Origin of the sequence: Mycoplasma nasistruthionis (assembly GCF_006228185.1) — a bacterium.
Taxonomy (GTDB): domain Bacteria; phylum Bacillota_I; class Bacilli_A; order Mycoplasmatales; family Metamycoplasmataceae; genus Mycoplasmopsis; species Mycoplasmopsis nasistruthionis.
This window is the reverse complement of the sequence record NZ_CP040825.1, coordinates 519,041-576,711: the sequence shown is the minus strand read 5'-3', so window position 1 is coordinate 576,711 and position 57,671 is coordinate 519,041. Positions and strand designations below refer to the sequence as shown.

General features: G+C 30.4%; 66 protein-coding genes, 4 tRNA genes and 2 pseudogenes (2 of these 72 running past the window's edge). 67 read left to right on the top strand and 5 right to left on the bottom strand.

What is annotated here, in order from left to right; translation table 4 throughout:
* From secY to hpt, 52 genes and pseudogenes are all read left to right on the top strand, one after another.
* A protein-coding gene (gene secY, locus FG904_RS02425; protein ID WP_246051796.1) for a preprotein translocase subunit SecY crosses the window boundary here: on the top strand, positions 1 to 1,220 show its 3' portion. It extends 178 nt beyond the left edge of the window; only the last 1,220 of its 1,398 coding nucleotides appear in the window; its start codon lies off the left edge, out of view; the stop codon is at positions 1,218 to 1,220.
* A complete protein-coding gene (locus FG904_RS02420; RefSeq protein ID WP_139592330.1) occupies positions 1,214 to 1,879 on the top strand; it encodes an adenylate kinase family protein in 666 nt (221 codons plus the stop codon). Before secY ends, FG904_RS02420 begins: the two co-directional genes overlap by 7 nt.
* Positions 1,880 to 1,912: 33 nt before the next feature.
* A complete protein-coding gene (gene map / locus FG904_RS02415) occupies positions 1,913 to 2,665 on the top strand; it encodes a type I methionyl aminopeptidase (RefSeq protein WP_246051795.1) in 753 nt (250 codons plus the stop codon).
* 15 nt (positions 2,666 to 2,680) lie between these two features.
* On the top strand, positions 2,681 to 2,881 hold the full coding sequence (gene infA / locus FG904_RS02410) for a translation initiation factor IF-1 (protein WP_476738914.1): 201 nt from the start codon (positions 2,681 to 2,683) through the stop codon (positions 2,879 to 2,881).
* A gap of 14 nt (positions 2,882 to 2,895) precedes the next feature.
* Positions 2,896 to 3,009, top strand: a complete 114-nt coding sequence (gene rpmJ / locus FG904_RS02405; protein ID WP_139592327.1) for a 50S ribosomal protein L36 — start codon at positions 2,896 to 2,898, stop codon at positions 3,007 to 3,009.
* Positions 3,010 to 3,043: 34 nt separating this feature from the next.
* Positions 3,044 to 3,412 carry a 30S ribosomal protein S13 gene (gene rpsM / locus FG904_RS02400; RefSeq protein ID WP_139592326.1) on the top strand — a complete coding sequence of 123 codons (369 nt, stop codon included), beginning with the start codon at positions 3,044 to 3,046 and terminating at the stop codon, positions 3,410 to 3,412.
* Positions 3,413 to 3,414: 2 nt separating this feature from the next.
* Positions 3,415 to 3,804 carry a 30S ribosomal protein S11 gene (rpsK, locus tag FG904_RS02395; protein ID WP_139592325.1) on the top strand — a complete coding sequence of 130 codons (390 nt, stop codon included), beginning with the start codon at positions 3,415 to 3,417 and terminating at the stop codon, positions 3,802 to 3,804.
* 36 nt (positions 3,805 to 3,840) lie between these two features.
* On the top strand, positions 3,841 to 4,878 hold the full coding sequence (locus tag FG904_RS02390) for a DNA-directed RNA polymerase subunit alpha (RefSeq protein WP_338044327.1): 1,038 nt from the start codon (positions 3,841 to 3,843) through the stop codon (positions 4,876 to 4,878).
* 1 nt (position 4,879) lies between these two features.
* Positions 4,880 to 5,242, top strand: a complete 363-nt coding sequence (gene rplQ / locus FG904_RS02385; RefSeq protein WP_139592323.1) for a 50S ribosomal protein L17 — start codon at positions 4,880 to 4,882, stop codon at positions 5,240 to 5,242.
* 186 nt (positions 5,243 to 5,428) lie between these two features.
* On the top strand, positions 5,429 to 6,625 hold the full coding sequence (locus tag FG904_RS02380) for an acetate/propionate family kinase (RefSeq protein WP_139592322.1): 1,197 nt from the start codon (positions 5,429 to 5,431) through the stop codon (positions 6,623 to 6,625).
* A 1-nt stretch (position 6,626) separates the two neighbouring features.
* Positions 6,627 to 7,217: a ribosome biogenesis GTP-binding protein YihA/YsxC gene (gene yihA / locus FG904_RS02375; RefSeq protein WP_139592321.1), complete on the top strand. Its 591-nt coding sequence runs from the start codon at positions 6,627 to 6,629 to the stop codon at positions 7,215 to 7,217.
* Complete coding sequence (locus FG904_RS02370) at positions 7,207 to 8,109, top strand: MAG1430 family protein (protein WP_158290330.1); 903 nt, start codon at positions 7,207 to 7,209, stop codon at positions 8,107 to 8,109. Before yihA ends, FG904_RS02370 begins: the two co-directional genes overlap by 11 nt.
* Positions 8,110 to 8,175: 66 nt before the next feature.
* On the top strand, positions 8,176 to 9,609 hold the full coding sequence (gene pyk, locus FG904_RS02365) for a pyruvate kinase (protein ID WP_139592319.1): 1,434 nt from the start codon (positions 8,176 to 8,178) through the stop codon (positions 9,607 to 9,609).
* A gap of 127 nt (positions 9,610 to 9,736) precedes the next feature.
* A complete protein-coding gene (locus tag FG904_RS02360) occupies positions 9,737 to 11,392 on the top strand; it encodes a ribonuclease J (RefSeq protein ID WP_139592318.1) in 1,656 nt (551 codons plus the stop codon).
* A 77-nt stretch (positions 11,393 to 11,469) separates the two neighbouring features.
* Positions 11,470 to 11,811: a thioredoxin family protein gene (locus FG904_RS02355; RefSeq protein ID WP_139592317.1), complete on the top strand. Its 342-nt coding sequence runs from the start codon at positions 11,470 to 11,472 to the stop codon at positions 11,809 to 11,811.
* Positions 11,812 to 12,009: 198 nt separating this feature from the next.
* Entirely contained in the window at positions 12,010 to 12,318 is a 309-nt protein-coding gene (rpsJ, locus tag FG904_RS02350) for a 30S ribosomal protein S10 (protein WP_139592316.1), read from the top strand.
* 35 nt (positions 12,319 to 12,353) lie between these two features.
* Positions 12,354 to 13,013 (top strand): annotated as a pseudogene (gene rplC, locus FG904_RS02345) (50S ribosomal protein L3); the annotation flags it as partial.
* Between the two features lie 137 nt (positions 13,014 to 13,150).
* Positions 13,151 to 13,834 carry a 50S ribosomal protein L4 gene (gene rplD, locus FG904_RS02340; protein ID WP_139592314.1) on the top strand — a complete coding sequence of 228 codons (684 nt, stop codon included), beginning with the start codon at positions 13,151 to 13,153 and terminating at the stop codon, positions 13,832 to 13,834.
* Positions 13,834 to 14,307, top strand: coding sequence for a 50S ribosomal protein L23 (rplW, locus tag FG904_RS02335; RefSeq protein WP_139592313.1), 474 nt, complete (start codon positions 13,834 to 13,836; stop codon positions 14,305 to 14,307). Before rplD ends, rplW begins: the two co-directional genes overlap by 1 nt.
* 114 nt (positions 14,308 to 14,421) lie before the next feature.
* Complete coding sequence (gene rplB / locus FG904_RS02330; RefSeq protein WP_139592312.1) at positions 14,422 to 15,267, top strand: 50S ribosomal protein L2; 846 nt, start codon at positions 14,422 to 14,424, stop codon at positions 15,265 to 15,267.
* A complete protein-coding gene (rpsS, locus tag FG904_RS02325; protein WP_139592311.1) occupies positions 15,267 to 15,545 on the top strand; it encodes a 30S ribosomal protein S19 in 279 nt (92 codons plus the stop codon). The genes rplB and rpsS overlap by 1 nt, the downstream gene beginning before the upstream one ends.
* Positions 15,545 to 15,880 carry a 50S ribosomal protein L22 gene (gene rplV, locus FG904_RS02320; RefSeq protein ID WP_139592310.1) on the top strand — a complete coding sequence of 112 codons (336 nt, stop codon included), beginning with the start codon at positions 15,545 to 15,547 and terminating at the stop codon, positions 15,878 to 15,880. Before rpsS ends, rplV begins: the two co-directional genes overlap by 1 nt.
* Position 15,881: 1 nt before the next feature.
* Positions 15,882 to 16,535 (top strand): 30S ribosomal protein S3, encoded by a 654-nt coding sequence (rpsC, locus tag FG904_RS02315; RefSeq protein WP_139592309.1) that lies wholly within the window; start codon positions 15,882 to 15,884, stop codon positions 16,533 to 16,535.
* Positions 16,535 to 16,960, top strand: coding sequence for a 50S ribosomal protein L16 (rplP, locus tag FG904_RS02310; RefSeq protein WP_139592308.1), 426 nt, complete (start codon positions 16,535 to 16,537; stop codon positions 16,958 to 16,960). The genes rpsC and rplP overlap by 1 nt, the downstream gene beginning before the upstream one ends.
* Entirely contained in the window at positions 16,960 to 17,151 is a 192-nt protein-coding gene (gene rpmC, locus FG904_RS02305) for a 50S ribosomal protein L29 (protein WP_139592307.1), read from the top strand. Before rplP ends, rpmC begins: the two co-directional genes overlap by 1 nt.
* Positions 17,151 to 17,420 (top strand): 30S ribosomal protein S17, encoded by a 270-nt coding sequence (rpsQ, locus tag FG904_RS02300; RefSeq protein WP_139592306.1) that lies wholly within the window; start codon positions 17,151 to 17,153, stop codon positions 17,418 to 17,420. The genes rpmC and rpsQ overlap by 1 nt, the downstream gene beginning before the upstream one ends.
* Complete coding sequence (rplN, locus tag FG904_RS02295) at positions 17,420 to 17,785, top strand: 50S ribosomal protein L14 (RefSeq protein WP_139592305.1); 366 nt, start codon at positions 17,420 to 17,422, stop codon at positions 17,783 to 17,785. Before rpsQ ends, rplN begins: the two co-directional genes overlap by 1 nt.
* A gap of 18 nt (positions 17,786 to 17,803) precedes the next feature.
* On the top strand, positions 17,804 to 18,136 hold the full coding sequence (rplX, locus tag FG904_RS02290; protein WP_139592304.1) for a 50S ribosomal protein L24: 333 nt from the start codon (positions 17,804 to 17,806) through the stop codon (positions 18,134 to 18,136).
* A gap of 1 nt (position 18,137) precedes the next feature.
* On the top strand, positions 18,138 to 18,683 hold the full coding sequence (gene rplE, locus FG904_RS02285; protein WP_139592303.1) for a 50S ribosomal protein L5: 546 nt from the start codon (positions 18,138 to 18,140) through the stop codon (positions 18,681 to 18,683).
* The gene (locus FG904_RS02280; RefSeq protein ID WP_036463585.1) at positions 18,683 to 18,868 is read left to right on the top strand and encodes a type Z 30S ribosomal protein S14; all 186 of its coding nucleotides are present in this window, start codon (positions 18,683 to 18,685) and stop codon (positions 18,866 to 18,868) included. The genes rplE and FG904_RS02280 overlap by 1 nt, the downstream gene beginning before the upstream one ends.
* Positions 18,868 to 19,263 carry a 30S ribosomal protein S8 gene (rpsH, locus tag FG904_RS02275; RefSeq protein WP_139592302.1) on the top strand — a complete coding sequence of 132 codons (396 nt, stop codon included), beginning with the start codon at positions 18,868 to 18,870 and terminating at the stop codon, positions 19,261 to 19,263. The genes FG904_RS02280 and rpsH overlap by 1 nt, the downstream gene beginning before the upstream one ends.
* A gap of 10 nt (positions 19,264 to 19,273) precedes the next feature.
* Positions 19,274 to 19,813 (top strand): 50S ribosomal protein L6, encoded by a 540-nt coding sequence (gene rplF, locus FG904_RS02270; protein ID WP_139592301.1) that lies wholly within the window; start codon positions 19,274 to 19,276, stop codon positions 19,811 to 19,813.
* 24 nt (positions 19,814 to 19,837) lie between these two features.
* Entirely contained in the window at positions 19,838 to 20,188 is a 351-nt protein-coding gene (gene rplR / locus FG904_RS02265; RefSeq protein ID WP_139592300.1) for a 50S ribosomal protein L18, read from the top strand.
* Positions 20,188 to 20,832: a 30S ribosomal protein S5 gene (gene rpsE, locus FG904_RS02260; RefSeq protein WP_139592299.1), complete on the top strand. Its 645-nt coding sequence runs from the start codon at positions 20,188 to 20,190 to the stop codon at positions 20,830 to 20,832. Before rplR ends, rpsE begins: the two co-directional genes overlap by 1 nt.
* Positions 20,833 to 20,836: 4 nt before the next feature.
* A complete protein-coding gene (gene rplO, locus FG904_RS02255; RefSeq protein WP_139592298.1) occupies positions 20,837 to 21,271 on the top strand; it encodes a 50S ribosomal protein L15 in 435 nt (144 codons plus the stop codon).
* A 542-nt stretch (positions 21,272 to 21,813) separates the two neighbouring features.
* Positions 21,814 to 22,560, top strand: coding sequence for an MAG0110 family membrane protein (locus FG904_RS02250; protein ID WP_139592297.1), 747 nt, complete (start codon positions 21,814 to 21,816; stop codon positions 22,558 to 22,560).
* Between the two features lie 110 nt (positions 22,561 to 22,670).
* The gene (gene proS / locus FG904_RS02245; protein ID WP_139592296.1) at positions 22,671 to 24,128 is read left to right on the top strand and encodes a proline--tRNA ligase; all 1,458 of its coding nucleotides are present in this window, start codon (positions 22,671 to 22,673) and stop codon (positions 24,126 to 24,128) included.
* Positions 24,129 to 24,346: 218 nt separating this feature from the next.
* Entirely contained in the window at positions 24,347 to 24,844 is a 498-nt protein-coding gene (locus tag FG904_RS02240; RefSeq protein WP_139592295.1) for an MG284/MPN403 family protein, read from the top strand.
* Entirely contained in the window at positions 24,837 to 26,078 is a 1,242-nt protein-coding gene (locus FG904_RS02235) for an MHO_1580 family protein (protein WP_139592294.1), read from the top strand. Before FG904_RS02240 ends, FG904_RS02235 begins: the two co-directional genes overlap by 8 nt.
* A complete protein-coding gene (locus FG904_RS03280; protein WP_158290329.1) occupies positions 26,065 to 26,511 on the top strand; it encodes an MHO_1590 family protein in 447 nt (148 codons plus the stop codon). Before FG904_RS02235 ends, FG904_RS03280 begins: the two co-directional genes overlap by 14 nt.
* 7 nt (positions 26,512 to 26,518) lie before the next feature.
* Entirely contained in the window at positions 26,519 to 26,737 is a 219-nt protein-coding gene (locus FG904_RS03275) for an acyl carrier protein (RefSeq protein ID WP_158290328.1), read from the top strand.
* A 25-nt stretch (positions 26,738 to 26,762) separates the two neighbouring features.
* A tRNA-Trp gene (locus tag FG904_RS02225) sits at positions 26,763 to 26,837 on the top strand.
* A gap of 43 nt (positions 26,838 to 26,880) precedes the next feature.
* Positions 26,881 to 27,891: an NAD(P)H-dependent glycerol-3-phosphate dehydrogenase gene (locus FG904_RS02220; protein ID WP_139592292.1), complete on the top strand. Its 1,011-nt coding sequence runs from the start codon at positions 26,881 to 26,883 to the stop codon at positions 27,889 to 27,891.
* 123 nt (positions 27,892 to 28,014) lie between these two features.
* The gene (tig, locus tag FG904_RS02215; RefSeq protein WP_139592291.1) at positions 28,015 to 29,337 is read left to right on the top strand and encodes a trigger factor; all 1,323 of its coding nucleotides are present in this window, start codon (positions 28,015 to 28,017) and stop codon (positions 29,335 to 29,337) included.
* Positions 29,338 to 29,435: 98 nt separating this feature from the next.
* Positions 29,436 to 30,752 (top strand): C1 family peptidase, encoded by a 1,317-nt coding sequence (locus FG904_RS02210; protein WP_139592290.1) that lies wholly within the window; start codon positions 29,436 to 29,438, stop codon positions 30,750 to 30,752.
* Between the two features lie 9 nt (positions 30,753 to 30,761).
* On the top strand, positions 30,762 to 31,877 hold the full coding sequence (gene mnmA / locus FG904_RS02205; RefSeq protein WP_139592289.1) for a tRNA 2-thiouridine(34) synthase MnmA: 1,116 nt from the start codon (positions 30,762 to 30,764) through the stop codon (positions 31,875 to 31,877).
* Positions 31,878 to 31,884: 7 nt separating this feature from the next.
* Positions 31,885 to 34,507: pseudogene (gene alaS, locus FG904_RS02200) on the top strand (alanine--tRNA ligase).
* Positions 34,495 to 34,920 (top strand): Holliday junction resolvase RuvX, encoded by a 426-nt coding sequence (gene ruvX / locus FG904_RS02195; RefSeq protein WP_139592288.1) that lies wholly within the window; start codon positions 34,495 to 34,497, stop codon positions 34,918 to 34,920. Before alaS ends, ruvX begins: the two are co-directional and overlap by 13 nt.
* 5 nt (positions 34,921 to 34,925) lie before the next feature.
* Positions 34,926 to 35,585 (top strand): BC85_0335 family putative methyltransferase, encoded by a 660-nt coding sequence (locus tag FG904_RS02190; protein ID WP_139592287.1) that lies wholly within the window; start codon positions 34,926 to 34,928, stop codon positions 35,583 to 35,585.
* Positions 35,586 to 35,728: 143 nt separating this feature from the next.
* A complete protein-coding gene (gene greA / locus FG904_RS02185; RefSeq protein WP_139592286.1) occupies positions 35,729 to 36,244 on the top strand; it encodes a transcription elongation factor GreA in 516 nt (171 codons plus the stop codon).
* A 119-nt stretch (positions 36,245 to 36,363) separates the two neighbouring features.
* On the top strand, positions 36,364 to 37,020 hold the full coding sequence (locus FG904_RS02180; RefSeq protein WP_139592285.1) for a deoxynucleoside kinase: 657 nt from the start codon (positions 36,364 to 36,366) through the stop codon (positions 37,018 to 37,020).
* Positions 37,021 to 37,025: 5 nt separating this feature from the next.
* Positions 37,026 to 37,634 (top strand): hypoxanthine phosphoribosyltransferase, encoded by a 609-nt coding sequence (gene hpt / locus FG904_RS02175; protein ID WP_139592284.1) that lies wholly within the window; start codon positions 37,026 to 37,028, stop codon positions 37,632 to 37,634.
* A gap of 249 nt (positions 37,635 to 37,883) precedes the next feature.
* On the opposite strand, the gene FG904_RS03315 is transcribed toward hpt, so the two are convergent.
* Together FG904_RS03315 and FG904_RS02165 are read right to left on the bottom strand one after the other, a co-directional pair.
* Entirely contained in the window at positions 37,884 to 38,861 is a 978-nt protein-coding gene (locus tag FG904_RS03315; RefSeq protein WP_179950147.1) for a DDE-type integrase/transposase/recombinase, read from the bottom strand.
* Positions 38,846 to 39,418 carry a hypothetical protein gene (locus FG904_RS02165; RefSeq protein ID WP_139592283.1) on the bottom strand — a complete coding sequence of 191 codons (573 nt, stop codon included), beginning with the start codon at positions 39,416 to 39,418 and terminating at the stop codon, positions 38,846 to 38,848. Before FG904_RS02165 ends, FG904_RS03315 begins: the two co-directional genes overlap by 16 nt.
* A gap of 186 nt (positions 39,419 to 39,604) precedes the next feature.
* Here FG904_RS02165 and secA point away from each other — a divergent pair, with 186 nt between their 5' ends.
* The 8 genes from secA to FG904_RS02130 all read left to right on the top strand — a co-directional run bounded on the left by secA (position 39,605) and on the right by FG904_RS02130 (position 46,805).
* A complete protein-coding gene (gene secA / locus FG904_RS02160; protein WP_139592282.1) occupies positions 39,605 to 42,430 on the top strand; it encodes a preprotein translocase subunit SecA in 2,826 nt (941 codons plus the stop codon).
* Between the two features lie 30 nt (positions 42,431 to 42,460).
* Entirely contained in the window at positions 42,461 to 43,219 is a 759-nt protein-coding gene (locus FG904_RS02155; RefSeq protein ID WP_139592281.1) for a hypothetical protein, read from the top strand.
* A gap of 174 nt (positions 43,220 to 43,393) precedes the next feature.
* Positions 43,394 to 44,260 carry an ABC-F family ATP-binding cassette domain-containing protein gene (locus FG904_RS03460; RefSeq protein ID WP_338044325.1) on the top strand — a complete coding sequence of 289 codons (867 nt, stop codon included), beginning with the start codon at positions 43,394 to 43,396 and terminating at the stop codon, positions 44,258 to 44,260.
* Complete coding sequence (locus FG904_RS03455; RefSeq protein WP_338044348.1) at positions 44,176 to 45,012, top strand: ATP-binding cassette domain-containing protein; 837 nt, start codon at positions 44,176 to 44,178, stop codon at positions 45,010 to 45,012. Before FG904_RS03460 ends, FG904_RS03455 begins: the two co-directional genes overlap by 85 nt.
* Complete coding sequence (locus FG904_RS02145; protein ID WP_139592280.1) at positions 45,012 to 45,692, top strand: 16S rRNA (uracil(1498)-N(3))-methyltransferase; 681 nt, start codon at positions 45,012 to 45,014, stop codon at positions 45,690 to 45,692. The genes FG904_RS03455 and FG904_RS02145 overlap by 1 nt, the downstream gene beginning before the upstream one ends.
* Before the next feature lie 149 nt (positions 45,693 to 45,841).
* Complete coding sequence (gene rplM, locus FG904_RS02140) at positions 45,842 to 46,276, top strand: 50S ribosomal protein L13 (RefSeq protein WP_139592279.1); 435 nt, start codon at positions 45,842 to 45,844, stop codon at positions 46,274 to 46,276.
* Complete coding sequence (rpsI, locus tag FG904_RS02135; protein WP_179950146.1) at positions 46,276 to 46,668, top strand: 30S ribosomal protein S9; 393 nt, start codon at positions 46,276 to 46,278, stop codon at positions 46,666 to 46,668. Before rplM ends, rpsI begins: the two co-directional genes overlap by 1 nt.
* Before the next feature lie 60 nt (positions 46,669 to 46,728).
* Positions 46,729 to 46,805, top strand: a tRNA-Ile gene (locus FG904_RS02130).
* Between the two features lie 230 nt (positions 46,806 to 47,035).
* On the opposite strand, the gene FG904_RS02125 is transcribed toward FG904_RS02130, so the two are convergent.
* Both FG904_RS02125 and FG904_RS02120 read right to left on the bottom strand, forming a co-directional pair.
* Positions 47,036 to 47,111, bottom strand: a tRNA-Lys gene (locus tag FG904_RS02125).
* Between the two features lie 6 nt (positions 47,112 to 47,117).
* Positions 47,118 to 47,203 (bottom strand) — tRNA-Leu (locus FG904_RS02120).
* A gap of 143 nt (positions 47,204 to 47,346) precedes the next feature.
* On the opposite strand from FG904_RS02120, the gene FG904_RS02115 reads away from it, so the two are divergent.
* From FG904_RS02115 to FG904_RS02095, 5 genes are all read left to right on the top strand, one after another.
* Positions 47,347 to 47,901, top strand: a complete 555-nt coding sequence (locus FG904_RS02115) for an inorganic diphosphatase (RefSeq protein ID WP_139592277.1) — start codon at positions 47,347 to 47,349, stop codon at positions 47,899 to 47,901.
* Between the two features lie 150 nt (positions 47,902 to 48,051).
* A complete protein-coding gene (locus FG904_RS02110) occupies positions 48,052 to 49,377 on the top strand; it encodes a BMP family ABC transporter substrate-binding protein (protein ID WP_139592276.1) in 1,326 nt (441 codons plus the stop codon).
* A 107-nt stretch (positions 49,378 to 49,484) separates the two neighbouring features.
* On the top strand, positions 49,485 to 51,782 hold the full coding sequence (locus tag FG904_RS02105) for an ATP-binding cassette domain-containing protein (RefSeq protein WP_139592275.1): 2,298 nt from the start codon (positions 49,485 to 49,487) through the stop codon (positions 51,780 to 51,782).
* Positions 51,782 to 53,890 (top strand): ABC transporter permease, encoded by a 2,109-nt coding sequence (locus tag FG904_RS02100; protein ID WP_139592274.1) that lies wholly within the window; start codon positions 51,782 to 51,784, stop codon positions 53,888 to 53,890. Before FG904_RS02105 ends, FG904_RS02100 begins: the two co-directional genes overlap by 1 nt.
* Positions 53,890 to 54,846: an ABC transporter permease gene (locus FG904_RS02095; protein ID WP_246051794.1), complete on the top strand. Its 957-nt coding sequence runs from the start codon at positions 53,890 to 53,892 to the stop codon at positions 54,844 to 54,846. The genes FG904_RS02100 and FG904_RS02095 overlap by 1 nt, the downstream gene beginning before the upstream one ends.
* Positions 54,847 to 54,932: 86 nt before the next feature.
* Here the strand turns inward: FG904_RS02095 and FG904_RS02090 are convergent, their stop codons facing one another.
* On the bottom strand, positions 54,933 to 56,297 hold the full coding sequence (locus tag FG904_RS02090) for an HAD family acid phosphatase (protein WP_139592273.1): 1,365 nt from the start codon (positions 56,295 to 56,297) through the stop codon (positions 54,933 to 54,935).
* A 165-nt stretch (positions 56,298 to 56,462) separates the two neighbouring features.
* On the opposite strand from FG904_RS02090, the gene FG904_RS02085 reads away from it, so the two are divergent.
* Positions 56,463 to 57,590: a hypothetical protein gene (locus FG904_RS02085; RefSeq protein WP_139592272.1), complete on the top strand. Its 1,128-nt coding sequence runs from the start codon at positions 56,463 to 56,465 to the stop codon at positions 57,588 to 57,590.
* Between the two features lies 1 nt (position 57,591).
* A protein-coding gene (gene nrnA, locus FG904_RS02080; protein WP_139592271.1) for a bifunctional oligoribonuclease/PAP phosphatase NrnA crosses the window boundary here: on the top strand, positions 57,592 to 57,671 show its 5' portion. 883 nt of this gene lie beyond the right edge of the window; the window shows 80 of its 963 coding nt (coding positions 1-80); it begins with the start codon at positions 57,592 to 57,594; its stop codon lies beyond the right edge, outside the window.

Genomic DNA, 57,671 nt, shown 5'->3' with positions numbered 1-57,671 from the left:
TAAATACGTTAAACCTAATAGGTGGAGGTGGACTTCGCCAATTTTCACTTTTCGCTTTAGGTATTAGTCCTTTCATTAATGCTTCTTTAATTATGATGATTTTGCAATCAAGGATTTTTCCACCTCTTTATAAAATGTCGCAAAGTGGACCACAAGGCAGAAGAAAACTAAATGTTTTAACTCGTTTATTAACTTTAGTTATTGCTTATCCACAAGCTATATTTTTAGTCAAATCATTAACCACAGGTAACAATGCCTTTATTAGAATAGTTGATTCTGCATATGGTATTTCGCAAACTACATTAGTTTATTTTGTTATTCCTATGGTTTTAACAGCAGCTTCATTATTTGCTTTATTTATTTCAGAGCAAATAACAAATAAAGGAGTAGGTAACGGAACTAGTTTGATTATTTTTACAGGTATTGCAGCTAGATTACCGTTTCAATTTAGACAGGCTTTTGCACACTATGTAGGTAGTGATTTTGACCAAATTTCAGCAAGTTTAGTAGGCATTGTTAACTTCTTTACTTACATTGTTGTTTATTTACTTATATTATTAATTATTGCTATTGTTTATGCTGCTGAAAGACATATACCAATACAACAAATTGGAGCAGGTAGATCAAAAAGCATTAAAGAAATGGGATTTTTACCAATTAAATTAAATCCTGGTGGAATTATGCCTATCATTTTTGCGATGATGGTGCTTTCATTCCCTACAATGATTGTGAACCTATTGCCAGACGAAAATGCGTCAAAACAATGAATTAATCACAATTTACAATTTACACAACCCATTGGGTTTTCATTATTATTAGTTATCATTTTTGCTTTCTCACTTGTTATGGGGATTCAACAATCAAAAGTCGACAAAATAGCTGAAGACTTTGCTAAAAATTCAACTTTTATACCTGGAGTAAGACCAGGAGAAGAAACACAAGATTATCTAATAGCTATTGTTTTTAGATTAAGTGTTTTCTCATCTGTATTTCTTCTAATTTTAGGAAGCATGCAATTTATTGAAATTATGGCAGGAATTTTACCATCAGCTATTTCATTCGGTGGAACAGGGTTGATGATTTTAGTAAGTGTAGCTATTGAAACAGTAAGCCAATTAAAAGCAAGAATTAAATCAAACCGTCTTGCAAAGGCAAAAAGAGAATCAAATAAAAACATCGAAAGCAATGAAGTAACAAGCGTTGAAGGATTATTATGATAAAACAAATTAATAAAAATGTTTTATTAATGGGACAACCTGGTGCTGGAAAAGGTACAGTGGCAGGTGTATTAACACAAAAAAGTAATTTATTACATTTATCAACAGGCAATATTTTCAGACAAGAAATTTCAAACCAAACTGAATTAGGTTTAAAAGTAAAAGATATTGTGACATCAGGCGGATATGTCCCTGATGAAATTACTAATCAAATTGTTAAAAATGCAATTACTAAATTAAAAGATAATGGTGAGTACTTTATTCTTGATGGTTTCCCAAGAACAAGCGATCAAGCTAAATTTTTAAGTAGCTTACCAGGTTTTGATTTTGTTGTTTTTGAATTAGTTGTTTCAAAAGAAATTATTTTAGAAAGACTTAATGGACGTAGATTGTGTCCAACATGTTCTGCAGGATATCATATAAAATATCAACCTCCAAAAGTTGATGGTCTATGTGATAAGGATAGTAGTGTTTTAATTCAAAGAGCAGATGATGCAGAAGATAAAATCATCGAACGTTTAAAAGTTTATGATGAAAAAACATTACCACTTTTAAACTTTTATCAATCAAATGGTGAATTAATTCAAATAGATGCTTCTTTAAAACCTGAAGAAGTAGCAGATAAAATATTAGAAATTCTTGAAAAAAATAGTAAAATTTAAAGGCTTTTTAAAAGAATGTTAAGAGAGGTAATTTTGTCAAGAAAATATGTCAAAACACAACAACAAATTGACAAGATTACTAAATCATGTCAAATCTTGGCAGAAGTCAAGCAAATTGTTTGAGACTTTGTAAGACCAGGTGTTTCTTTAAAAGATATAGATCAATTGGCTTTTGAAGAAATAATGAAGCATGGGGCTAAGCCTGCATTTAAAGGTTTATATGGCTTCCCTGCGACAGCTTGCATATCTGTTAATGAGCAATTGATCCATGGTATACCAAGTAATTACATCGTTCAAGATGGTGATTTAGTAAGTGTCGACTTAGGTTGCATTTATGAAGGTTACTATAGCGACAGTGCGTTCACAAAACCTGTTGGTAATGTTTCACCAACAGACTTAAAACTAATTGAAGTGGCTAAAGGTGCGTTTAATGCCGGACTAAAAGCTATTAAAAAAGGTGCACGCATTGGAGATATTTCATATGCAATTGGTCAATATATCAAGAAAAACAATCTATTCACACCTTCAGAATTTTCTGGTCATGGAATTGGAGCAAGTCTTCATGAAGATCCTTATGTACCAAATAATGGACATAAGAATTCTGGGCCGTTGTTGTTAGATGGAATGGTTATTTGTATTGAACCAATGATTACACAATCAAAAGGAATTAGAATCCTTAAAGATGGTTGAACTGTAGTAAGTACAGATAACAAAAAAACAGCCCATTATGAACACACAGTGTTAATCAAAGACGGAAAAGGGATTGTTTTAACGAAAGGAATTTAATTGGCTAAAGATGCGATTAAGTTAGTAGGAGTCGTAAAAGAAGCTTTTTCAACAGATTCATATTCAGTTGAATTAGAAAACGGTGTCCTAATTAAAGCTCATATTTCTGGAAAAATGCGTGTAAATCATATCCGTATTTTACCAGGCGATAGTGTTGATGTAGAAGTAAGCCCATACGACTTGACTCAAGGGCGTATTACTTACAGACACAAATAATTTAAGGAGTAAACATGAAAGTAAGAGCAAGTGTTAAAAAAATGTGTAAAGACTGCAAAATTATTAAACGTCAAGGAATCATCCGTGTTATTTGTTTACAACCTAAACATAAACAAAGACAAGGTTAATTAAAATTAAATTAAGTAAGAGAGGAATTAAAATATGGCTAGAATTTTAAACGTCGAAATTCCTAACAATAAACGTGTTGTTATTTCATTAACATACATTTATGGTATTGGAAATTCATTAGCTAGAGAAATCTGTGCTACAGCTAAAATAGACGAATCAAAACGTGTACACGACTTAAGCGAAGAAGAATTACAAAGAATTCGTGAAGCTGCTAAAGAATACATGACAGAAGGTGACTTAAGAAGAGACACTGCACAAAACATTAAACGTTTAATGGAAATTAAATGTTACCGTGGAATGAGACACCGTAAAGGATTACCAGTACGTGGACAAAGCACTAAGAAAAATGCTCGTACACGTAAAGGTCCTAGAAAAACTGTTGCAGGAAAGAAAGGTAAATAATAATGGCTCGTAAATCAAAGAAAAAGAATATTACTAGCGGAGTTGCTCACATTCACTCAACAAACCAAAACACTATTGTTACCTTTGCTGATGAACAAGGAAATGTTATTGCTTGATCATCATCAGGTGCAATTGGTTACAAAGGTACAAAGAAAAAAACTCCATATGCTGCAGGTTTAGCAGCAGCAGCTGCTTCTGAAGCTGCTAAAGAACATGGAATGAAAACAGTTAAAGTTGAATTAAAAGGACTTGGAGCAGGTAAAGATGCTGCAAGAAAACAAATTGAAGTTTCAGGAATTACAGTTACTGAAATTAGAGACGTAACACCAATGGCTCACAATGGAACAAGACCTCCAAAACGTATCTTAAAACGTGAACGTGCTAAAAAATAATTTAATTAATAATCGGAAGTAGGCGAAATGGAAAGAATGAAAAAACTGGTATATTACGAAAAACCAGAATGAAAAGATAGTAATGACAACGTAACTACTTTATCACTTAAAGGACTAGAAAGAGGGTTTGGAAACACTGTTGCAGTTGCATTAAGACGTGTATTAATTTCAAGTATTACATCACTAGCTCCATTCTGTGTAAAGATTGAAGGTGCAGACCACGAATATCAATCTTTAAAAGGCGTTACTGAAGATGTTACTAAATTAATTTTAAACCTAAGAAAAGTTAAATTCTCATATGACCCTAGTTATGTAGGTGATGATGATATCGTAAAAGCTGTTTTAGATACTCGTGATCTAATTACAGAATATGAAAAACCAGATTCTGAACGTGATGGTGTTGTTACTTCTAAATTAATTAGAATTGAAAACAATCCTTCAGTAAAAGTTATTAATACAGATGTTGAAATTGCTACAATTACAGAACCTGGTGATTTAAGAATTGAAATATTCTTAAAACCTGGTCGTGGATTTAAAACATTTGAAGAAAATAAAGAATTAGTTGCAAAATCTAAATCATTATTATGATCAGATATCAAAAAAGGTGAATATATCGCTGTTGATTCAGACTTTTCACCAATTAAGAAAGTTGCATATGAAGTTTCTGAAATGCATTCATCTTCATCAAATAACAAATTTGAAGAAGAATTATCATTCAGAATTGAAACAAATGGTACAGTTAGCGCTAAAAATGCCGTTTCACAAGCTTCAGAAATTTTAATTGGAATTTTCAAAGTTGTTGGAAATGTTGATGAAATGAAAGTTGATATTTTTGAAGAAGAAAAAGTTCAAGAAGAACAAAAACCAGATGATGACAAAACATTAGAAGAATTAAATTTATCAGTACGTTCAACTAATGTTCTAAAAAAATTAGGTGCAACAAGATTATCTTTAATTTCTCAACTAAAACTTTCTGATTTAGAACAAACTAAAAACTTAGGTAAAAAATCAATCCAAGAAATCGAAGAAAAATTAAGAGAATACGGTTATCAATTAAAACAAGGAGATGAATAATATGGCTAATCCAACACAAATTTATTCACGTGATACAAAATGAAGAACTGGTGTAATGCGTTCATTAGCAAGTGAACTATTTGCTAACGGAAGAATTCAAACAACTTTAACAAGAGCAAAAGAACTAAGAAGACACGCTGAAAGAATGATTCAAAAAGCTAAAAACCCAACATTAGCTAACAGACGTGCAGTTGCAGGTTTTGTAAGACCTATGACAACTAAAGACGGACAAACAGTTTTAAAACATTTATTCGATTCAATCGCACCAAAATACAAAGATAGAAATGGTGGATACACAAGAATTATTAAGTTACCTCGTCGTCAAGGTGACAGCACACGTATGGTTATTATTGAATTAGTTTAATCCTACAATTTTAATTGAGCTTTACATATTACTTAAAATCATTAAATCATTTAAAACACCCGTATGGGTGTTTTTTTATATCTCTTTTTAGCCAGATTTATATTTAACTAATTAAAAAAAGGTATAATTTAAATAAACTTTATTAACCTAATAAAAAACTTTTTAATTAACATTTAAGGAGCATATATGAACCAAAAAGTTTTAGTTATCAATGCCGGAAGTAGTTCGATTAAGTTAAGTCTATTTAACAAATCAAATCTAGAACTACTAGCTAGTGGTATTGCTGAAAGAATTACCTTACCTTCAGGTAATTTATCAATTAAATTTAATGATGAAAAATTTGAAAAAGAAGTTGCAATGCCAACTCATGAAGTTGCTGTTGAAGAAATTTATAAACTAATGCAAGAAATTAATTTAGTAGCTAATCCAGATGAAATAGAATACATTGGATTTCGTGTAGTACAAGGTGGTAAATACTTTTCATCAACTACAAAAATTCAACAAGCTGAAATTGACAAAATTCAAGAAGTTGCAATTTATGCACCACTTCACAACCCAGGTGCTGTTCAAGCAATGTTAGGATTTAAAAAAGTATTTCCAAATGCATTATTATCAGCCGATTTCGATACAGCATTCCATACAACAATTAACAAAGTCAACAGTACTTATGCAATTCCTAAAGACTTAACAGAGAAATACAACATTAAACGTTATGGTGCGCACGGAATTAGTCATCAATTTATTACAGAACAACTTGCTGAAATTTTAAATCAAGATAAAGTGACTTTTGTTAACTTACACTTAGGTAATGGTGGGAGTTTATGTGCTGTAAAAGATTCTAAGTCATTTGATACATCAATGGGACTTACACCACTAGCAGGTATTATGATGGGTACACGTAGCGGAGATATTGACCCTTCTATTCACCAGTTTATCAAAACTCAAGCTAATTTAGACATTGATGAATTTACAAACATTTTAAACAAACAAAGCGGATTAATGGGCGTTTCAGGTGTGTCAAGTGATATGCGTGATATTTCAGCGGCATCTAAATCAGGTAATGCTGATGCTGAATTTGCACTAGATTTATTTGCACAAAGAGTAGCAGACTATACAGCAATGTATGCAAATAAAATAGGGGCAAAATTAGACGCTATTGTATTCACTGCTGGTATTGGTGAAAACGATGCTGCAATTCGTCAAAGAATTGTTGATAAACTATTTTTCAAAAACATTAAATTAGATTACACAGCAAACTTTGAAACTAAAATTGGACAATATCAATTAATTTCTTCACCAGATTCAGAAGTAAAAGTATACGTAATAAGAACTAATGAAGAATTAGTTATAGCACGTAATGCTTTAAAAATCTACAGCGCTTAAAATGTTTAAATTTATTAAATCAGCTTCATCTAAGGAAAATTGATATCAACACCCTTATTATGAAGTAGCTTTCTGAGGTCGTTCAAACGTCGGAAAAAGTTCATTAATAAATGCCATTGTTTCAAATAATAAATTAGCCAGAGTTTCAAAAACTCCTGGTCGAACACAATTATTAAACTTTTTTCAAAATAATCATGGAGCAGTCTTAGTTGACTTGCCTGGTTATGGATATGCTAAACTTTCACAAACTCAAAAACAACAAATGTTGTTAATGATTGAAGAGTATATTCAACAAAGAACAAACCTTAAAAATATTTACTTATTAATTGATTCTCGAATTGGTATTTCTAATACTGATTTACCGATTTTAAATTTCTTAAATAACAATAATATAGACTTTAAAATAGTTTTTACAAAGGTTGATAAATTAAACCAAAGTCAAAAAAGCAAACTTATAAAACAGATTAAAAAAGATGCAAGTACTTTTGGTTTTTCAAAGTATTTCATTGTTTCATCAGAAACAAAATTTGGAATAAATGAACTAATGCATGATTTAGACTCAACTTTATCAGGAGAAGATGATGAAAACTAAAATTTTATCTTTCTTAAAACAATGAGGCTTTTACTTAACTTGTTCAGTTATAGGTGTTGCTTCAATAATTACAATCGGAATTGCTTCAGCTCAAATTGCTAATGAAAAAAATATGCCAACAGAAAAACAACAAATTGAAACCATGAAATTATTTGCATCCAATAATGCTAATGTTTCTCAACATTATGCAAGTTTTTATGCTTCAGCACCTGTTGATAGTCAAATTACAAACAAATACTTTAATTCAGCAGCTTGAGCAAGTGCTTTAACTTACCTTAAGCAACCTACGCAAAGTGAGTTTAATGAAACTAAATTATTTGTTTTACAAAATCCAAAAACAGCAGTTTTAAGCCAATCTTATACAAATAACTACACAATTTCGTATACATCTTATGCCAATGATTTAGAAGGAGTTTTATATTTAAAAGCAACTTTCACACCTAAAAACTCAAGTGAAACAAACAAACCGTTTGATGTAATTTATACACTAGATGGTTTTAAAAAACTAGATGTTAATACTTCTAACCGCTTAACAAACAGCTTATTAGCAACTCCAGAGGCATTAAATCAAACACAAATGAAAGAAAAGTATTCTTCATTTGAAAACTTCAAACAAAGTTATATGGCAATTCCTGCAAGTGATAAAGCAAAACAAATTGAGTTTATTAAATCAAATTTCCCAATTAATACATTAAATTCTACAGCAGTATTAAATTATGATTCATTTAACGAATTAACATTTACAGAAAACAGAGTAACTTTAACTTTAAAATATGATATTAAAGTTGCAAATGCTTCAAAAGATAACTTAGAAGCAGTAAAAACAGTACCTACAAATCAAGAATTTACTAACACTTATGATTTATCATTTTTAAATACAACAGCTAGTTAAACAAAATAACAAAAAAATTAAAAAATGATAAAATTAAATTATTATTTAAAACCCACAGGAGTATTTATGAAAATTACTGATAAAAGAACTAAATTAGTAGCTACAATTGGTCCTTCAAGTGATAATTATGAAACATTATTATCATTAGCATCAAATGGTATGACAGCCGTAAGAGCAAACTTCAGCCACGGTTCACATGAAGAACAATTAAACAAATTTAAATTAGCTAAAAAAGTTTCTTTAGACCTAAGAGTTCCACTGTCAATTATGTTAGACACAAAAGGTCCTGAAATCCGTATTGGAAAAATGAAAGATGGTGCTCAAGTAGTTGAAGCAGGTTCAGAAGTTTTAATTCACACAACAGCTGATAAATATGCTTCATTAGAAGGTACATCAACAGAAATTTCAGTTGCATATGACATGGCATTAGACTTAAAACCAGGAAATCAAGTTTTAATCGATGATGGAAAATTATCAACAGTTGTAACAGAAGTTGGTTCAGGATACGTTAAAGTTAAAGCGGAAAACACACACAAATTAAAAACAAACAAACGTGTTAACTTACCTGGTGTAGACTTCTCATTACCATTCTTAGCTGAAAAAGACATCAATGACGTTAAATTCGGAATTCAAAGTGGAATTAATTATGTTGCTGCTTCATTCGTTAACTCAGCAAGAAACGTTAAAGAATTAAGAAAATTATTAGATGAAAACGGTGGATCACACGTTCAAATTATTTCAAAAATTGAATCACACTTAGGATGTGTAAACATTGATGAAATTATTGAAGCATCAGACGGAATTATGGTTGCTCGTGGAGATTTAGGACTAGAAATTCCTTACTACGACGTTCCTTACTATGAAAAATTAATGATCAAAAAATGTCGTGAAGCAGGTAAACCAGTTATTGTTGCTACACAAATGCTTGACTCAATGGAAAATTCACCACACCCAACACGTGCAGAAGTAACAGACGTTTACTACGCAGTGGAATTAGGAGCTGATTCAACAATGTTATCAGGTGAAAGTGCAAACGGAAACTTCCCATTAGAATCAGTTAAAACAATGGCTACAATTGCTAAAAGAGCTGAAAAAGAATTTTATTCAGAAAGTTTATACAACGCTGAACTAGCTAAAGTTTGAGCAAACTCAGACCAAACAAGCAAACGTTCACAATTCGCTTACAAAATTGCTGAAACAGCTAAATCAGGCGACTACAAATTCGTAGTAGTTCTATCAAGAACAGGTGCTTTATTAAAAGAAGTTGCTAAATTCAGACCAAACTCAACAATCGTTGGTATTGTTGAAAATCCATTATTAATCAATGCATTCGGTGTATATTCATCAGTATGAGTATCAGTAGATTCAGAAGCTTTATTTGGATTAGTTAAATCAGATCACGCTAACGCTCAAACAGCATTAGAACCATATGGAATCCAAAAAGGCGACAAATACTTAGTTGTTGAAAACGACCAAATTACAGAACACACAGTTCAATAATCATTTAACTTAAAAATCCAGCATGCCTGGATTTTTATTTTGCATTAAAATTGTAAATATCAATGTATAATTAAAATTAATTAAATCCTTATTAAAATTCATATAATAATAAACCATAGGAGAATGCATGAATAATGTAAATATTTTTGCACTTGGTGGTCAAGATGAAAACGGTAAGAATTGTTATGTTTTTGAACATAATGATAATATTTTCGTCATAAACTCAGGTGCTAAAGTTCCGATCGATAACAACAATGGAGTAGACACTTTAATCCCAGATTTTAGTTATTTAGAAAAAAATGCTAAAAAAATTAAGGCAATTTTTATAACAGATATTAAAAACGAAACTTTCAGTGCAATTCCTTGATTAGTTATGAAACTACCTAACGTTAAAATTTATACTACTGCATTTAATAGAGTCATGATTTTAGACCGTTTAGGTAAATACAATATCAATTCAGCTAATATTAAAGTAATTTCAGCCAAGGATAACTTAAAATTTAATGATTTAAACATTAAATTTTTACCATTAACAGGCTCAATCCCTGGCAATTTTGGTATTGATTTCACAATTGATAATCACAGCTACTTTTTTGCTTTTAACTTCGTAGAAGGTGATTTAGGAATTTATGGAAAAACTAACTTCGATCAGCTAGCTTCATACTTTAAAGGCCGTAAATTATCAGCTTTAATTTCAGATGCTGGAAAAAGCCACAGAGAAGGAAGAGCTATTGATAATTTCCACTTTGAAGATACCTTAGAGCAAGCCTTTTTAGAAACTTCACAAGACAACAGAATTATAGTCGGTGCTTATGATGAGGAAATGGTATCAATTCAAAAAGTCCTAGATTTAGCGATAAAACACAATCGTCCTGTAGCTGCTTATGGAAAAACTTATGCTGATTTACTTTTACTGTTAAGTAAAGTATCAAAAAACACTAAATTTCCTGATTTTATAGACTTAAAACAAATTAATAAGACTAAAAATGCAGTTGTATTGGTAACTGCATCGACAGAACGTTTGTATGCACGTTTTACCCGTATTTTAGACAATAAAGATATATATTTAAAAATTCAAAAGACAGATACTTTTATTTTAATGGCACCGCCAGTAAATGGTTTAGAATCTCAATGCTCGTTCGTGTTAGATGAGGTGACAAGAATTACACCAAAGTTATTTGACATTAGTGATTCAAAATATTTCTACGTTAGACCAACTAGAGATGATTTAACACGGTTAATCCAAAAATTAAAACCGGATGTATTTATTCCTACACAAGGTCTATATCGTTATTTAGTAGATGCCTGTGAACACGTAACAAATACACTACAAAAACAACTTAACACCAAGATGTTGGTTTTATTAAATGGTAAAATCGGCCACTTTATTGACAACAAATTATTTAGTCACAACGGTAAGGTTAAAGAAGTCGGAAATACTATTATTGACGGTTTTGGTATTGGGGATATTTCTTCAGAAGTTATTGCCGAAAGAGAAGCTCTAGGTCGTGAAGGTGTAATAATTATCAATGGGGTTTATTCGCCTAAAACTAAAAAAATAATTGGACAATTACACATTACTTATTTAGGTGTTATTGACAAACCAGAACAACCAGAAACCAATAAACTAATCAAAACAGTAATATTAGACGTTTTAAAAACAAAAGGCTTCCCTAATATGCGCGAATTAAATGAACGCGTTAGAAAAACAATTAGAAAGAAAATATTTAAAGTTACTGACAAAGACCCGTTAATAGCCTTAACATTAATTTCTAACATATAATTACAAAAGTTGCATTTTTGGCTTATTTTTATAGCAAAAATGCAACTTTTTATATAATTTAATTATTAAGGAGTAATATGTTTGAACAAAAAAGTTGAGCTGAAGCTCAAGAAATTATCGAAAATAACCCAAACGATCAATTGTTATTTTTAAACTTTACAACAACATGATGTGGTGATTGCAAAATGATGAAACCAATCGTTGATGTGGTTGCTAAAAATTTCGAAAATAATTCCAAAATTAGATTTATTAATGTAGATGCTGAACAAGCACAATTATTCAGAAACCCAGATTCAAAATGAAAAGTGTTAAGAGTGCCAACAATGATCCTGCTTGAAGGTGATGAAATAGTAGAAAGAGGATATGAATATATTCCAACACAAATCCTTCAAACATGAATAGAAAAACGGCTAAATTAGTGGTCTGATACACAAACAGCAGTTGTTAAATAAAAAAATGGAACTAATTGTTTCCATTTTTTTAAATTTGCTTTATAATAAATAAGCAAATACAGATATAGCGATGACCTTTGAAGGTTGTTAATTCGCCATAAGTTGTTGAGGACGAATTAAGTTTTTCATAGCGAGCTATGTTCAATCAAGAACAAAGGAGACAACATGAACAATCTAAACGTTAAAGTTAAAGGTTTTGACCATGCTTTAGTTGATGATGCTGCTAAAAAAGTTTACTTATTAGCAAAAGACACAAATTCAGCTAAAGTAAGCGGACCAGTTCCTTTACCAACAAAAAGAGTTGAAGTTACTATCTTACGTTCAGTTCACGTTAACAAAAAAAGCCGTGAACAGTTCGAAAGTAGAACACACCAAAGACTAGTTAAAGTTGAAGGTGCATCTAAAGAATTTGTTGAAAAACTTTCAAGACTAGAATTACCAGCTGGTGTTTCAGTAGAAGTTAAAAACAAATAATTTAAAATCAATTCAAAATTAATCAAGGAGAAAATATGAAAGGAATCTTAGGACGTAAAGTTGGTATGACTCAAATTTTTACAGAAGCAGGATCAAGCATTCCAGTTACTGTAATAGAAGTACAACCAAATGTTGTATCAAAAGTTTTAACAGATGATAAAAACGGTTATGTTGCAACACAACTTGCAGTTTTTGATAAAAAAGCTAACCGTTCAACAAAACCTGAAACAGGTCACTTTGCTAAAGCTAATACAACACCTAAGCGCTTCGTTAAAGAAGTTCGTGAAATGTCAGGATACGAACTTGGAAGTGAAATTAAAGCTGACATTTTTAAAGTAGGTGAACTTGTAGACGTTACAGGTACATCAAAAGGTAAAGGATTTGCTGGAACAATTAAAAGACACAACCAACACATTGGGCCTAAATCACACGGTGGTGGTGGTGGATCACAACCAGTAAGACAAACAGGATCACTTGGAGATATCTCAGGAAACAGAGTTTTCAAAGGGATGACAATGCCTGGACACTTAGGACACGTTAAAACAACTGTTCAAAACTTAGAAATTGTTAAAGTAGATGTTGAAAACAACTACATCTTAATCAAAGGTTCAATTCCAGGACCTAAAAAATCATTCGTAGTAGTAAAAGAAGCAGTTAAAGGTTTACCAAACCGTGAAGGTGTTAAATTAGTTGATGTTCAAGAAGTTATGCTAATGAATGAATTAGTTGAAAAAGCTAAAAAATTACACATCGAAGTTACTGTTGGAATGCACTCTTCAGAACTTGCAGAATTAATTAAAGCAGCTGAAGAAAATGAAAAAGGAGATAAATAATGGCTGAAACAAAGAAAAAAGTTACAACTGTTAAAAAAGCAGCTCCTAAATCAGTAAAAGTTGCAGTTCAAAGCGATAAAAAAGTAGTTAAAAAAGCTTACAAAGCTGAATTACCTGCTTCATTATTCAACAGTGAAAAAATTTATGAACAAGCTATTTTCGACTCAATTATTTCAGAAAGAGCTTCAAGAAGACAAGGTACACACCAAGTTAAAAACCGTGCTGCTGTAAGTGGAAGTGGTAAAAAACCATGAAGACAAAAAGGAACAGGACGCGCAAGAGCAAGTTCATTACGTTCACCAATCTTCGTAGGTGGTGGTAGAGCATTCGGACCACAATCAAACAAAAACTACTCACTTAAAGTTAACAAAAAAGCTAAACTTGCTGCTTTCGTGTCAGGTTTAACATTATTAGCTAGAGATAATGCTGTTATTGTTGATAACTTAGAATTATCAAAAATTTCTACAAAAGAACTTTTAGCAAAATTAACACAATTAAGCGTTAACACATTAAAACATGTATTAATCGTTACAGAAAACGAAGTTGTATATAAATCAGCTGCTAACTTAAGCAATGTATTCACAACAAGAGCTGCTTCATTAACAGTTGAAAGCATTATTGGTGCAGACGTTATGATCGTTTCAAATGAAAGTCTTAAACTTCTAGAAGGGAAAGTAAAATAATGGAATTAACAAGAGTTATTAAAGCTCCGGTTTTAACAGAAAAATCAGAACTTCAAAGAATGAGAAATGTATTTACATTTAAAGTAGATTTTCACGCAAACAAATTCCAAATTGCTAATGCAGTAGAAACAATTTTTGGTGTTAAAGTTGAAAAAGTTAACACAATTAAAGTAGATAAAAAAGCTAAAAATGTTGGACGTTTCCACGGATTCACAAACCGTTACAAAAAAGCAATGGTTACAGTTAAAGAAGGTTCAAACTTAAACTTCTTACCTGGTGAAGAACAAGAAAAAGCTGTTTTAGCAGAAACACAAGCTAAAGCAGAAGAAGCTAAAAAAGCAAAAGCTGCTAAATCAGCAGAAGTTGAAAAGAAAGCTGCTGCTAAATTAGCTGCTAAAAAAACAAGTGCTACAAAAGCTACAAAAACAACAGTTAAGAAAACTACTACAAAACGTAAAGTTGGTGGAGAATAATCATACTCCGATGAACTTTATGTTCAACTAAATAAACAATTTTAAATATAAATATATGCGGCTTAGTTATGCTTAAAAGAAATCCGCAACTATTTTTAAGCAAAGGAGACACAAATGGCTATTAAACATCATAAGCCAACCACAAATGGTCGTAGAAACATGTCTTCTCTAGATTTTCGTCAAAACTTATCAGGACATGCTCCTGAAAAAGCATTACTTGTGAATTTAAAAAATCACGCTGGTAGAAATAACCAAGGTAAGATTACAGTTAGACATCACGGAGGACGTGTTAAAAGATTCTACAGACTTGTGGACTTTAAACGTAATAAAGATAACATCCCAGCTATCGTTAAAACAATTGAATATGATCCAAACAGATCAGCAAACATTTGTTTATTAGCATATGCTGATGGAGAAAAAAGATACATTTTAGCACCTAAAGGAATTAAATTAGGTCAAAAAGTTGTATCAGGAATGGATGCAGATATTATTGTTGGTAACGCTTTACCATTATCACAAATTCCTGAAGGGGTATTTGTTCACAATATTGAAATGCAACCAGGTGGTGGTGGAATTATTGCACGTAGTGCAGGTACATCAGCACAAATCTTAGGAAAAGATGATGACGGAAAATACGTTGTTTTAAGACTAAAATCAGGTGAAACACGTCGTATTTTAGCACGTTGTCGTGCAACAATTGGTGTTGTAGGAAACGAAGAACACTTACTTGTTAATGTTGGAAAAGCTGGAATTAACAGACACAAAGGTATTAGACCTACAGTGCGTGGTTCAGTTATGAACCCTGTAGACCACCCACATGGTGGAGGGGAAGGAAAACAACCAGTTGGTCGTAAAGCTCCTCTTACTCCATGAGGTAAAAAAGCTCTTGGTGTTAAAACAAGAAAAACTAAGAAATCTTCAAATAAACTTATTTTAAGAAGAAGAAAGGATTCTAAATAATGGCACGTAGTTTGAAAAAAGGTCCATTTGCTGACGACCATTTACTTAAAAAAGTAGATGCTATCGTTTCAGGAAAAGCACCTAAAAAACCAATTAAAACTTGATCAAGACGTTCAACAATTTTCCCAGATTTCGTTGGATTAACATTCGCAGTACACAACGGTAAACAATTTATCGAAGTGTATGTTACAGATGATATGGTAGGGCACAAATTAGGAGAGTTTTCACCAACAAGAACATTCTCTGGACATGGTGCTGATAAAGGGAAGAAAAAATAATGCAAGCAAAAGCACACGTTAAATTACAAAGAGTAAGTGTTTCAAAAGCTAAATTAGTAGCTAACTTATTCAGAGGGAAAGATGTTGCTGTAGCATTAGGTTTACTACACCACACAGCTAAAAAATCATCACGTATTTTTATCAAGTTAATAGAATCAGCAGTTGCAAACGCTACACACAACCATGGAATGGATGCAACTAAATTATTTGTAAAAGAAGTTTATGTAAACGAAGGTCCAACTTTAAAAAGATTTCAACCAAGAAGCCAAGGTAGAGCTTACTCTATTTTAAAACGTACATCAAACTTATCAGTAGTATTAGAGGAGAGAAAATAATATGGGACAAAAGGTTAATCCTAATGGATTCCGTGTAGGGATCTCTAAGGCTCACAACACAACATGATTTGCTGAAAAAGATTTATTCGGTAAATACTTAGTTGAAGATGCTAAAATCTATAAATTTTTCGATAAGTTAGTACGTCAATACCAAATCGGTCAAGTACAAGTAAAACGTAACTCAAAAAACAAAGTTCAAGTTTTATTACACACAGCTAAACCAGCAGCTATTTTAGGTCAAGAAGGTAAAAACATTCAAGACTTAACAGTTAAAGTTCAAAAATTTGTTAAAAACAAGAATTTAGATCTTAAATTACAAGTTGTTGAATTAAAAAACCCTGATTTAAATGCTAGATTATTAGCAGAAATGATTGCAACAAAATTAGAAAATCGTGAAAGCTTCCGTTCAGCTCAAAAAATCGCTATTAGAAGCGCTATGAGAGCAGGAGCTGCTGGAATTAAAACAGCAGTTAGTGGACGTTTAAACGGAGTTGATATGGCTCGTACCGAAGGGTACAGTGAAGGAGAAATGAAACTTCACACACTAAGACAAAATGTTGATTATGCAACAGCAACAGCTAGAACCACATATGGTGCTATCGGAGTTAAAGTTTGAGTATCATTAGGTGAAATTTTGGAAGGAGATAAAAAATAATGCTTCAACCAAAAAGAACCAAATATAGAAAACCTTTTAAAGTTAAACACGATAAAAGAAAAGCTACAAAAGGAAACACAGTAGCATTTGCTGAATACGGACTACAAGCTACATCATCAGCTTGAGTAACAGCTCGTCAAATTGAATCAGCACGTATCGCTGCAACACGTAGAATGGGTCGTGAAGGACAAGTTATTATTCGTATCTTCCCTCACTTTACAAAAACATCTAAACCAATCGGTGTTCGTATGGGATCAGGAAAAGGTGCTCCAGATGTATGATACGCAGCAACTAAAGTTAACACAGTTATGTTTGAAGTAGGTGGTGTATCTGAAGAAGTGGCACGTGACGCTTTACGTCTAGCAGGACACAAATTACCAGTTACATGAAAAATTATTAAAAGACAAGAAGAAGGAGATAAATAATGCTTTATAAAGATTTAAAAAACAAATCTGTTGAAGAATTAGTTGAATTAGTTCAACAATTAAAAGCAGAATTATTTACTTTAAGATATAAAAATGTAACAGGTGACTTAAAAGAAACACACAAAATTTCAAGCATCAGAAAAGATATCGCCAAAGCTCTTACAGCTTTAAGAGAAAAAGGAGCTAAATAATGGAAAGAAATACAAGAAAAACTTTAGTTGGTACAGTAGTTTCTGCTGGTAAATCAGCTAAAACAATTATCGTTGCAGTTGACACATACAAAAAACACCCATTATACTCAAAACGTTTCAAATCTACAAAAAGATTTGCTGTACACGACGAAAACCAAGTAGCACAATTAAATGACCAAGTTTTAATCATGGAAACAAGACCATTATCAAAAACAAAACGTTTCAGACTTGTTGAAATTAAACAAGTTGCTTCAGAAGGAAGTAAATAATGATTCACGAACTATCTAGAGCACAAGTTGCTGACAACTCAGGTGCAAAAGAAATCGGTGTTATCCGTGTATTAGGTGGGTCAAAGAAAAAAGTTGCTAAAATTGGTGATGTTGTTGTATGTTCAGTTAAAAAAGCACTTCCAAACGGAATGGTAAAAGAAGGTCAAGTTGTTAAAGCGGTAGTAGTTCGTTCAAAATACGGAATTAGCCGTGATAACGGATCATACATTCGTTTTGATGATAACGCAGTTGTAATACTAAAAGAAGATGGTACACCACGTGGAACACGTGTGTTCGGACCAGTTGCTCGTGAAATCCGTGAAAAATACCCAAAAATCGTTTCACTAGCTCCTGAAGTACTATAATCGAAAGGAATTTAAATTATGAACAAAGTAAAATTTAAAGTTAATGACGAAGTTTTAGTAATCGCAGGAAGCGAAAAGGGTAGAACAGGAACAATTACAAAAGTATTACACGACAAAAATGCAGTTATCATTAAAGGTCTAAAAATTGTTAAAAAACACGTAAAACCTTCTCAAAAGAACCAAGATGGTTCAATCGTTGAAATGGAAGCTCCAATCCACGCTTCAAACGTTGCATACTTAGTGAAAAAAGCTACAAAAGACAAACCAGCAGTTATTTCAAAAATCGGGTACAAAGTTGATGGTAAAGGTAAAAAAGTAAGAATCGCTAGAAGAACTCAAAAGGAAATTTAATATGTTAAAACAAGTTTACTTAGAAAAAGCAGTTCCTGCTTTAAAAGAAAAATTTAATTACACATCATCAATGCAAGTACCACGTATTGAAAAAGTTGTTCTAAACATGACAGCTGGTAAAGAAATTAACAACTCTAAAGCTATTGAAGAAGTTTTAAACGAACTAACATTAATCTCATCTCAAAAACCTTTCCAAACAAAAGCTAAAAAATCAAATGCTTCATGAAAATTACGTGAAGGAATGCCAATGGGTGGAAAAGTTACATTACGTAGAGAAAGAATGTGAGATTTTCTAGATAAATTAATCAATGTTGCAATGCCTCGTATTCGTGACTTCCGTGGTGCTAACCCTAAAGCATTTGACGGTAGAGGAAACTACAGCTTAGGTATTAAAGAAGAAATTATTTTCCCAGAAATTGAATTCGATAAAATCCGTAGAATCAAAGGATTAGACGTAATTATTGTAACAACAGCTAAATCAAATGAAGAAGCAAGAGCGTTATTAGAAAACATCGGTGTACCATTCGAGAAAAAAGGAGCTAAATAATGGCTAGAAAAGCATTAATTGAAAAAGCAAAACGTCATCCTAAATTCTCAACACGTGCATACACACGTTGTGAATTATGTGGACGTCCACATGCTGTTTTAAGAAAATATAAAGTATGTCGTATCTGTTTTAGAAATCTTGCACACGAAGGTAAGATTCCAGGTATGAAGAAAGCGAGTTGATAATGTTTATTACAGATCCAATTTCAGATTTAATCGTTCGTATTAAAAACGCGAACCAAAGAAAACATAAAACAGTTTCAATTCCTTATTCAGTTAAAAAAGAAGCTATTATTAAGCTAATTTTAGAAGAAGGGTACATTACTTCATACGCTGTTGAAGGTGAAAAAGTTGATAAAAAACTAGTTGTTACATTAAAATACAAAAAAGGTAAATCAGCTATCGTTGATTTCAAAAGAGCATCAAAACCAGGGCTTAGATTATATGCTAAGGCTGACGAAATTACATCAGTGCTTTCAGGATTTGGTACAGTTATTATTTCTACTTCAAAAGGACTTATGACAGGTAAAGAAGCTAAAAAGGAAAATGTAGGTGGTGAAATCATCGCTTACATTTGATAGGAGTATTTAAATGTCTCGTGTTGGTAATAGAATTATCGTTGTTCCAGCAGGAACAACAGTTAATGTTGAAAACAACAAAGTTACAGTATCAGGAAAACACGGTACTTTAACAAGAGAATTTAGTCCTTTAATCACAATCGAAGTAGAAAACAATCAAGTAACAACAAAACGTGCTAACGAAGAAAAACACACAAAACAATTACACGGAACTGCAAATGCTTTAATTTCAAACATGGTTAAAGGAGTTTCACAAGGATTCCAAATTGACCTAGAAATTAAAGGGGTTGGGTATAAAGCAGAATTAAAAGGTGATAAACTAGTTGTTTCTGCTGGATACAGCCACTTAGTTGAAAAACAAATTCCTGCCGAATTAAAAGTTACTTTAGCAAAACCTACAGAAATCTCAGTTTTTGGTATTAACAAAGAAGTGGTTGGACAATTCGCATCAGTTGTTAGAGCAATTAGAAAACCAAGTGTATATTCAGGTAAAGGTATTTCTTACAAAGGTGAAAAAATCAGACGTAAAGAAGGGAAAACAGCTTCTAAATAATCTAGAAGCTTGTGAAATTAAAATATGAAAACAAGATCAAGAAATCAAGCTAGAAAAGCAAAACATGTACGTTTACGTCAAAACCTTGCTGGTACAGCTTCAAAACCACGTTTAAATGTATTTAAATCACACCAAAACCTTTACGCACAATTAATCGATGATTCAAAAGGTGTTACATTAGCTAGCGCTTCTACATTAAAAGACACAACATATGGTGGAAATGTTAAAGCAGCATCAGCTTTAGGACACGTAATGGGACAAAAAATTAAAGCTTTAAAATTTGATACAGTAGTATTTGACCGTGGGGGATACATCTTCCATGGACGTGTTAAGGCATTTGCTGAAGCAGTAAGAGAAGAGGGGATTAAACTATAATGGAACAACAAGTTAAAGAAACACAACAAAAAGTTGTTAAAAAAGAAGCTGGAACAAAAGAAGTAACAGCTAAAAAAGCAGAAAGAGTTGAAAGAAGAAAACCAGAAGCTTCAACTCAAGACCGTCCTCGTCGTCAAATGAATAGAAAAGCTCGTCCACAAAAATTTGAATCAGAATATACAGAAAAAGTTGTTGATATCGCTAGAGTTACAAAAGTTGTTAAAGGTGGAAGAAGATTCAGCTTCTCAGCTTTTGTTGTAGTAGGAAACAAAAAAGGTAGTGTAGGATACGGACACGGAAAAGCAAACGAAGTTCCAGATGCAATTAAAAAAGCTATCAAAGATGCTCAAAACAACCTTGTTAACGTTCCATTAGTAAAAGGAACAATTCCACACACAATCGATGCTAAATTCTTAGCTTCTAAAGTGCTTTTAAAACCTGCTCCTAAAGGAAAAGGACTTATCGCTTCAGGTACAGTTCGTGCAGTTGTTGAACTTGCTGGTTACACAGATATCGTTACAAAAACATACGGATCACGTTCAAAAGCTAATGTTGTTAAAGCAACAGTTAAAGCTTTACAAAACTTAAGAACAGTTGAAGAAATCGCTGAATTAAGAGACAAACAAGTAAAGGATTTTGAATAATTTTATGAAATTACATCAATTAAAATTTACTGAAGGTTCAAGACCAGAAAAACACCGTAAAGGACGTGGACACGCAGCTGGTAAAGGTAAACAAGCAGGAAAAGGACAATCAGGTCAAAATAAACGTAAAGGGCACAGATTAGGATTTGAAGGGGGTCAAACTCCTTGATTCCGTAGAATTGGAAAAAGAGGGTTTAACAACGTTAACCACATCGAATACCAAGTTATTAATTTATCAGATTTAGATCGTAAATTTAACGATGGTGATGTTATTGGAATTACAGATTTAATCGATTCAAGATTAGCAAGAAAAGCAGAACCTATTAAATTATTAGGTAACGGAAAATTAACTAAAAAACTTAACATTACAGTACACAAAGCTAGTCAATCTGCCAGAGAAGCTATTGAAGCATTAGGCGGAGAAGTTAACGAATTATAATTTAGTCAATCAATCATAAAACAAAAGGTTAATCCTTTTGTTTTTTATTACTGATTCATATTCAAATTAAATATAGTAGTAAAAGTGCGGAGACATTTAAACTAAATGTAAAGCAAAATAAGTTTTAGAAACTACAAAATACTAGAAAAACAGTTCTGTAATGTTTACCTATCCATTGCTGTTAAATTTGATTGATGTATTTACATCAACAATTTGCTAATAGTTGACGTTTTTGTAGTAAAAGTTATCACTTTTATTTCTATTTTATTAGCACTTTATAGAGTTGATATTGATAATAAACTGCAATTAATTGCTGATATATCCAAGAATAAAATTCAAATTATGTTTAGAGATATTTGGTAATCTTTTGTTTGGCTGTTTATAAACATGATATTAATTATTATTGCATCATTATTCAGTAAGTAATGCATTACATGACTAAAATTCACAAGCTTTTCCTGATTTAAACAATCTCACAATCTTATTTACAAAAAATCCAGCTTTTGTTATTTTTCAGGCTTAAAATGTTTTATAATAAATTTATGAATAACCAACATTCACAACAAAATTACTACACAACAGTGGATAAAGTAACTTTAAGAGAACAAAGAAAAGTATTATCTCAAACATTACTGATCTTTTCTATTTTATTTACTTTGTCTCTTATTGTGGCATTTATTTCTTTTTCAATTTTAGGAGGGACAAAAACATTTTCAACTAAAGTTGCTGTTTTTACTTCTGTATTAGTTATTTTAGGTCTAGTATTAGCAGTAATTAACTTTTTCTTCTATAAAGTTAAACGCTTAGTGACTTTAGTTATTTTAACTCCGTTTTATGTCATATTTTATGGTATGTTAATGGGTTATATAGCCCATTTTGCAAACGGAGTTATTGATGGATATAAATTTATAGGATTTGCATTTATTCCTACAGCATTCATTATTTTATTCGGAATCTTAGGATACATCGGAGCAATACCTACAAAGATTTTCAAATTATTTTTACTATTTTTAACAGTCATGTTAGTAATCACCATGATTATTTATATTTTCTCAGCAAGTAATAAAGCCTTAGGTGCTTTTGCTTTTTTAGGAATTGCATCATTATTAATTGTAACAGGAATTAGATGAAGCATGGTTAAGGCAGAAATTGCTTCTTTAGCTAGCGCTTCAAACAAAACAAAACTAGCTTATGCATACAAATTAGGATTAGATGTATTTTCAACAGTATTAACGTTTTTCTACTATGTATGACTACTATTTGCATTTATTGCAAGAGTTTTTCGATAATCATAAAATCACGCTTTTGGGCGTGATTTTTAATATCTTTTATACATTAATTTACTAAATTTCAAATAAAAAAGTTTGTGTTTTTTAAATTATTATATAATTTAAAAACTATGAATATCAAAAAAGAAACACAAAGACAATTATCAGAAATTACACCATTAGAACAAGACTTTTCACAATGATATACTGATGTAGTTCAAAATGGAAAATTAATGATGTATGGACCTGCAAAAGGGACAATGATTTTACTTCCGAATGCTTACGGTATTTGAGAAAATATTCAAATTGAATTAAACAAAATGTTTAAAACTAAAAATGTCCAAAATGTTAATTTACCATTATTTATTCCTGAAAGTTTATTCAACCGTGAAAAAGATCATATTGAAGGATTTAATCCAGAATTAGCAGCTGTTACTCATGTTGGTGATAGAAAGCTAGATGAACGTTTATTTGTTCGTCCTACTTCAGAGGTTTTATTCGCTGAATTATTTAAAAACTTAACTCAATCATACAAAGATTTACCAATTATCTTTAACCAGTGAGTTAACGTAGTTAGATGAGAAAAAACAACAAGGCCATTCCTAAGATCACGTGAGTTTTTATGACAAGAGGGTCATACTATTCATGCTGATGCTAAAGAAGCTAGAAATTTAACAAAAGATATGATTAAAATATATGCTAAGTTTCTAAAAGATTATTTAGCCATTCCAACAATTATTGGTAAAAAAACACCTCATGAAAAATTTGCAGGAGCTTGCACAACTTGAACTATTGAGGCAATGATGAAAAATGGTCATGCGCTTCAAGCCGGAACAAGTCACTATTTAGCACAAAACTTCTCGAAAGCATTCGATATTTCATTTAAAAACACAAATAATGAAGACGAATTCGCTTATCAAACATCATGAGGAGTTACTACCAGATTAATTGGCGCATTAATTATGACACATGGTGACAACAGAGGGATTATTATACCACCTCGTATTGCACCTATCCAAGTTGATATTTTAGAATTATTTGCAAACAAAGATCAAAACGTAACTTTAACAGCTAAAAAAATCCAAACAGCATTAAACAAAAAATTCAGAGTTCGTGTAGATTCAAGTGATAAAAATCCAGGATTTAAAGCATCTAATTCAGAAATCCAAGGTGTTCCATTAAGAATCGAAATAGGTCCAAGAGATTTAGCTAATGGTGAAGTAACATTTGTAAGAAGAGACACACTAGAAAAAACACAAGTGAAACTAGAAAATATTAAAGAAGCCGTTAAGAAAGCTTTAACTGATATTCATAATAACTTATATGAAGTTGCTGAAAATAGACTTAAAAATAATATTGAATATGTTTATGATTATGAAACATTTAAACAAAAAATAGAAGAAAACAAATTTGTAATTGCTCCATTTTGTTGTAGTGGTGAAGCTGAAGTACGAATCAAGGCTGAAACAGGAGCAAGTACAAGATGTATTCCTTTATCACTAGATAAACCATTAAAAGATGCCAAATGTATCTTCTCTGAATGTTCAGGAAACACTGGGCGTTATGTGGTTTTCGCAAAAGCTTATTAATTTTTTAAAATATAAATGTAAGGTTCTGAAACCTTACATTTTCTTTTTGCTTAAAAACCCAAAATTTTATTTCATAAAATTTTGTTTCTAAAAAAATTAAGCTAATTAAACACTATTTCTTAGGGGTAAAAGTTTTTAGTTAAAAATAGCAAATCCTTTTACACTTATAATAAGTTTGGGAACAGAAATTCCCACACAAATGTTCTTAAAGAGGTTTCATGCAGAAGCAAAATTTTATACCAAATATAACAATAGATTATGCAAATTTTCAAATTAATCCTGAGTTGCATTCAAGCGAAACACAAGAGATTGAAGCATACTTAAAGAAATATAAAAAAACACCTAATGAAATTATTCAAAAGCATCAAAACAAGCTTGCTGAAGATATTTTTAAACTATATGATTTACAACTTATGTTTCTAAAACGTAAAATTCATCAACTTGAATTATTAGTTAAAAACAAAAAAGCCAATTCAGGTTTAAAACGTGAATTGGATAGCTGTAAACGCAAATTAGCAGGTGAAGATTCTTTAATGGAGAAAGTTTTAGACCTAATGGGTCTACAACATTCATGATTAATGAGAAAAATTTATTTAGATCCCAGTAGTAAACAAGATAAATTCTGATACACACAATATTTTTCAAAAACAACATTCTATAAGAAGAAAAGAATGGCAGTCCAAGAGTTTTCTAAGATATTTTTAGACCTTGTTTAATTTAGATTTAACACAGTTAAATAGTAACGAAGCAATAGTTCATAAACGAGAAATTGTTGTCAAAACCTTAGGGCAAATTAAAGGTTTTGAGAAGTTTCATACAAATTTTATTATTAATATTAATCATATTCTTTCGAACAATTACACTGACTTAGTATTTGGGTTTGAAAACCCATTGTTTGAAAGTACAGATGCAATTCCGATCTTTGGTTCTATCCCTTTAAAAATTAAAGATTGATTACACAGCTTAGTAATTACAGTTTTTGTTAATGGAACTGAAAAAGTAACCTTTACTAGTGGTGACAGAGGCGCAAAAGTATTCAAAAGATTAAATTTTCAAGATCTACAACTGAAATTTAATGAACTAAAAACGATAGTAGTTAGATTAGAGCTTGATTATCCTTTTAAAGATGCTAAGCCTTATAATGAGTTTCAAATTACTTTTTCTGACGTAGTTGATAAGAAATTTAATTTAATCACCAAAAACAGTAGAGCAAAACTAAAAATGCCTTATCAATATAATATTAATTTTCGACCTGACAATTCATATTGAATTGATACTTTCTATAGTAATATAATTGCTGAATTTGCTGATTTTAAAGCGAAAAAAACGCACAAAAAAGTGTTGGATTTAGTTCAAATTAATGAGCCAAATTTATTACCTTTACCAGCCTGAACAATTAGACATAATTTACCAGCAATTAATGAAGTTAATCTTAAAATTAAGCCATTTTTAAAAGAACAAAAAATTAAATTAACAAAAGACTTAAACCAGAATGGTACACTGCACAGATCTTCATACGATCAGTCTAATTCATCTAGAGATGAATACTTTGTAGATGATTTTTTAACAACCAATGAATTAGACCGAACGATTTCAAAAACAATAACGGCTTATAGTGAAAAAGCCATTAAAATTCCGTACCAATATACTGGTGAAGCTAATTTTGTAACTGAAATCTTAACCCCTTATTTTCAGGCTAATTTGCATCAAAATATTGATTATAAAAGTGAATACAAAATACCAAATTTATTTAAACCTACTTTGCAAATTGTTGAATTGGAGAATGGCGAATTTGAGACAGCAAAAGCGAAGTATAACCTAAGATTTGTTATTTCAATATCCAAAACAAAAACCATCATCAATAAACCGGATTTCAACATCGAAAAATACTACATTGATAAACTTAGAAACAAACCTAAAATAAAGCGAAAGAAAAATGTTCAGTCGTAGTATTTTAACCAAACCTCTTCTTATATTATTCTCTCTTGGTTTTTTAGGTGCAATTGGTGTTGGAGGCTATTTTTTAAACGGGTATATACAGAAGCAAAAATCTGTTTATGCAAAACAAAAATCAGAAAAGACCACTATCACAGAAGACGTTTCAAAAAAGCCTCAAAACAAAGTTGCAGTATTTCCTGTTTTAGACTCTGGTTATTTTGACCAGTTTGTTCAATCAAATGAAGTTGGTAAAAGATATTTAGACAAAAACTTAGTAAATGCAGTAGTAAAAGATATTTTAAGACGAATAAAAATCACTAATGGAGATTTATATTTTGACTATGAAATCATTAGTGACCAACATCTACAAATCTATTTTAAATACAAATATAAAGAAGATTATCAGGAAAAAATTTACGACTTTATTCTTGCGTCTGCTTTATAATTACAATATGGAAGAAAGAAAACTTATCATTATTAATGAATTAAAACGCCTTTCTAAAAAAACTAATATTTCTGAAGATGATATTATAAGAGATTTAGGTGTGGATTCATTAGATTTAGCTGAGTTATTATTTGAAGCTGAAGAAAGATTTGGTGTTTCAATTTCAGATGATCAGCTAAGAGATGTTAAGACTGTAAAAGATATTATTTCAATGTTTACTAATTAACATTTGTGGTATAATTAAATGGCTTAGGAGTATAGTTCAACGGTAGAACAACGGGCTTCAACCCCGTGTGTTGTGGGTTCGAATCCTGCTACTCCTGCCATTTTTTTATGCTTTTTTTGTGTTTTTAGTAAAATTATATAAATATGAATAAAAACTTAAATCAGCGTAAATTTGGTGTTCTTGGGACAGGTGCTTTCGGAAGCGCTTTAGCCAATGTTTTATCAAAAAATAATCATTCAGTTTTAATGTATGGAATTAATGAAACTGAAATTTCAGATATTAATAATGGACTTAACACAAAGTATTTTGGTCAAGTTCCTTTTGTTAATGCTTTTAATTTAAAAGCAACTAACAACTTAAAAACTTTTTTAGATAATGTTGACATTGTAATTCTTGCGGTTCCATCAGTTGTCGTTGAAAGTCTGTTAAATCAAGTGTGTGATATTTTAAAAGACAGACAAATCGATTTAATCAACTTATCAAAAGGTTTAGAGCCTAAAACAAAGATGTTTTTTTCACAATACATAACATTAAATTATTCAAAAAACATTCGTAATTTTGCTTCTATTATGGGTCCGTCATTTGCAAAAGAAGTTTTTTCACAAAACTTAACAATGGTGAATATAGTTGGAAAAAATATTGATTTTAACTCAGAAATTTCAGGATTTTTTAACAACGACACTTTTATTGTTAAACCATACAATGACATTTTGGGTGCAGAATTATTTTCAGCTTTAAAAAATGTTTTGGCTATTGGTACAGGTATTTGCTCTGAACTATATCCTGGCGAAAACTCACATGCAGGACTTCTAACAACAGGTATTTCAGAAATTTTTAACATTTATAAATCAATGTATCCAGATGGAGAAAACACAATTGGTTATCATTTTTCATCAGTAGGAGATATATTTCTTACTTGTTCATCAAAATCTAGTCGTAATTTCTCTTTAGGTGTGAATATTGCTAAATTTGGAATTGACAAAGCTTTGGAGATGCAAAGTTTAACTGTAGAAGGTTATGACACAGCAAAAACCCTAGTTAAGTTGCTTGATGAATACAATATTCAAAATGCACCATTAATGAGAAATATTACTGAGATTTTATTTAATAACAAAGATCCAAAAAAGATTATTGACATGATTCAAAACAACTAGTTTTCTAGTTGTTTTTTGTTATTTTTCAGATGTGAACTGATTTATTTTTTTACTTATTTTTTATTAAAAAAATATTAAAATAATATTAATAAAAATACCAATTTACAAATAAAGGAGTTGTTTATGAAAAAGGACAAAAAAATTTCTCATAAAATCGTGGATGAGAAAGCCCAATTAACAGTATTTTTAACAGTTAACAAAGAAGAATTCGAGAAAAAACTAAGTGAAACAAATGAAAAATTAGCAAAAAATGTAAAAGTTAAAGGTTTCAGAGCAGGTAAAGCACCATTAGCAGAACGTCTAAAATATGTTAATCCAGCAGATTCATTACAACATGTTGTTAGAGAATACAATGAAGCAAATTACTCAGATGTTATTGAATACGCAAGAGATAACAAATTAGAAGTTTCTTCATTCCCTGAATTATCATTTGACTTTGATAAAGACCAAAACCTAGTACTTGAATACAACTTTGTTTTATTCCCTAAATTTGACGTTGATGTTAAAGCAATCGTTAAATCAATTGGTTATACAGCAGTAAAAGTTACAAAAGATGACGTTAAAAAAGCTTTAGTAGCACTTGAAGAACAATTATCACAAAATGAAGTTTTAGACAAAAAAGAAAAAACACAATTAGGTGATACTGTTAACATTGACTTTAAAGGATTCATTGATGGTGAAGCATTTGAAGGTGGTGAAGCTCAAGGTTATGACTTAAAACTAGGTTCAAACGCTTTTATTCCTGGATTTGAAGATCAATTAGTTGGTAAAAAAACAGGATACAAAGGTACTGTTAAAGTTAAGTTCCCTTCAGAATACTTTGTTAAAGAATACAGAGACAAAGATGCTGAATTTGAAGTAACAATTAACCAAGTTCAAAGACTAAAACTATATCAATTAACAGATGAAAATGTTCAATTATTAGGTGATGAAAACGTAAAAACAGTAAAAGATTTAGAAAAAGTATTAGAGAAAAATGAAAAAGTTAAAAAATTCATTGAAGCTAACACAAAATTTTACGACCAAGCAGTTGCTGCTGTTCTAAAGAATTCAAAAGTTGTAATTAATGATTCATTATTAAGACAAGACATCACCGCTTCAAAAGCTGCATTTGAAAACCAATTAAAACAATACGGAATCAAAAAACAAGAATACCTAAACTTAATCAAATCAACAGAACAAGACTTAGAAGCTGAATTCAAAAAACAAGCACTTGATAAAGCAGAAAAAGCATTTGCTTACAGTGCATTAGTTAAAGATTACAACGTTAATGCTACTCCTGAACAAATTGAAGAATTCACAAGCAAATTTGAACAATTCGGTTTCTCAAAACAAAACGCACACGATTTTGTTATTTCTTCTTTAAGAATGTCTTTAATGCTAGCAGATGCTAAACCAGAATTAGCTGAAAAACTAGAAAAAGACTTTAATGCAATTATTAAATAATAATTAAAATAATATATTTAGAAAAACACCTTATATAAGGTGTTTTTCAGTAATTTTATACCCCATTAGAGTATAATTAATAAACTTATAGGAGACTTATGGATTTAAAACTAAAAACCCTAGAAAAATTTGCTAATAAATTCAATACTAAAAGTAATTTATTACTACAAAATTCCGTTATTAAAAATGGGCTAAAAAATACTTGCATTAACCACAAAACTTTAATTAAACACGATTATGTTTTTGATATCGAAACAACAATTGGTGAAATTACAATGCAATCAAATAGTGGTAGATGTTGAATTTTTGCAGCTTTAAACGTGGCACGTTTAAAAGCTATGAAAGATTTAAATGTTGAGAATTTTGAATTTTCGGAAAATTACCTAGCATTTTATGACAAGTTAGAAAAAGCAAACACTTTTTTAAACTTTATTATTCAAAATATTGATAAACCACTAAATGACAGACTTGTTCATACTAAAATTCATTCATCAGTTGCTTCTGATGGTGGTTATTGAGAATGATTTGTTGCCTTATTAAACAAATATGGTGCAGTTCCAAAAAGCATTATGCCTGAAACTTTTCATTCAGGTAATACAACAAATATGAATGAAATTTTAGATTGACATTTAAAAAATGGAGCAAGTAGATTACATCAACTTTATGCGCAAAAAGCTACCAATCAAGAGCTTTTAGATGAAAAAGAAGCGATTTTATATGAAGTTTATGACATAGTAAGCAAATGTTTAGGAACACCTCCTACAACTTTTGATTATGAATATAAAGACAAAAATAAAAAAGTTGTCAAAATCAAAAACATAACTCCTTTAGAATTCTTTGAAAAATATGTAGGAAATGACTTTGGTAATAAAATCAATGTTTTACACGATCCTAGAGACTTGCATCCATATGGTTCAATTTACTTACTTAAAGAACAAAACTCAGTTTACAATGACGGCGATGTCAAAATGGTTAATATTCCACTTCAAGCTATGAAAGACGCAATTATTGCTTCATTAAAAGATGGTGTACCAGTTTGATTTGGGTGCGATGTTGATCCTTTTAAAGATAGTCCTTCAGGTATTTTAGATCCAGAATTATACCAATACAGCGAATTATTTACACCTGTTAATAATTTAAATAAAGCTGACAGAATTAAATTTTATAACTCAAATTTAAATCATGCAATGGCATTTGTGGGTGTTAAATTTGATGAACAAAACAATACCACCTTTTGAAAAGTTGAAAACTCTTGAGGTGATAAATATGGTAAAAAAGGTATTTTCTCAATGTCAGATTCTTGATTTGATGAATATTGCTTTACAGCAATTGTAGATGCAAAATACTTAGATACCAAATATCAACTAGACAATCCGAAAGTTGTTGAAGTTGAACTTTGAGATCCATTAGCATAAGGAGGAAAAATGGCAAAAAGAGTAGTTATTGGAATGTCTGGTGGAGTTGATTCATCTGTAGCTGCTTATTTACTAAAACAACAAGGCTATGAAGTCGTTGGTTTATTTATGCGTAATTGAGACAGTATGGTTAATAATGACATTTTAGGTAATGATGATATTAATCAGGATGTTTGCCCACAAGAATTAGATTATTTAGATGCACAAGCAGTTGCTAAAACATTAGATATTCCACTTCATAGAGTTGATTTTGTTAAAGAATATTGAAATGATGTTTTTGAAAACTTTATTGAAGAGTATAAAAAAGCCAGAACACCAAATCCTGATATTTTGTGTAACAAATACATTAAGTTCAAAGCTTTTGCAAATCACGCTTTTAATGAATTAAAAGCTGATTATATTGCGATGGGACATTATGCAAATGTAGTTGATGGACACTTATATCGTGCAGTCGATGTTGATAAGGATCAAACATACTTCTTAGCGCAATTAACTCATGAACAACTATCAAAAGTTATTATGCCATTAGCTAAATTAACCAAACCTGAAATTAGAAAAATAGCAACAGAATTAAACCTAATTACAGCAGACAAAAAAGATTCAACAGGTATTTGTTTCATTGGTGAACGTAATTTCGGTCAATTTTTACAAAATTATATCCCTGCCCAAGATGGAGACATAATCGACATAACAACTAACAAGGTTGTAGGGAGACATGTGGGTTGTTTCTATTACACAATTGGTCAAAGAAAAGGATTAAATTTAGGTGGGATGGCTGAACCTTATTATGTATGTGGTCATGACGTTCTAAAAAACATTTTATACGTAGCTCCTAATTCAAAACCAGAATATTTATTATCAAACAGTTTAATAGCATCAAATTTAACCTTAAATAACACTGACTATAATCCAAACAATTTATCAGCTAAATTTAGATACAGACAAAAAGATATAAAAGTTCAAATTGAACTTTTACCAAATAATGAAATCAAAGTAATTTATCCAGAAACTTCATCAGCAGTTACTCCAGGTCAGCAAGTAGTTTTATATGATGGTGACAAATGCTTAGGCGGAGCAATTATTGAAGAAATTTTCATGAATGACAAAAAATTAACTTACGTGTAGGAGAAAAATGAATTCAAAATTAATTAGAGAAAAATGATTAAGTTTTTTCGAATCTAAACAACATTTTATCGTACCTTCAAAAAGTCTAGTTCCCCAAAACGACCCTTCATTATTATGAATTAACAGTGGTGTAGCAACATTAAAAGATTACTTTTCAGGAAAAAGAATCCGCCTGCAAAAAGATTAACCAACTCACAAAAAGCAATTAGAACAAATGACATTGAAAATGTTGGAGTAACAGCTCGTCACCATACATTTTTTGAAATGTTAGGTAACTTTTCAATTGGTGATTACTTCAAAAAAGAAGCAATTGCATTTGCTGTTGAATTTCTTTTAGATGTTTTAAAACTTGATAAAGAAAAATTATATTTCACTTATTACTATGAAGATTTAGAAACAAAAGAACTTTGAAAATCACATGGATTTTCTGAAGATCATTTAATACCAGGTACAAAAGACACAAACTTCTGAGAAGTAGGTTCTGGACCTTGTGGACCAAATACTGAAATCTTTTTTGATCGTGGGGAAAAATATGATGCACGTGGAATTGAACTTTTAAAAGAAGATATTGAAAACGATCGTTATATTGAGATTTGAAACATAGTATTTTCAACTTATAATTCAAATGGTGAAGGTGAATATACTGAACTAAAACAAAAAACATTGATACTGGTGCAGGGTTTGAGCGGTTAGTTTCTATTTTACAAGATGCTCCTACTAACTTTGATACAGACTTATTTTTACCAATCATTCATGAAATAGAAAAATATACTTCATATAGATATAAAACAGAAAATTACTTTGATAAAGATCAACAACAAACAGTTATTAATACACAATTTAAAGTTATAGCTGATCACATGCGTACAGTTGTGAATGCTGTAGCAGATGGTGCTAAACCGTCAAATATCGGGCGTGGATACATTTTAAGAAGGTTATTAAGAAGAAGTATCTATATGTCTATGCAATTAGGGATTTCAGATTTATTTTTATATAAATTAGTTGACACGATTAAATCAACTTTACCATTCGAATATGATGTAGAACCTATTGCGCAAGTAATAAAAGACGAAGAAATTGCTTTCTCTAAAACAATAGAAAACGGTAAAAACCTACTTAACAACTTTATTAAACAAGACACAAAAGAATTTCCTGGTGATCTAGCTTTTAAATTATTTGAAACTTATGGCTTTCCAATCGAATTAACAACTGAAATTCTTGCAAATCAAGGCATTTCAGTTAATTTAGATGAATTTAATCAAGCTAAAGAAAAGCATGCAGACGCTTCTAGAAATGTTAAAAAATCAGGTATGGATAAAGTTATTAATTCATTAGCTTTAATTAAAAGCAAAGAAGATAATTTTATAGGTTATACAGATACATATAATAAATCTAAGATTTTACACCTGCTAGACACTGAAACAGAAATACAACAAGCTGATGGTATATCATACTTAATTTTGGATCAAACACCTTTTTACGCAACAAGTGGTGGACAAAAACATGACCGCGGTTACATTAAGCAAAATAATGAAAACATCATGATTTTAGATGTTTTCAAAGATAAGCACGGAAATCATATTCATAAAGTTGAAGGTAAAATTAATAAAAATGACCCAGTAGAATGTTTTGTTGATGAAACAATTCGTTTAGGTCTTGAAAGAAATCACTCTGGTACTCACTTGTTATACTGTGCTTTAAGAACTATTTTAGGACCAGAAATCAAACAGTTAGGTTCAGATAACAATGAATTGCGTTTAACTTTCGATATGCCTGCTGAAACTAAACCAACAGATCAGCAAATTGCAGAAATTGAACAACTTGTTAGAAGCTATATTAAACAAGATGCAAAACGTGATTACTTAAACATGACTACAGAACAAGCTAAAGAAATGGGTGCTATTATGACTTTAGAAGAGTCAGAATACATGAATCCTCAAAATGTTAGAATTGTTAAATTTGATAATATTACAGCAGATTTATGTGGTGGAACTCACTTAAGCAATACCGCTAAATTAGAAAACTTTAAAATTACTAGTGTTGACAAAAAAGCGGCTGGTGTTTACCGTGTAAGAGCTATTTCTTCAAATGCTTTAGTTGATGAATATTTACAAAGTCAAATTGATGAACTAATTTTACAAGTGGAAAAAGCAGCAGAGAAAAACACAAAATTAGATCCTAGTTTTGTGTTTGATATCAATATTCCAGAAGAAAAAGAACAAGCAATTTTATATCTAAAAGATGCACTATTTAATTTAAAAGAAACCAATAAGCAACTTAATAAAAACTTAAGTAACTCAAACGAATTTGATTTTGACAACATCGAAGTTTTAGACATCAACGGTCACAAAGTTTACTTAAATCAAACTTTAACAAATTCAAACATCAAAACAGTTGCTTCAACACTTCGTGAAAAATATTCAGATGTTTTAGTCGTATTAACAACAACTGATGCTAACCCAATGCTGGTTGTTGCTTCTAAACAATACAACTCAAACGCCATAGCACAACAACTTTTTGCCAAATTTGCTGGTCGTGGTGGAGGAAATGCTATTTTATCAATGGGTAAAATAGCAAGTGCTGATTTATTATTAGAATTTATTTCAAACGAGCTTAAATGAGAAAATTAGCATTAGACTTGGGATCAAAAAGTTGTGGCTTTGCAATCACAGATTACTTTGAAATTATTCCAAGCGGACTAGAAAACTTCATTTATACTGAGGGTCAATTTGATGAAGTTTTAAATCGAATTGAATATTGACTAAATCAATATAAAAATGAAATAGATGGCTTAGTTATTGGGTATCCACTGAAAATTAGTGGTGAAAAAAGTCAAACAACTTTAATGGTTGAAGTATTTATTGAACTAATTAAAACAAAATTTAATTTACCAATTGTTTTAATTAATGAACAATATTCAACCAAAAGAGCTCAGGAAACTTTAATGTCAGCTGGACTGAATAATAAGAAAAGAAAACAATTTAAAGACAAATTAGCTGCTGTATTTATCTTGCAGGATTATTTGGACTATTATAAAAAGTAGGCAACATGGGTGAAAATACAAAATTAGCACTGTGAATATCTGCTATTGTGGTTTTAATACTAGGAATTAGTACTTATGTAGTTTTAGCTCTAATTAGTAGAAGAATTAGAAAAAAATACTTAGAAAAATCACAAGCTGAAACAATGATACAAATTCAATCAATGCGTAATGATTTAGGTACTTTACCTTTTGACTTAAAAGATCATTTTAAATCAAAAGCTTTGGATTTGGATATCGAAGGTTTAATTAACACAATTTATCAAAATAGTTATTCAAAAGTTTTAGTTTTAAGTACTAAAGACCAATTTTACATCAGTGCAATTGCTAATAAAGTTAAAGCAACTGTTTATTATGATGCTTTAGAAATTGATTTACCAAAAATTAATGAAGCAAAAGAAAACTTTCCAGCAGATTTTCCAAATCAAATTCATTTACTAGAACAAGAAAAACTTGATTTTATAGCCATTGAAGGCACAAATCAAGACTTAAATGATTTATTTGATAAATATTATTCACAGCTAAATACAAATGGAATGATAGCTATTTCATATGCTAATAATCCAAAACCAGAAATCAAAAAATTAATTAGTCACTTAAAATTAATTGGTATAACTTATGAAGTTTCATACCTAAGTAGTAAATACTTATTCATTGTGAAAAAATAATTCAGATTATCATAATTTATTAAAAGTTTTTTAACCCTAAGACATAGAGTTAAAATGCTTTTTCAACCTTTTTGGACATAAAAAGTCCAAGATTAAATTTAATATTAATGTAAAATATAGCATATTAACAAGGGTGAGGGAAAATGGCTCAAGAATTAAATCAACAAATTCAATACATCTCAGAAGAGAAATTAAATAAGTTCAAAGAAGAATACGAAAATTTAGTTAAAGTTGAACGTCCAAAAGTTCAAGAAGCCCTAAAAGAAGCACGTGCTCAAGGGGACTTGTCTGAAAATGCCGAATATGATGCAGCAAGAGAAAGACAAAGTGTTGTTGAAGGTCGCATTAGTGAACTAGAAAATATTATTAATAATTCAGTTGTTATTTCTAATAAAAACCTAGCTACACACCACAGCAGAATTACAATTGGAACAAAGGTTCAATTTAAAGAACTAAACACAGGTGAGATTCACGTTATCGAAATTGGTGGAGTTCTAGATAGTGATCCATTTGAAAACAGAATTTCAGACCAAAGCCCATTAGCTAAGGCTTTAATCAACAAAGAAGTATTAGAAGATTATTCAAATACAGCACCAATCTTAGTTGAAGGTCAAGAAAAATACGAAATAAAAATATTAAAAGCTTGAAAAGACAATTAAGCTATTCAAACGATAATAAATTAAGGATTTTTCCCTAATTAGAAAAAGATAGAAGGCTTCTTTTGTCTTTTTCTTAACCCCTTTTTAGTAAAAAACCAATAAAAATCAAGGAGAAAATTATGCTAATTGGAATATCAGGAATGATAAGTAGTGGTAAAAGTACACTATCAAAAAAACTTATAGAACACTACGAAGGACACTCATTATTAATTGATGAGTTCACACAAAATGATGAAGTTTTTAACACAATGTTAAAATGATTCTATGAAAAGAAACCTAACTTAGAGTTAAGTTTCCAAACATATGTTGTTGAGCATCATATGGAAAATGTTAGAAAACATTTAGACAAATTTGACCAAATGGGATTAGATTCAAAGAATGACTTTTTATTCTTAGACCGTTTTGGTGCTGAACACTATGTGTTTGCAATGGTGAATTTTAAAAATCTACCAGAAAAAACAATGAAAGCTTATGATGCTTTATTTAATGAATTAATTACACCAAGTGAATTACCTGAGTTTGCAATTTTCCTTGATGTTTCATATGAAAACTTTAAAAACCGTCTATTCAAACGTGGGCGCGATGTTGAAATCGAAAACTATGAAAAAAATGAGACATATTTTAAAGAACTATACGATGTTTATAAAGACACATATATAAAAGTTGTTGAAAAGTATAAAATTAATTATGCAATATTAGACACAAACGATTTAACTGAAGATCAAGTGTTAGAAGAAGCGGTTAAATTAATTGAAGCATATAAAGCATCTAAGTAGGTATTATGTTCAAATTTCTAAAAAACCAATCTCAAAAAAATTCCGATATTCATCCAGCTATTTCTAAAGTTATTTACTCAAAAACACAACTTGAAGATGGTATTTTAAAAGCTGCCAAATGAGTGGATAAAACTTATCAATCGTCACAAGATTTAATAATTGTCGGACTTCTAAAAGGAAGTATTCCGTTCCTTGCACAATTAATTAAAGATGTAAAAACAGACCACAGAATTGACTTTTTAACAGCAAGTAGCTATGCTGGGGGTTTACACTCAACCGGAAGCGTTAAAATCATTATGGACTTAGCAAGTGATATTCAAAACAAAGATGTTTTAATTGTTGAAGATATCATTGATTCTGGCATTACATTAGCTAAAATTACAGAATTGCTAAGACTAAGAAATCCAAAATCAATTAAGATTTTAACCTTATTAGATAAACCAGTAAACCGGAAAAATGACTTAAAAGCAGACTATTCATGTTTTACAGTTGGTGATGAATTTCTAGTTGGATTTGGCTTGGATTACAAAGAAAAGTATCGTAATTTGCCATACATAGGAGTTTTAAACACAGATCCAGTTTATTTAGAAAACAATAATCAAAAAGCACAATAATTTGTGCTTTTTATAATACTTTTAAGCCCATGTCGCTGGCATAACAGTTTAAAATAAAACCTAAATGATAACTGCATGTCATAAATAGGATAAATTATAATTTGGATTAACAAGAACTGTAATTTTCAGATTGAAATAAGCCTACATAGGCTTTTTTCAATCTTTTTCGTGTAAAATATTGTTTAATTTGTCACTTTTTCGCGATTTAATTTAATGATATTTTTATACAATATAAATGATGTTATTCTATTAGAATTTCATCAGCAATTTTGTTATGCAATGCGCGTATTTCTTTGAACATTTCACGCATTGCTTTTTTATTTCTTGTACGTCAGGTTCAGTTTGAGACAGTAAATTTATTAATCGATCCATGTATTTTTGTAAATATTGATGAAAGCTTTTATTTTTGCGCAACAAAAAATACATTTGTTGAACATGTGGTACTGAAAGGTCTAAATTGTTTTCCAAAGCTCAAATTTCTGCTTTTGTCAAATCTTTTCCTTCAGGTTCTTTTGCATAATAAATCTTGTCTAAATATTTGAAATAAAAATTACCATCAGACGCCATTATTAATCTAGTTCATGATCAATCATGCATCATTAATCTTCTGCCATCGCTCATATAAGCTGCGTAAATTTTCTTACCAAATCTAACCGCACCATTAATAACTTTTCTGTTGATTTCAATGTCAACTCTTCAATTATTTCTTAGCATTCCTTCTTTGTTGAATAATGATTTTTTAGCAATAACTTTTTTAAATTTTGTGTTGTAGTAATTTACATATTTATCACCGTTTCTTCTTAAATCTTCAATTGTTTTAATTTGATTTTGACTAATGAAAACTGGTAGTTTATCTTGAGCACTTCTAAAAGATCTTTCAACATGCGGTTTGTGTTTAGGGTTTGATGAACTTATTATTCTAATACCCTTTTCGTTTAAATTCTTTTCAAACATTGTCTCAGTACTTTCACTACCTCAAAATGTTTTACGTTTATCTGTATGGATTATTTTAGGGAATCCGAATCTTTTAAACACTATTTCTAGGAGTCTTTGATATCCAAGATTGGTTTCTTGATATTCAACTCACATACCTAAAAGCATTCCTGTTGCTGCATCAATTGCATGGTAAAGATAAATTTTGTTTTCTTTAAATAAATATGGTTCTACTTGAGCATCAATTTCAAGTATTTCACCAAACTTTAAATTCTTATTTAAATTCAAAATCATTCTTTGTTTTTTGTGGTGTTTTGTTTGTTTTGGATTTCTGCAATCATCATATGAGTTTCTTCATTTAGTTTTTTGATTTTCTTTAAATCTCTGGTAATTTTTCTTCCTCTTTTTGTTGTGTGACGATTGTGAAAACCTAATTCATTAAATCTATAAATCATTCAAGAATAAGACAACTTTTCCTTAATATTTTGATCTAAAAATGTCTCATAAAATTCTTTATAACTTAATTCGTTGTCTGTTCTTTCTATGTCGATAATTGCGTTATTTGTTTCAAGATATTGTTTATAAATTTCTTGAAATAAATCATCTGATATTTTTCGATCTTTAACTTTATTTATATTTTTATGTTTTGTTCTAACGAAACTTTTATCTCCCTTTTCTGTATTAAAGATTTCCTTTTTGTATCTAATTATCGTTCTTACTGAAAGCCCTGTTTTTAAACTTAATTGTTCGTTTGTTCAGTTCTTGTGAATTGCTATTGTTTTTAAGTTTAAAATTCTATTTTTTTCATATTCTGTTGATAAATTTGTGTTTTTTAAATTTAGTTTAATCATAATTTAACAATTTTAAAACTTTTGAATCTTAAATTAAGCAAAAGTGACAAAATAAACCATAATACAAGGAGTGACAAAATAAACCATAATTCACAGAAATAAGCCTACATAGGCTTTTTTCAATCTTTTTCGGTAAATGTTGTAAAATTTAAAAAGAAATACACCCATTATAAAAAGTGAGTTTATATGAAATTTTTAAAAAATTTATTTGATTTTAAAACAACAGAAATGAGAATTGCTGAGCAATCTTTACGTAAGATCAACCAACTTGAAGAAATAGTGACAAAATTCACTGATGAAGAGCTAAAAAGCAAGACACAATTCTTCAAAGAATTGCTTGAAAAAGGGCACACATTAGAACAAATTAGAAATGATGCCTTTGCTGTTGCTAGAGAAGCAACAAAAAGAGTTTTAGGTAAAAGACCTTATGATGTTCAAATGCTAGGTGGAATTTTACTTGATTTAGGTTCTGTTGCAGAAATGAAAACAGGAGAAGGTAAAACCATTACTTCAATTGCTCCTGTTTATTTAAACGCGCTTTTAGGTAAGGGTGCGATTGTATCAACTGTTAACGAATATTTGAGTGAACGTGATGCAAAAGAAATGGGTGAAGTATTTAACTTTTTAGGGCTTACTGTTGGGATAAACAAAGCAAGTCTTGATTCATATAACAAAAGAGCTGCTTATGCAGCTGACATTACTTACTCAGTCCACTCAGAGCTTGGGTTTGACTATTTAAGAGATAACATGGTCAAAACTGCATCAGAAAAGGTTCAAAGAGGGTTGCAGTTTTGTTTAATCGATGAAGTTGACTCAATTTTAATTGATGAGGCTAAAACACCGCTGATTATTTCAGGTGGTGAACATGAAAATGTAACTAACTACTTTAGTGCTGATATTTTTGTTAGATCTCTAGTGGAAGGTGATTATTTAATCGATGAAGAATCTAAATCAGTTACTTTATCACACTCGGGAATTGAAAAAGCCAACAAATTCTATAACACAACAAACATTTACAACATTGATCACAGTGAAGATGTCCATTTAATTCAAAACGCCCTAAGAGCACACAAAATCATGAGAATTGATGTTGAATACATTGTTAGAAATGGAAAAATTGAACTTGTTGATGCCTTTACTGGTCGTATAATGGATGGACGTTCTTATTCAGAAGGTCTGCAACAAGCTATTCAAGCAAAAGAGTCAGTTGAAATTGAACCAGAAACAAAAACACTGGCAACAATTACTTATCAAAACTTTTTCAGAATGTTCAAAAAACTTTGTGGAATGACAGGGACAGGTAAAACAGAAGAACAAGAATTTATTGATATTTACAACATGAGAGTTAATGTTGTACCTACAAACAAACCAATTGCTCGTGTTGATGAAATAGACGCTATTTTTGCCAATTCAGAAGATAAATGAAATGCAGTTGTTGACAAAATTGTAGAACTTTATGCCAAAGGGCAACCAGTTTTAGTAGGGACTGCACAAATTGAAGACTCAGAAATAGTTCATAAAAAATTATTAGCCAAAGGTATTCCACATACTGTTTTAAATGCTAAACAAAATGAATCTGAAGCTGAAATTATTTCTCGTGCTGGTCATGCTTATGCTGTAACAATTGCCACAAACATGGCAGGTCGTGGAACGGATATCAAACCTACACCTGAAGCCATTGAAAAAGGTGGTTTATATGTTTTAGGAACTGATAAAGCCGAATCAAGAAGAATTGACAATCAATTAAGAGGACGTTCAGGACGTCAGGGTGACGTTGGTACAAGTAAATTCTTTATTTCGCTTGATGATCAATTGATGCAAAGGTTTGCAAATTATGAAAGTTTTAAAGAGGCATATTCAGATTCACAAAACCAAGAAATAACCAACAAAAACTTAAGATTCGCATTCAACCATGCTCAAAAGAAAATTGAAGGTTTTAACTATGATTCGCGTAAATCAGTTCTTAATTACGATGATGTTATTAGACAACAACGTGATTTAATTTATGCGCAAAGAGACTTGATTTTATATAGCAAAGATATTATTTTTATCCTCCAAAGAATGATAGGCTCAGCAGCTAGAACAATTGTTAGAAGTGGTGAATATAAACTACACAATCATACTTATAATTACACAGCACTAGTAAGTTTCTTAAATCAAAACATCGGAAGTTTAATTAAGTTTCATTTTGATTTAGATGATATTTCAAAAGTTCATGAACAAGACTTACCAGATTATGTTGCAAATATAATTCTGACTGTTTATCAAGAATGACAAAAAAATGCATTAGAAAAAACTTCAGAAGAAGAGTTGGTTTCAACAGCTAAAAACATCATTCTAGAGACGTTGGATGAAAAATGACAACGTCACATTAACAGAATGGACAAATTACGTTCTAACGTTAATTTGGTTCAATATTCACAGAAAAATCCTTATCAGTCATATACTGAAGAAGGTTCAAAAATGTTTGATGCGATGTTAGATGATATTGCTTATGGTGTTTTATTAAGAATATTCTCTAATAGAATGGGTGTTAAATCATTGATTACAAAAGAAATGAGACATGACCCAGTATTCATGAGAATATTAGAATCAATGCCACTTGATCCACAAACATCAATTGAAGAGCAAGAACGTAGAGTGATTCAAATGTATGAATCTGTCAAAAGAAGACTTGAAGAAATTCAACAAGAACAAAAAGTTCAAGAATCACAATTTAAACAAATTGAACAAAAAGCATCATATGCAAATGGTGGAATTAATAGTTTTTCTTTCTTAGAGCAAGAGTTAAACAGCAAACAAAGTGCTTCTGTTCCTAGGTTTGAAATTCCAGAAAATACAAATCAAAAAATTAAAAATAAAGTTTATAATTATGATAAGAATGGTCACAGTCTAAAAGACAATCAACGTCTTATTTATCGTCATGAATTATTGCCAAATAGACAAAAGGCACTAAGAAGAACTAGAACTAATAAAATTAACTATATTTCTTTAAGTGACCTAAAGAAATAAGACATTGAACTATAATGAAAGAGAGAAAATATGAAAAAATGTCTAAGATGTAGAAGAAATTTCAGAAACTGTAGACACGCAAGAGAATTAGGTTTAACAGAAGTACAATTTAAAGAATTAACAGAAGTTCAATTTGAAGAAATGTATGTTGAACAAGTTGAATCTAAAAAACAAGCTCCAGTTGTTGAGACTGTGGTAGAAGAAGTGGTTGAAGAACCAATCTTTGAAGAAGTTGTAGTTGAAGAGCCTCAAGTACAAGAAGTAGTTGAAGAAGTTGTGGAAGTTATCGAAGAACCTAAACATGACTGCCAAGCAGAAACATGCTTAGGAAAAGATGAATGTATTTGTAAAAACGAAGAAGCTTGTGATGAAGCTTGCACAGGTTGTGGTGAAGTAGAAGAAGTAGTTGAAGAAACACCAAAACACGATTGTCAAGAAGAAACATGCTTAGGTAAAGAAGAGTGTGTTTGTCCTGTTGTTGAAGAAGAGTGTCAATCATGTCAAGAAGAAGTAGTTGAAGAACAAGTAGATTACTTATCAATGGAAACACGCGAAGAAAGACATTATGATCCAATTGGTGGAGCTTGCTGTGGTGGTTCATGTTTAGCAAACAGAAACACTAACATGACAACAAGACACATTGATGAAAAACTTTCAAAATCAGCACTTGTAAGAGAAGAAGTTAAAGAATGTACATCATGTAAAGCAGACTTTACATTAGTACCAGTAGCAGACGAATACCAAACATACTTCGAAGGTCTAAAATCAAGAATTTTAGCAAAACAATAATTAATAATTCACAGAAAAGCTATTGATTAGCTTTTCTTTTTTTCTGTTATAATTAACAGGAGCCGACATCGAGAGCGTAAGCTTTGATGTTAACAGCCTTCTCATTTTGATGAAGGTTTTTTATTCACATTATCATAGAAAAAAGACAAATGTTGGCTAATTTAAGGAGTAAAAATGGTTGAAGTACAAAATTTAAGCAAAGTATTTAGCGACAAAAAATTATTTGAAAATGTAAATTTAAAATTCACAGAAGGTAATACTTATGGAATTATTGGTGCTAATGGTGCTGGAAAATCTACATTTTTAAAAATTATGGCAGGTCAAATTGAATCATCAGGTGGTCAAATTTTAATTGAAAAAGGTAAAAGAATTTCTGTGTTATCTCAGGATCATAATGCTTACGATGACTTTAATGTTACTGAAGTCGTTATTATGGGTAACACTGATTTATACAAGATCAAAGAAGAAAAAGATGCTATTTATTTAAACCCTGAAGCAACTGATAAAGACTATGAAAGAGCCGCTGATTTAGAAGAAAAGTACGGAATGTTGGGTGGTTGATCTGCTGAAAATGATGCACAAGAGTTATTAAGCAACTTAGCAATTCCTAAAGAAAAATGAGATGCTCAAATGAAAGAACTTACAGCTAATCAAAAAGTTAAAGTTTTATTAGCCAAAGCTTTATTTGGTAATCCTGATATTTTAATCATGGACGAACCTACTAACCACTTAGATTTAAGAAGTATTAAATGACTTGAAAACTTTTTAATTGATTATCAAAATGTTGTTATTGTAGTTAGCCACGACAGTGACTTTTTAGACGCTATTTGTACACATATAGTTGACATTGATTATAATGAAGCCAAAATGTATACGGGTAATTACTCTTTCTGAAAACAATCATCAGAACTAGCAAGAGAAATGATGAAACAATCTAATCTTAAAAAGAAGCTCAGATTGAAAAACTTAAAGAATTTATTGCTCGTTTCAGTGCTAATGCTTCAAAATCAAGACAAGCAACAAGTAGAAAGAAAGCCTTAGATAAAATTTCGCTTGATGAAATTAAACCATCTAACAGAAAATATCCTTACGTTAAATGAGATATGAACCGTGATCACGGTAAACAAATCTTAAATGTCGAAGGTTTAACTTATATCAACGAAAAAGGTGATACATTATTTGAAAACGTATCATTTTCACTAAATCCTGGTGAAAAAATGGTTATTGTTGGAGAAGATGATATTGCCAAAACAAGGTTATTAGAATGTTTATTAGGCCTAGCCAATCCGACTTCTGGAAAAGTAGAATGAGGTCAAACAATTACTCCTTCATATTTTCCAAATGACAACTCAAAATACTTTGACACTGATGAAACAATTTTGGAATGAATTTCAAAATGACCGCTACAAAATATAGAAAAAGAAAATAAAGAAAACGACGATGCTAGAATGCGCGGATTTTTAGGTCGTATGTTATTTAGTGCTGATTCAGTATTTAAAAAAGTTAAAGTAACTTCAGGGGGAGAAAAAGCTAGATTAATGTTTTCTAGAATGATGCTTCTTGAATCTAACTTTATTGTCTTAGATCAACCACTAGACCACTTAGATGCTGAATCAATAGACTCAGTTATTGAAGGAGTTAAAGCTTTCAAAGGCGGAGCAATTTTTACAACATATAATAGAGCATTTGTTAACCAATGTGCAGACGTTATTTTAGAACTTAAATCACCAACTGACAGTTTCTTATTTAGAGGAACTTTAGAAGAATATGAAGAAATAATGGAACAAAACTAATGAACCGTTTTTTCGTATCAGAAAAACAAGGTAATTGCTTTGTTTTATCAAAAGAAACCTTAAAACACTTAAAAGTTATTAGAGCTTATGATAAACCTTTTATCTGTGTTTATCAAGAAGTTTTTTATAAATGTGTATTAGAGAATGATTTAGCTAAAATCCTTGAAAAAATAGATGAAAATCACGAGCCTCAAAATGATGTAGTTTTAGCACTAGCTGTAATTAAATTAGATCGTTTTGAATGAGCGTTGCAAAAAGCTGTTGAATTAGGAGCAACCCAAATTATTCCTCTTAGAACACAATTTACAAATCATGAACTAATTAGTTTCAATAAATTTGTTAAAAAATATGAACGTTTTCAAACCATTTTACAAAATGCTTCCGAACAATCTTTTCGTAATAAAATTCCTGAACTACAGGAATTAACAGATTTTAAAGATGCTATAAAACTACAATATACTAACAAGATTTTAGCTCATGAAAAAGTTAATCTAACTCAAAAGTTAGATCAACCAATTCAAGGAGATACAATCTTTTTTGTAGGTCCTGAAGGCGGTTTTTCAGATGATGAAATTAACTTAGCAATTAAAAATAATATCAAATTAGTTTCGCTAGGTTCAAGAATATTAAGAGCAGAAACGGCTGCAATTTTTCTATTAAGCCAAATGAAAATAGATTAAATAATGCATTTTTGTGCTTAAAAAGTGCATTAAAACGGCAACTTTTAAAAAATATCAGAATTTTAAAATACTATGATATAATTAAAAAGCAATTTATAGAACCGAATAAATTTTGAATAATATAAAACAATATTAACGTAGGAGGAAATGTGAGACAAACTACAATAGTTAACACTCAACAAGCATCTAAAAAATGATACGTTGTTGATGCTGAAGGTCAAGTTTTAGGACGTTTAGCAGCACACGTTGCTTCTGTACTAAGAGGTAAAACAAAACCTACATTTACACCACATGCAGATATGGGTGACAATGTTATCATTGTTAACGCAGACAAAATTGTATTAACAGCAAACAAAGAAGAAGATAAAATTTACTACTCACACTCAGGATACCCAGGTGGACTAAAAAGCATTAACGCTGCTAAATTAAGAATTAAAAAACCAACAGCTTTAATTCAAAAAGCAGTATTTGGAATGTTACCACACACAAAATTAGGTGATAAACAACGTCGTAACTTATTTGTTTACGCAGGACCAGAGCACAAACATGAAGCTCAAAACCCTGAGAAATTAGAGGTTAAATAATGGAACAAGTTATTTATCGTGGATTAGGTAGAAGAAAATCTTCAGTAGCTCGTGTTAGATTAACACAAGGTACAGGAAAATTTGTTATTAATGGTAAAGATGCACGTGAATATTTAACATCAGATATTTACTTAAAAGATGCAAATCAACCATTTGCTTTAACAGAAACAGTTAATACATTTGACGTAAGTGTAAGAGTTGTTGGTGGGGGTCTAAGTGGACAAGCAGGAGCTATTAGATTAGGTATTGCTCGTGCATTATTAGAAGCTAGCCAAGATTACCGTTCAGTTCTAAAAGAAGCAAAAATGCTTACAAGAGATGCTCGCGCTAAAGAACGTAAAAAACCAGGTTTACGTGCAGCACGTCGTGCAAGACAATTTTCAAAACGTTAATATTTATAATAATTTTTTGTATGATAATTATAATTTATGGTATAATTATCATACCTAAATGCGAGCGTAGCTCAGCTGGTTAGAGCACACGACTGATAATCGTGAGGTCGATGGTTCAAGTCCATTCGTTCGCACCATTTCATTTAATACAAATGGCCCTAAAAACAAGAGTTAAAAGCTCTTGTTTTTTTGTTTTTTATAAATAAAAATTAAATAAATTAATAACTAGATAAACAAATTTGCATTATATATTAAGTAATATGCTGCTGTTGTTTTGTTTAGTATTTATATTAATTAAAATTTAATAATACTAAAAAAACAATAAAAAAATGATAACTTTCGTTATCATTTGGTCAATTTCTTGAAATGGTACGTCCTAGAGGATTCGAACCTCTGACCCAATGGTTAAAAGCCATTTGCTCTACCTGCTGAGCTAAGGACGCACATCATGGTGCCCAGGACTGGACTTGAACCAGCACGGTATTGCTACCGAGGGATTTTAAGTCCCTTGTGTCTACCATTCCACCACCTGGGCTTGTTTGCGTTAATTGCTATAATATTATAACACCAAAAATTACTAAATCAAGAAAAAAATTATATTTTTTTATTTAAATAATTTTTGTTAAGTTTTTCAACAAGTCAATTATAAACTATTTTAAAAATGATAAGATTAATATTATGAAAAATGAAATTGAAGTAAAAATTGAAATTCAAAAGAATTCTAGAATTAAATATGAATACAATCGTAAGACAAATCAAATAGAAGTAGATAGAATTCTAAGAGGTGATTTTGTTTATCCATGCAACTATGGATTTATTCCAAATGCTTTAGATTGAGATGGTGACGAATTAGATGTTTTATTATATTCTCCTGAAACATTTATTCCAGGTGTATCTCTAAAAGCTCGTATTATTGGTGCTATGAAAATGATTGATGATGGTGAAACAGATACTAAATTAATTGCCGTACATGCTGATGATTATAGATTAGATTCAATTCAAAATTTAGCTGATTTACCAGCTCCATTCTTAGACACTGTAAAAACATTTTTTTCAACATATAAAAACTGAAAACATCCAGGCATTACATCAGTAGATGGATTTGAAAACGTTGAATGAGCTTTACAAGAATATGAAGAATGTGTAGAACTAATGAACAACTATGGTTCAATGGACAAAAAAGAATTTATTAAACTAATGCAACAAAAACATCCAGAAAAATACACTAATTAAATTAAAAACTGAAAATCACACTCAAAATGGGTGTGATTTTTCACTTTTACAGTTTAAATAATATATATTTAGTATAATTAAAACAGGTTGTTATAATAGTGTTCATTCAACCTTTTTATTATTAAAATTCATAAAACTAACGGAGAAATTATGAAAAAATCAAGATCAGTATTATTCTCATTACTAGGGATGGGTGCTCTTTCATTACCACTTGTAGCTGCTTCATGTGGTGGTTCAGGAGAAAGCTCAGATGTTGCTGATTACATTAACAAAGAAGAAAGAGTTGCAGTTGTTAAAGAAAAATCAGAATTAACAGCAGAAAAACTTGCAAATAAAGAAATTCCTAGCATTGTTTTAGTAACTGATGAAGGTCGCGTAACAGATAAATCATTCAACCAATCAGTATGAGAAGGTTTATTAGCTTTTCGTGATCAAGTTAAAAGTTTAAATGCTGAGGCTTCAGTAGAGGTTTCAAGTGTTGAACCAAAAGGTGGTGCATATGCAGCAACATACGATGCTTTAATTGGTCAAGGACAAAAAATTTGAATTTTATCAGGATTCAATCACAGCAATAGTATTACAAACTACATTAAAGATACTAAGAAAAGAAAATTATTAGATGATTTAGGTGTTACAATCATTTCAATCGACTTTTCATTACCAGAAGATGTAAATTACCCTCGTTTCTATGGTCTAAACTTTAAAACACAAGAATCAGCTTACATCGTTGGTCAAGCAGTTGCTGAATTCTTATCAACAAAATATGAAAGTGATACTCAAAAAAGATATGTTTCAACATTCGGTGGAGGAGATTTCCCTGGTGTTACTGACTATATGATAGGATACCTAGAAGGTGTTTACAATTACGATCAAACTGCAACAAACAAAACAAAAGTTTCTGAAGTTAAAGGTTCAGACTCATTAGTTATTGACTCAGGTTTCCAAGTTAACGATGACATGGGTAATGCTATCCGTAAAGCTTTAGCTGACGCTAACCCATTACCAATGGCTATTTTACCAGTTGCTGGACCTGGTACAGCAGAAACAATTAAACAAATTGATGCTGCTAAATTACCAACTTTAGTTATTGGTGTTGACGTTGACCAATCTAAATCATTAGCTCAATCAGCTGGAAAATTCATGACTTCAGTTACAAAAAACATGGCACAAGCTGTATATGATACTTTACTATACACAGTGTTTGGAGTAGATCCTAATAATGTTTTTGCTGGTAAAGCTGCTGATAAACCATTTAACCACCTTGGAACTAAAAAAGAAGGTTGAGTTGGTTATGCACCATCAACACTTTCAGACCAAGCAGACAGAGATAAAATGAATGCGTTATTAGATAAATATAACACTGCTTTTAATGCTTTAAGTGAACAAGAAATTGCTGAAAAAACAAAAACTTCTGAAGGTGAAACAAAAGGAATTGCATACGCAAATTCAATTTACAAAAAAATTAATGCATTATAATTTGCAGTTTAATTTTCATTAATAAAACAGCCAAAATAATGTAAAATATTATAAATAATAGTATTTAAATATACTATTATTTTTTATTTTTAAATGTAAAGGAAGAAATGGAAAGAAATAATGCTATTGAGTTCTCTAATATTTCCAAGTCTTTCGGTTCAATAAAAGCTAACAGAAATGTTAGTTTTGAAGTCCAAAAAGGGACTGTACATGCTTTAATCGGAGAAAATGGTGCCGGAAAAAGTACGTTAATGTCAATCCTTTTTGGACTTTATGAACCTGATGATGGAATTATTAGGGTAAACAACAAAGAAGTATTAATTAAAGGTCCAAATGATGCCAACCGTCTAGGTATTGGTATGGTTCACCAACATTTCAAACTTGTTGATGTCTATACTAACTTAGAAAATATAGTGCTTGGTGATGAAGATTACAATAAAACCACTCGTGTAATCGATTATAAACCTGCAATTAAGAAAATAAAGACCATTCAAGAGATGTTTGATCTTCATTTCGATCTAAATAAATTAACTGGTAAAGAAACAGTTGCCACACAACAAAAAGTGGAAATTATGAAAATGCTTTACCGTGATTCAGAAATTTTAATTTTTGACGAACCTACAGCTGTTTTAACAGACCAAGAAATTCAAGGTCTATTAAACACATTTAAGTTATTTAGAGAGCAAGGTAAAACAATCTTATTCATTTCGCATAAACTTGCTGAAATTAAGGAAGTTGCTGATAATACAACAATCTTAAGACATGGTGAAGTTAAAGGTAACTTCAAAGTTGCTGATGTTTCTATTGAAGAAATGGCTAACCGTATGGTTGGTGGTGAAGTAGAAATTGCTAGAAATGAATATTCAGACACTTCTGAAAATGAAGTTATTTTTAGTTTAAAAAATGTTTCTACAGATGGGGAAAAACCTCTTAAAAATGTTTCTCTAGATATTAGAGCTGGAGAAATTGTTGCTATTGCTGGAGTTGAAGGTAATGGGCAACGTGATTTAGAATATGTTGTTAGTGGTATGATAAAACCAACACAAGGGGAAGTATCATTCAAAAGAACTAAACTTGTAACTGACAAATATAAATCATTAAAGAGATCTGTTTTAACAAGAAACATTTCATTACTAATAGGTTCAGGTATATTATTTATTATTGGTGCTTTATTACTATGAGCCGCTCTTTCGAACACATGAGCTGACTTAAAAATTGATATTAGATATATTCTAGGTATCATAGCAGGATTTGCTATTTTATTCGGATTTATATTAGTTGGAGTTGTATTAAACTCTGTATTTGGAGCAAAACTAAAAAGTATTAAACTTAGAGCAAATTCTGCTTTAAGTAAACAATTAACAAAGAATGAAATCAAATTCTTTAAATATGCTACAACATTTAGTTTCTTACTACTGCTGATTGCATTATTCCTTTCATTAGGTGTATTTGCACTCTCAAGTTCGCTAATTGGTGTTGCAGGTGTATTTGGAATAGTCTTTTTCATTTTATTTGTAATCACTGTTATTTTTGCTACAACAAGATCAAAATTATTCCCTTCTATTGAAGGAAAAAGAGAAGACAATGCACTTAAAAACCAAAGAACTTGACAAGCTGGATTAACAACCACTTTATCATTAATCTTTGTTTTTGCTGCCTTTGTATTTTCATTATTAACTGGAGCTGATTTAACAACCATATCAGGATTCATAACAGCATTAGTTGTATTTGTATTATTAACTTTAGGATTGGTATTCTTTGTAATATCTGTGACATTATTTATCTCAGTGTCAGCTGAAAAAGAATTATTTAATCCTGAGAAAGATAAATTTATTACATTAAATGATTTATCTGTTGCTGAAATTTCTAAACTTGGATTATCATTCATTCCAAGCGATAGACATAAACATGGTCTAGTTCTTGACTATAACATTAAACAAAACACTACACTACGTAGATTATGAGACTCAAAATATAATTTCTTAGGTATTTTCAAAAATAAACCTATTATGGATGAAACTAAAGATATTATTGAGAAATATGATGTTCGTGGAGCAAGAGGTGGATATTCAACATCTAGATCATTATCTGGTGGTAACCAACAAAAATTCATCGTTGGTCGTGAAATGAATTCACCACACGATTTCATTTTAATTCTTCAACCTACACGTGGATTAGACGTTGGTGCTATTAAAAATATTCACGAAAGAATTCTAGCTGAGAAAAAAGCTGGAAAAGCTATTTTACTAATTTCATATGAACTTGATGAAGTTTTAGCACTAGCTGATAAAATTGCTGTTTTAAACACAGGTGAAATTTTAACAGTTCAACCCGCTAAAGACTTAACAAGAACAGAAATTGGTATCTATATGGCACGTAAAGACAACGAGAAAGGAGAAAACTAATGAAGAATTTACCAGTAAATACTGAATTAGGCTGAAAGAAAAAAGCTAATCCTTTTGTTAAATTTACAGAAAACACAAGAAAATTCTTTATGTTCGAAGATAAAAGAGCAGGAAGAAGAAAACTTTACTCATCTCTATGAGCCGTTGTTTTAGGTTTAGTAGTTGCATCATTGCTATATTACTTAATCAATTTACAACACGGAAAAGTGACACCATTCACTTTTGTTCAAAAAGTTATTGAATTAACACAGAAAACAGAAAAAATTGGTCAAAACTTTTCACTATTACTAATATTCTTTGGATTTGCAGGATTAGCTGTATCAGTAGGTTTTAAATCCGGTCTTTTCAATATTGGTATTGCTGGGCAAATGACCATGCCAGCTATTGTTTTATTTACAATACTAATAGTTGCAAGAATCCCATTAGATCAAGTTTCAGGAACATTCTTAGCTGGAATGTTTGTTGTCTTTATATTAATGGGTGCATTTGTTGCCGGTATTTCAGGAGCGTTAAAAGCATATTTTAATGTTCATGAAGTTATTTCAACAATTTTCTTAAACTGAATTATTACTTATTTATCAGTTTGATTATTTACAAAAACAAATAACACATTTCCAAACGCTGATGATTGATTAGGAACTGTTAAAGGAACTAATTATTTATCAATAAGCCAAGAATTACAATCTAAATTTATTTACTTTGGATTTGCATTACTAGTTGTTTTAGCTGTAGGTATTACATTTTTATATGCTAAAACGTCCCTAGGATATAAAATCAAAATGGTAGGTTTAAATAAAACTAACGCAAAATACGTCGGGGTGAATGAAAAACTAATGACAATGGGTGTTATGTCATTTTCAGGAGCTCTTGCTGGTATTGCAGGATTTTACTATATAGTTTTATATTCAAAACAAATTATAGGTAACAGTTCGCCTCTATCAATTGGTTTTGAGTCAATCGCTATTGCTTTAGTTGCTTTAAATAATCCAATCGGAGTAATTGCAACTTCAGTATTTTACTCAGCACTTTCAAACTCAGCACAAGGTTTCCCAAGTGAAAAACAAGGTATAAGAATTGCTAGCGATTTCTTCCCTATTATTACAGGTTTAATTATTTTCATGGCTGCTCTTGCTGTTATGTTCTATAAATTTAAACCATTAGAATCATTGTGAAAACAAACAGTCTTACTATTCCACAAAGAATATTGACAAAATTTTGTTATTTATCATAAGTTAAATAACAAAACTAAAAAAGCAAAAGCTTTAGACAAATTTATCAAATTATATTTTGAACAAAATGGCAAAAAACCTAATAAAGATGAAATTACCAAGTGAAATGCAGAATATAATCAAAAACATGCTGAATTTTTAAAACAATTAGAGCAAAATAAAGCCGAAAAAGATTTAGCTTTATATAACTTAAACAAACAATTTTATGCTGATGCTAAAAAAATGCCAGCAACAAGAACAACAGCACAATTTGAAGCATCTTTATTAAAAGACTTTAATGAACTGTATAAAAATGTTTCAAAAAATTCCCCTATGTATAAAAGAGCTTTAGAATTAGTTAAAACTAGAGCAAACGCATTACATAGAATGGCTAAAGTTGAAAATGCACAAAAAGTTCGTGATTTCAAACAAACATATAACAAAGATAAAAGCACAATTATTTCAACATATGTTGATAAAACACTAGATTTATTAAAATCTAAAAATGAATTAACTTATTCAAGAGAATATAGTTTATTAAGAATGAAACTTCAAAGTTCAAAAGCTGAATATAGACATTTAGAATCTGAATATGAAGCTAAGGTATTAGAATTAATGAAAGGCATGAAAGGTGCATCATTAAAAGATACAATGGCTATTTATGACGAAATTTCTAAATTAAAATTTGAACTTTTAGCTCAAAGAGAAACATTAGGACTAAATGCACTATATGACCTTAAAAATAAACGTAAAGCGGTTAAACGTTCAATAAAAACTGTTTATAAAGGTGTTAAAGATAAAATCTATAATAACTTTATGACCAAACATTTTGGCGCACCATACAGAGATATTGTTCTTAAACATGCTAATATACTAGACGAAACAGGAGGTAATATTTAATGCTTTCATCATTAGCTCCAATTATTGGTTTTGCAGCCTTTTACTTCTGTATTTTAGTTCTAGGAACAATTTCAGGTATTTTCTCAGAAAGAGCCGGAATTGTTAACATTGCTATCAATGGATTTATAGTATTTGGTGCAATTATGTACTGTTTAGCAAGTGTTATTGTGACAGATTTTGTTTTAGGGAAAAAAGGTGGAAGTGCATTATGACAAATACCTTTAGCAATATTTGCCACATTAACAACGGGTGTGTTCGCCTTGTTATTTGGTCTAGGTACAATTAAATTAAAATCTGACCAAACTATCACAGGTTTTGCCACAGGTATTTTGGCTACAGGTATTGCTTCACTATTAATTCTAATTCTATTAGGCATTCAAGGTCAAGGTACAGAAATTACATTACGTGGAAGAGCAGAGTTAGCATGAAGTGAAGATACAGCTAACTTAAAAAACATCGTTTCATTTAAAACTTTTGCAACTTTAGGTGTAGTATTCGCAGCTTGATTTGCATTAAGAAAAACTAAATGAGGATTAAGATTTAGATCTGTTGGTGAAAATCCACAAGCATCTGACGTAGCAGGAATTAATGTTAATAAGATTAAATGACAAGCAGTAGTTCTTGCTGGTATGGTAGCAGGATTAGCAGGTTCATTCTTTGCTCAAAGCCGTGTAGCAGAATTCTCTATTAATAAAGATGTTGCAGGGTTAGGTTTCCTTGCTCTTGCTATTATGATTACATCTAGATGAAAAGTATCTAATGCTATCATAATGTCTGCTATCTTTGCATTCATGTTATCATTCTCATTCTATGGTGGTGGATTTATTCCAATTAAATACAAACACTTACTACAAGCAGTTCCATATGCAGCTACTTTAGTGGTTATGGTATTTACATCTAGAAACACAGCTGGACCAGCGGCCGCTGGTGTGGCTTATGATAAAACCAAAAGATAGAACTTTTTATCATAATAATAAAAATCACCTTTCTGGTGATTTTTTTACGTTAAAAAACCACAGTGTCTACTGTGGTTTAATTTGTATTATTCTAATGTTGGTTGTTGTTCTGTTGGTCCTGTTTGATATCTAGGATCATTTACAATTTCTTTAATTGCTTTATAGAATTCACCAATTTGACCATATTTATATGGTTCATTTCATCCACCATATTCAGCGTTTCCTGGCACCATAACATATGCTTGTTTATAACCGAGTTTAACTAGTTTTTTAGTATTTTCATCATATTTTAGACCATCACCACCATTTACTGTAAATAAATCAGCAAATTTCTCTGTATTTCTATATAAAGCAACTCTTTCAGCATTTGATTTACTTTTTGAAGCTCTATCGAAGAAATCATTGAAGTTATCACCAATTCTCATCATTGTTTTCAATACAACTGCATTTCCTGATGCGTTATTATCCGCTTGTCCTAAGTTTCATCCAGAAGTGTTAGCATCTAATCCGTTCATTCTGTCAGTTTTATAAACTTTGCTTCCTAAACGATATGCAGCTTTTGAATTTGTTCATGTAATTCAAGGTGTTTGTCTAAAGTTTTGTGTAAAGCTTAATGATGATGCTAGAGTTTTTAATTCTGCATCAGGTTTATTTTTTGTAGCTTCATCAGAAATAGCAGCTTCATCAGTTGCTAGGTAAGGCATAGCACCTCTCATTCAGAATTGGAAGTCAGCTACATATTTAATACCTAATTTTTTTAGATTAGATTTAACAGCATTTCTAACAGCTGTTGATTGGTTCATATCTGAGTTGTAAAATACTAATCCACCATTAGCCTGAACGTGATTAATGAATTCAACAGCTCCAGGAACTGCAAATCTTCTACCTTTTAAATCTTCTTCTTCTTTTTTATCTCCAGTATATCCACCCTCAAGCATTGCTTTAGATTCTGTTAGATCATTTTGTAATACTGTTTCATCAATATCCATGAAAATTGCTGGAATTGATTTTCCTGAAGCAACATTGTCAACTTTTTGTGCATCATTAAAGTTTTGTGAAAAATCAAATGTTTCTTTGTTGCTTTCTTTTAATTTATCAAAAGCAACAATAGCATTTTTGTAAGCAGCTTCTTTAGCAATTAATGCTTCTACTGATTTAACATATCACACTATTGATCCAAATGTCCCAGCATCTTTGTTAAAATCATTAATTAATTCATGAATTTGATCTTGAGTTAAAACAGTGTTTAATTTTAATTCTTTTAGTACTTGTACTTTTTGAGTATCATTTAATTTACCAAAAGCTTCTTTTGTTAATTCAGCATCTGTTTTAACAGTTGTTCCTGTTGTAGATGCTTTTTGAGTTGTTCCACAAGAAGCAGCAATTGCTGTAATTGGTAAAACAGCAGCTGAAATACCACCTAAAGTTAGTAATCATTTATTTTTTCTCATTAAATTCTCCGTTTAAAAAATAATAAACCTTACTAGCAGGTTCATATTCTTATTGTATAACTATTTAAATTTATTTATCTTTTAAATTTGAAAATTTTAATTTGTTTCATGACTTTTTGATGTTTTTAAGTAGTTTATAAAGTGAAAATAGTAAAATAATAAAGTATGACTAAAAACGTTAAAAAATTTAAATATAGGTGATTTTTATCTCTATCACCATTAGTTGGTTTAACTTTATCAAGCACCATTTCTTGTTCATTGTCTGCATCAGGGCAATATCAAAATGCTTTAAAAAGATTTGAAGATTATACAACTGAAATTAAAAACCAAATACATGATAAACCATATTATGAATATTTATATTTAGCATTAGAACACAGAGTTGCTAATTTTAGAATTCCAAGTAATTTAAAAGGTGAATCTGAAAATTTAGGTTGAAATAATTATTTATCCTTAGCAGGTTTATTAGACGGTAATTTAGTAGCTGCTAAGAATTTTCAGGTATTTTTAGATAATAACCCAAGTTTGTATAATTCAGAGACTTGAGATGTTATTCAGATTTATTTTTCATTATATAACACTGATGATAGATTATATGGCAATCTAAATGCAGTGCTGAATACTATTAATGATTTAACTTATAAAAAAGAAAGTGGTAGATTTACATTCTTAGATTATTTTAATAATGTAATTATTAAAACTATTGATGTTTATAACTCTTATTTAAGTTCTTTAAACAATAGTAATGTAACTGAATTGCATAATCAATTAAATAGTATTAAAACAAATTATCAAAGTAAAGAATCTGCTCCTGTAGTTGTTTTAAATACTTTAAAACAACTCAAAGAGTTATTTGATACAAAGATTCAAGAATATTCTTCAAATAATGCATCAGAATTTCAAAATACTTTTAATTATAGTCAATTAGTAAACTTGTCTATTAAAATGGCTTTAGGAATTCAAGATAGTCAAAACAAGATCGCCAAAATGTTAGGATTATTTTACAAATTTAAAACCTTTGATAACATGGGTGTAGAGTTATTTAAAAGTTCATGAATGAATTTATTTAGAAAAATATTAAACAACAATTACAACTTCTATCAAGAAATATACAATCAAGTTACATCAAATTCACTAATAGATCAAAGTAAACAAGAATTAAACCATTTTGAATTTTTTAATGTCAATAAGTCAGAACAGATTTCAAATAATGAATTAGATCCATTAATTAATCAATTAATTACTGAATATAGCACATATATTACAGAAAAACAAAATTCAACGGAGGAATAATATGATTATAGGAAACTCAAAAGTTGCAATAGATGCAATTGAAAAATACGATAACATTGTTATTTTTCACCACATTCGTCC